The sequence below is a fragment of the Enterococcus sp. AMC1251 genome (assembly GCF_058216535.1).
Genome location: NZ_CM177098.1, coordinates 2,593,804 through 2,651,474, shown reverse-complemented (window position 1 = coordinate 2,651,474; position 57,671 = coordinate 2,593,804). Strand labels below are relative to the sequence as shown.

At 35.4% G+C, this 57,671-nt stretch carries 50 protein-coding genes, 1 other RNA gene and 1 pseudogene (2 of these 52 only partly in view); 42 read left to right on the top strand and 10 right to left on the bottom strand.

Annotated features, from left to right (window positions below; all coding sequences use genetic code 11):
- The 7 genes from AC4BBR_RS12500 to cydC form a co-directional block, all read left to right on the top strand.
- Positions 1–1,928, top strand: partial view of a DNA topoisomerase III gene (locus tag AC4BBR_RS12500; RefSeq protein ID WP_490459854.1) — the 3' portion only. 154 nt of this gene lie to the left of the window's left edge; only the last 1,928 of its 2,082 coding nucleotides appear in the window; its start codon lies beyond the left edge, outside the window; the stop codon is at positions 1,926–1,928.
- 111 nt (positions 1,929–2,039) lie between these two features.
- Positions 2,040–2,516 (top strand): nucleoside deaminase, encoded by a 477-nt coding sequence (locus tag AC4BBR_RS12495; RefSeq protein ID WP_490459853.1) that lies wholly within the window; start codon positions 2,040–2,042, stop codon positions 2,514–2,516.
- 16 nt (positions 2,517–2,532) lie between these two features.
- Positions 2,533–2,832, top strand: a complete 300-nt coding sequence (locus AC4BBR_RS12490; protein ID WP_490459852.1) for a nucleoside triphosphate pyrophosphohydrolase family protein — start codon at positions 2,533–2,535, stop codon at positions 2,830–2,832.
- Positions 2,833–3,573: 741 nt separating this feature from the next.
- A complete protein-coding gene (locus tag AC4BBR_RS12485) occupies positions 3,574–4,992 on the top strand; it encodes a cytochrome ubiquinol oxidase subunit I (protein ID WP_490459851.1) in 1,419 nt (472 codons plus the stop codon).
- Positions 4,989–6,014, top strand: a complete 1,026-nt coding sequence (gene cydB / locus AC4BBR_RS12480) for a cytochrome d ubiquinol oxidase subunit II (RefSeq protein ID WP_490459850.1) — start codon at positions 4,989–4,991, stop codon at positions 6,012–6,014. The genes AC4BBR_RS12485 and cydB overlap by 4 nt, the downstream gene beginning before the upstream one ends.
- Positions 6,011–7,741: a thiol reductant ABC exporter subunit CydD gene (cydD, locus tag AC4BBR_RS12475; RefSeq protein ID WP_490459849.1), complete on the top strand. Its 1,731-nt coding sequence runs from the start codon at positions 6,011–6,013 to the stop codon at positions 7,739–7,741. The genes cydB and cydD overlap by 4 nt, the downstream gene beginning before the upstream one ends.
- Positions 7,741–9,501, top strand: a complete 1,761-nt coding sequence (gene cydC, locus AC4BBR_RS12470; protein ID WP_490459848.1) for a thiol reductant ABC exporter subunit CydC — start codon at positions 7,741–7,743, stop codon at positions 9,499–9,501. Before cydD ends, cydC begins: the two co-directional genes overlap by 1 nt.
- A 301-nt stretch (positions 9,502–9,802) precedes the next feature.
- Here the strand turns inward: cydC and AC4BBR_RS12465 are convergent, their stop codons facing one another.
- Positions 9,803–10,783, bottom strand: a complete 981-nt coding sequence (locus AC4BBR_RS12465; protein WP_490459847.1) for a polyprenyl synthetase family protein — start codon at positions 10,781–10,783, stop codon at positions 9,803–9,805.
- 119 nt (positions 10,784–10,902) lie between these two features.
- On the opposite strand from AC4BBR_RS12465, the gene AC4BBR_RS12460 reads away from it, so the two are divergent.
- From AC4BBR_RS12460 to rlmN, 8 genes are all read left to right on the top strand, one after another.
- A complete protein-coding gene (locus AC4BBR_RS12460; protein ID WP_490459846.1) occupies positions 10,903–11,808 on the top strand; it encodes a prenyltransferase in 906 nt (301 codons plus the stop codon).
- A gap of 28 nt (positions 11,809–11,836) precedes the next feature.
- On the top strand, positions 11,837–13,048 hold the full coding sequence (locus AC4BBR_RS12455; RefSeq protein WP_490459845.1) for an NAD(P)/FAD-dependent oxidoreductase: 1,212 nt from the start codon (positions 11,837–11,839) through the stop codon (positions 13,046–13,048).
- Between the two features lie 331 nt (positions 13,049–13,379).
- Positions 13,380–14,756, top strand: coding sequence for a Na+/H+ antiporter NhaC (nhaC, locus tag AC4BBR_RS12450; protein ID WP_490459844.1), 1,377 nt, complete (start codon positions 13,380–13,382; stop codon positions 14,754–14,756).
- 111 nt (positions 14,757–14,867) lie between these two features.
- On the top strand, positions 14,868–17,240 hold the full coding sequence (locus AC4BBR_RS12445) for a DNA translocase FtsK (protein ID WP_490459843.1): 2,373 nt from the start codon (positions 14,868–14,870) through the stop codon (positions 17,238–17,240).
- A 276-nt stretch (positions 17,241–17,516) separates the two neighbouring features.
- The gene (locus AC4BBR_RS12440) at positions 17,517–18,218 is read left to right on the top strand and encodes a GntR family transcriptional regulator (protein WP_490459842.1); all 702 of its coding nucleotides are present in this window, start codon (positions 17,517–17,519) and stop codon (positions 18,216–18,218) included.
- 108 nt (positions 18,219–18,326) lie between these two features.
- A complete protein-coding gene (locus AC4BBR_RS12435) occupies positions 18,327–19,076 on the top strand; it encodes an ABC transporter ATP-binding protein (protein ID WP_490459841.1) in 750 nt (249 codons plus the stop codon).
- Entirely contained in the window at positions 19,066–20,889 is a 1,824-nt protein-coding gene (locus AC4BBR_RS12430; RefSeq protein WP_490459840.1) for an FtsX-like permease family protein, read from the top strand. The genes AC4BBR_RS12435 and AC4BBR_RS12430 overlap by 11 nt, the downstream gene beginning before the upstream one ends.
- A 327-nt stretch (positions 20,890–21,216) precedes the next feature.
- Positions 21,217–22,287: a dual-specificity RNA methyltransferase RlmN gene (rlmN, locus tag AC4BBR_RS12425; RefSeq protein ID WP_490459839.1), complete on the top strand. Its 1,071-nt coding sequence runs from the start codon at positions 21,217–21,219 to the stop codon at positions 22,285–22,287.
- A 159-nt stretch (positions 22,288–22,446) separates the two neighbouring features.
- Here rlmN and AC4BBR_RS12420 read toward each other — a convergent pair whose 3' ends face one another.
- Entirely contained in the window at positions 22,447–23,214 is a 768-nt protein-coding gene (locus tag AC4BBR_RS12420; RefSeq protein ID WP_490459838.1) for a DeoR/GlpR family DNA-binding transcription regulator, read from the bottom strand.
- A gap of 16 nt (positions 23,215–23,230) precedes the next feature.
- Positions 23,231–23,995 (bottom strand): hypothetical protein, encoded by a 765-nt coding sequence (locus AC4BBR_RS12415; RefSeq protein ID WP_490459837.1) that lies wholly within the window; start codon positions 23,993–23,995, stop codon positions 23,231–23,233.
- Between the two features lie 197 nt (positions 23,996–24,192).
- On the opposite strand from AC4BBR_RS12415, the gene ulaG reads away from it, so the two are divergent.
- The 16 genes from ulaG to AC4BBR_RS12335 all read left to right on the top strand — a co-directional run bounded on the left by ulaG (position 24,193) and on the right by AC4BBR_RS12335 (position 36,809).
- Positions 24,193–25,257 carry an L-ascorbate 6-phosphate lactonase gene (ulaG, locus tag AC4BBR_RS12410; protein ID WP_490459836.1) on the top strand — a complete coding sequence of 355 codons (1,065 nt, stop codon included), beginning with the start codon at positions 24,193–24,195 and terminating at the stop codon, positions 25,255–25,257.
- A gap of 15 nt (positions 25,258–25,272) precedes the next feature.
- Positions 25,273–25,731: a PTS sugar transporter subunit IIA gene (locus tag AC4BBR_RS12405; RefSeq protein WP_490459835.1), complete on the top strand. Its 459-nt coding sequence runs from the start codon at positions 25,273–25,275 to the stop codon at positions 25,729–25,731.
- Positions 25,732–25,746: 15 nt separating this feature from the next.
- Entirely contained in the window at positions 25,747–27,225 is a 1,479-nt protein-coding gene (ulaA, locus tag AC4BBR_RS12400) for a PTS ascorbate transporter subunit IIC (RefSeq protein WP_490459834.1), read from the top strand.
- Between the two features lie 152 nt (positions 27,226–27,377).
- Positions 27,378–27,677: a PTS sugar transporter subunit IIB gene (locus AC4BBR_RS12395; protein WP_490459833.1), complete on the top strand. Its 300-nt coding sequence runs from the start codon at positions 27,378–27,380 to the stop codon at positions 27,675–27,677.
- A 96-nt stretch (positions 27,678–27,773) separates the two neighbouring features.
- A complete protein-coding gene (locus AC4BBR_RS12390; protein WP_490459832.1) occupies positions 27,774–28,412 on the top strand; it encodes a 3-keto-L-gulonate-6-phosphate decarboxylase UlaD in 639 nt (212 codons plus the stop codon).
- Positions 28,413–28,417: 5 nt separating this feature from the next.
- Entirely contained in the window at positions 28,418–29,278 is an 861-nt protein-coding gene (locus AC4BBR_RS12385) for an L-ribulose-5-phosphate 3-epimerase (RefSeq protein ID WP_490459831.1), read from the top strand.
- Positions 29,268–29,978 carry an L-ribulose-5-phosphate 4-epimerase gene (locus AC4BBR_RS12380; RefSeq protein WP_490459830.1) on the top strand — a complete coding sequence of 237 codons (711 nt, stop codon included), beginning with the start codon at positions 29,268–29,270 and terminating at the stop codon, positions 29,976–29,978. Before AC4BBR_RS12385 ends, AC4BBR_RS12380 begins: the two co-directional genes overlap by 11 nt.
- 594 nt (positions 29,979–30,572) lie before the next feature.
- Positions 30,573–31,535 carry a competence type IV pilus ATPase ComGA gene (comGA, locus tag AC4BBR_RS12375; RefSeq protein WP_490459829.1) on the top strand — a complete coding sequence of 321 codons (963 nt, stop codon included), beginning with the start codon at positions 30,573–30,575 and terminating at the stop codon, positions 31,533–31,535.
- The gene (gene comGB / locus AC4BBR_RS12370) at positions 31,489–32,535 is read left to right on the top strand and encodes a competence type IV pilus assembly protein ComGB (RefSeq protein WP_490459828.1); all 1,047 of its coding nucleotides are present in this window, start codon (positions 31,489–31,491) and stop codon (positions 32,533–32,535) included. The genes comGA and comGB overlap by 47 nt, the downstream gene beginning before the upstream one ends.
- Complete coding sequence (comGC, locus tag AC4BBR_RS12365; protein ID WP_490459827.1) at positions 32,532–32,807, top strand: competence type IV pilus major pilin ComGC; 276 nt, start codon at positions 32,532–32,534, stop codon at positions 32,805–32,807. The genes comGB and comGC overlap by 4 nt, the downstream gene beginning before the upstream one ends.
- Entirely contained in the window at positions 32,807–33,253 is a 447-nt protein-coding gene (gene comGD, locus AC4BBR_RS12360; RefSeq protein ID WP_490459826.1) for a competence type IV pilus minor pilin ComGD, read from the top strand. The genes comGC and comGD overlap by 1 nt, the downstream gene beginning before the upstream one ends.
- Positions 33,228–33,551: a competence type IV pilus minor pilin ComGE gene (comGE, locus tag AC4BBR_RS12355; RefSeq protein WP_490459825.1), complete on the top strand. Its 324-nt coding sequence runs from the start codon at positions 33,228–33,230 to the stop codon at positions 33,549–33,551. The genes comGD and comGE overlap by 26 nt, the downstream gene beginning before the upstream one ends.
- Positions 33,517–33,990: a competence type IV pilus minor pilin ComGF gene (gene comGF, locus AC4BBR_RS12350; RefSeq protein ID WP_490459824.1), complete on the top strand. Its 474-nt coding sequence runs from the start codon at positions 33,517–33,519 to the stop codon at positions 33,988–33,990. The genes comGE and comGF overlap by 35 nt, the downstream gene beginning before the upstream one ends.
- The gene (comGG, locus tag AC4BBR_RS12345) at positions 33,983–34,342 is read left to right on the top strand and encodes a competence type IV pilus minor pilin ComGG (protein ID WP_490459823.1); all 360 of its coding nucleotides are present in this window, start codon (positions 33,983–33,985) and stop codon (positions 34,340–34,342) included. The genes comGF and comGG overlap by 8 nt, the downstream gene beginning before the upstream one ends.
- A gap of 248 nt (positions 34,343–34,590) precedes the next feature.
- On the top strand, positions 34,591–35,595 hold the full coding sequence (locus tag AC4BBR_RS12340; protein ID WP_490462121.1) for a class I SAM-dependent methyltransferase: 1,005 nt from the start codon (positions 34,591–34,593) through the stop codon (positions 35,593–35,595).
- A 26-nt stretch (positions 35,596–35,621) separates the two neighbouring features.
- Positions 35,622–36,809 (top strand): acetate kinase, encoded by a 1,188-nt coding sequence (locus AC4BBR_RS12335; RefSeq protein WP_490459822.1) that lies wholly within the window; start codon positions 35,622–35,624, stop codon positions 36,807–36,809.
- A 56-nt stretch (positions 36,810–36,865) separates the two neighbouring features.
- Here AC4BBR_RS12335 and AC4BBR_RS12330 read toward each other — a convergent pair whose 3' ends face one another.
- The 4 genes from AC4BBR_RS12330 to AC4BBR_RS12315 form a co-directional block, all read right to left on the bottom strand.
- Entirely contained in the window at positions 36,866–37,342 is a 477-nt protein-coding gene (locus AC4BBR_RS12330) for a universal stress protein (protein ID WP_490459821.1), read from the bottom strand.
- A 97-nt stretch (positions 37,343–37,439) separates the two neighbouring features.
- Positions 37,440–37,718 (bottom strand): hypothetical protein, encoded by a 279-nt coding sequence (locus AC4BBR_RS12325; protein ID WP_490459820.1) that lies wholly within the window; start codon positions 37,716–37,718, stop codon positions 37,440–37,442.
- A 68-nt stretch (positions 37,719–37,786) separates the two neighbouring features.
- Positions 37,787–37,980: non-coding RNA, 6S RNA (gene ssrS / locus AC4BBR_RS12320), on the bottom strand.
- Between the two features lie 65 nt (positions 37,981–38,045).
- Complete coding sequence (locus AC4BBR_RS12315) at positions 38,046–39,332, bottom strand: replication-associated recombination protein A (RefSeq protein ID WP_490459819.1); 1,287 nt, start codon at positions 39,330–39,332, stop codon at positions 38,046–38,048.
- Positions 39,333–39,572: 240 nt separating this feature from the next.
- Here AC4BBR_RS12315 and AC4BBR_RS12310 point away from each other — a divergent pair.
- From AC4BBR_RS12310 to AC4BBR_RS12275, 8 genes and pseudogenes are all read left to right on the top strand, one after another.
- Positions 39,573–40,272: pseudogene (locus AC4BBR_RS12310) on the top strand (DNA-3-methyladenine glycosylase).
- The gene (locus AC4BBR_RS12305) at positions 40,208–40,693 is read left to right on the top strand and encodes a DUF3013 family protein (protein WP_490459818.1); all 486 of its coding nucleotides are present in this window, start codon (positions 40,208–40,210) and stop codon (positions 40,691–40,693) included. Before AC4BBR_RS12310 ends, AC4BBR_RS12305 begins: the two are co-directional and overlap by 65 nt.
- A gap of 13 nt (positions 40,694–40,706) precedes the next feature.
- A complete protein-coding gene (gene prmA / locus AC4BBR_RS12300) occupies positions 40,707–41,654 on the top strand; it encodes a 50S ribosomal protein L11 methyltransferase (RefSeq protein WP_490459817.1) in 948 nt (315 codons plus the stop codon).
- Position 41,655: 1 nt separating this feature from the next.
- Positions 41,656–42,405 (top strand): 16S rRNA (uracil(1498)-N(3))-methyltransferase, encoded by a 750-nt coding sequence (locus AC4BBR_RS12295; protein ID WP_490459816.1) that lies wholly within the window; start codon positions 41,656–41,658, stop codon positions 42,403–42,405.
- A 17-nt stretch (positions 42,406–42,422) separates the two neighbouring features.
- On the top strand, positions 42,423–43,070 hold the full coding sequence (locus tag AC4BBR_RS12290; protein ID WP_490459815.1) for a deoxyribose-phosphate aldolase: 648 nt from the start codon (positions 42,423–42,425) through the stop codon (positions 43,068–43,070).
- A gap of 478 nt (positions 43,071–43,548) precedes the next feature.
- Positions 43,549–45,762: a RelA/SpoT family protein gene (locus AC4BBR_RS12285; RefSeq protein ID WP_490459814.1), complete on the top strand. Its 2,214-nt coding sequence runs from the start codon at positions 43,549–43,551 to the stop codon at positions 45,760–45,762.
- An 11-nt stretch (positions 45,763–45,773) separates the two neighbouring features.
- Positions 45,774–46,220, top strand: coding sequence for a D-aminoacyl-tRNA deacylase (gene dtd, locus AC4BBR_RS12280; RefSeq protein ID WP_490459813.1), 447 nt, complete (start codon positions 45,774–45,776; stop codon positions 46,218–46,220).
- 1,590 nt (positions 46,221–47,810) lie between these two features.
- Positions 47,811–49,571, top strand: coding sequence for a choline/carnitine O-acyltransferase (locus AC4BBR_RS12275; protein WP_490459812.1), 1,761 nt, complete (start codon positions 47,811–47,813; stop codon positions 49,569–49,571).
- A gap of 370 nt (positions 49,572–49,941) precedes the next feature.
- Here AC4BBR_RS12275 and AC4BBR_RS12270 read toward each other — a convergent pair whose 3' ends face one another.
- From AC4BBR_RS12270 to AC4BBR_RS12260, 3 genes are read right to left on the bottom strand one after another with little or no spacing between them, the layout of a single operon-like run.
- On the bottom strand, positions 49,942–51,045 hold the full coding sequence (locus tag AC4BBR_RS12270) for an SIS domain-containing protein (protein ID WP_490459811.1): 1,104 nt from the start codon (positions 51,043–51,045) through the stop codon (positions 49,942–49,944).
- Entirely contained in the window at positions 51,039–51,866 is an 828-nt protein-coding gene (locus AC4BBR_RS12265; protein WP_490459810.1) for an HAD family hydrolase, read from the bottom strand. The genes AC4BBR_RS12270 and AC4BBR_RS12265 overlap by 7 nt, the downstream gene beginning before the upstream one ends.
- A 2-nt stretch (positions 51,867–51,868) precedes the next feature.
- Positions 51,869–52,927 (bottom strand): LacI family DNA-binding transcriptional regulator, encoded by a 1,059-nt coding sequence (locus AC4BBR_RS12260; RefSeq protein ID WP_490459809.1) that lies wholly within the window; start codon positions 52,925–52,927, stop codon positions 51,869–51,871.
- 183 nt (positions 52,928–53,110) lie between these two features.
- Here AC4BBR_RS12260 and AC4BBR_RS12255 point away from each other — a divergent pair, with 183 nt between their 5' ends.
- The 3 genes in view from AC4BBR_RS12255 to AC4BBR_RS12245 are tightly spaced (at most 23 nt apart) and all read left to right on the top strand, a layout consistent with a single transcriptional unit that may run on beyond the window.
- The gene (locus AC4BBR_RS12255) at positions 53,111–54,046 is read left to right on the top strand and encodes an ROK family protein (RefSeq protein WP_490459808.1); all 936 of its coding nucleotides are present in this window, start codon (positions 53,111–53,113) and stop codon (positions 54,044–54,046) included.
- A 23-nt stretch (positions 54,047–54,069) separates the two neighbouring features.
- The gene (locus AC4BBR_RS12250) at positions 54,070–56,466 is read left to right on the top strand and encodes a glycoside hydrolase family 9 protein (protein ID WP_490459807.1); all 2,397 of its coding nucleotides are present in this window, start codon (positions 54,070–54,072) and stop codon (positions 56,464–56,466) included.
- A gap of 3 nt (positions 56,467–56,469) precedes the next feature.
- Positions 56,470–57,671: the 5' portion of a PTS sugar transporter subunit IIC gene (locus tag AC4BBR_RS12245; protein ID WP_490459806.1), read on the top strand. It continues 103 nt past the right edge of the window; 1,202 of the gene's 1,305 nt are visible here — the first part of the coding sequence; it begins with the start codon at positions 56,470–56,472; the stop codon falls past the right edge of the window.

Here is a 57,671-nt window from a genome sequence, read left to right as displayed (position 1 = left end):
CGGAAGACATTAACAAAGAATGGCAGTCATGGCAATTGGAAACTCTACCAATGGTACCTAAAAATCTAGGGATCAAACCATTGCCAAAAACTGGGCATCAATTAAAAGCAATCAAACAATTAGCGAATAGAAAAGATGTCACGGAAGCAGTCATTGCAACAGATGCAGGACGTGAAGGCGAACTCGTTGCCCGCTGGATTTTAGAATATGTTCATTTTAACAAACCAATCAAGCGCTTATGGATCTCTTCTCAAACAGACAAAGCAATCAAAGACGGTTTTAAAAAATTAAGACCAGCAAAAGAATATGACAACCTGTACTATTCAGCTTTGGCTCGAGCAAAAGCAGACTGGTTAGTAGGATTAAATGTGACAAGAGCGTTAACCGTTAAATATCAAGATAGCTTATCAGCAGGACGGGTTCAAACACCGACGCTCTCTCTAGTTCGTCAACAAGAAAAGAAAATAGAAGGATTTAGACCACAAACTTATTTTTCAGTAGAACTACACGTTCAAAAAGAAAAGGCCAAACTAGTTCAAAATAACCCCTATGCATTTAAAGAACGCAATGATGTAGAAGCGTTTGTGAAAAAATTAAGTGAAGGGAAAGGCAAAGTAACCGACATCCAAGAAAAAACGAAAACAGAACAAGCACCATTACCTTATGACTTGACTGAAATTCAAAGAGAAGCTAACCAACGGTATCAATTTTCAGCGAAGAAAACTCTTTCACTTGTTCAAAGTCTTTACGAATTTCATAAAATCGTAACCTACCCAAGAACAGATAGTAAATATTTAACCACAGATATGAAAGCAACAATGAAAGAACGTTTACAAGCAGTAAGTGATTTTGCGCCAGAAGTTAAAACATATATCAAAGACGGCGGTCAAGTTAAACTGACTAAAGTATTCCAAAACGAAAAAGTAACTGATCACCATGCGCTGATCCCGACTGAACAACGTCCGCGTTATGAAAAGTTAAGTGGGGATGAACAAAAAATCTACAACATGATCGTTACTCGTTTCTTAGGTATGTTTGCTGAATCTCATCGTACAAAACAAACAAAAGTAACGGTGAATTTTGACAAAGAACAATTTATCTTCCGCCAAAGCAAAGTCGAAGTTGCTGGCTGGAAGCAAGAAAAAGAAGAAGTAGTACCAAGTGTTGACTGGAAATTAGGCATGGTTATTCCACCGAACTTTACGATCAACAAAGAACTAACAGCTCCACCAAAGCCATTGACCGAAGGCACCTTATTAGGGTTGATGGAAAAACACAGCTTAGGAACTCCGGCAACACGTGCTGAAATCATTGAAAAACTGATTAAATCAGAATTGATGGAACGTAATACCAACGGGTTAAATGTTTCACCAAAAGGCAAGCAATTACTTGAGTTAGTCAATCCATCTTTAGTAACACCTGAACTAACTGAAAAATGGGAAAAAACACTAGAAGCAATCGCCAAAGGCAAACAAAGCAGCACGGTTTTCTTAAAAGAAATCGAACAAGATACGAAAAAATTAGTCAACGAGATCAAACAAAGCGAAAGCAAATACCAAGATTTTTCAATCACACAAAAGAAATGCCCAGAATGTGGTTCAAACTTACGCGAGAAAAATACCAAAGATGGGAAAATCTATATCTGTTCTAATCAAGATTGTAGCTATCGCCGTAGAAAAGACCCTAAAGTCTCTAACCACCGTTGTTCACAGTGCCATCGTAAAATGGAAATCATCGACGGAAAAAATGGTTCATATTTCAAATGCAAATACTGTTCAATCACAGAAAAAATGCAAGATAAAAAGGAACGCAGCAAGAAGCTTACGAAACATGAAGAACGTAAGTTGATGAAGAAATATTCACAAAAAGAAGAGCCAGAAGAAAGTGCATTAGCACAAGCGTTGAAAGCGGCAATGAAGCAAGAGTGAATTAAAAAAAACACCAATCATCAGAAATAGTGTTGATTGGTGTTTTTATAATCATAACCTTTCATGTTATAAAGTTAGACAAACTATAAATCAGAAAAGAGTGGATAAATTATGATAATGAATGCTGAACAAGATAAACTAGATGCCCAATTTATGAAACAAGCACTTGAACTTGCCAGAGAAGCGGCAAAGCACGGAAATGAACCATTCGGCGCATTAATTGCAAAAGACAATGAAGTTATTTTCACTGGTGAAAACCAGATTCATACGGAAAGTGACCCTACTTATCATGCAGAATTGGGGATTATTCGTGATTTTTGTTCAAGTCAAAGAATAACTGATTTATCTGAATACACGCTTTATACAAGCTGTGAACCTTGTTGTATGTGTGCAGGAGCCATGGTCTGGAGTAATTTAGGTAGAATGGTTTTCAGTTTATCACATGATGAATTAGCTGAGATTGCTGGCTTTAATATTATGATTGGAAGCGAAGAGATTTTTGCAAAAAGTCCGAATCAACCTGAAGTTGCAAGAGGGGTACTAAAAGAAGAGGCAATTCCAGTTTATGTCGATTATTTCCAAGGTTAAAATACGAGGTGAAAAGATGAGAAAAAATGAATATCTAACTCTAGTTGCTATGGAAGAGTGCGCAGAGATCCAACAAGCATTGTCAAAAGCCATCAGATTTGGATTTGAAGATCATCATCCATCCAGATCTAATGAAACGAATGAAGAACAAATGCTGAAAGAATTTTATCAATTAACTGCGATGATCGAAGAATTACAAAAACAAGGAATTATTGAAGGCTTTACTCAAGAGAAAATAGATAAAGTGAAGCAAAATAAAATTGAAAAAGTCTATAAATATATGGAATACTCTAAGAAAAGTGGACGATTAGATTAAAGGAGGATTTTGATTGTGCTAACAAAAAGCATGAAATTAAAAAGTTCGAGTACAAGAGTTTGGTAAATCGATAGGGAGTGAAAAATGGTAGAAAAAACTCCCTTACAAGGTGATATCATACTAATTAATTTTGCGGCAAAATACGGTCACGAAAAGGTCGGCCAAAATTCCTATGTTTGTTTGAGTCACAAAATAATATCGCTAAATTTGCATCAATTGCAACAACTGAAAGAAAATATCCTCTGTCTATTAAAATACTTGAAAATATTGGCATGAGAATAACCAGAAAAGTGATGTTTGATCTGCTTGTTGCAATTGATTATAAGGCAAGAAAGTTCAATTACTTAGAATCTTTTACCGAAGAGTTTATCCATGAATTACTGACTAAAGAAAAAGTTGTTAAAAAAATCTGCTGCTTGGACCTAATCGACTGCTGTCTCAACCTTTTCATATTCTATCATTCAACCCTACATTTCTTATTGTTCCCCTAGAATAAAGGAATATTTTAATGAAAAATGCATAGAAACATTTGTAATTTACAATAAAAGGAGTATACTCTAAATTGGAATCATTCTAAAATTAATAAAAAGAGTTTCCACACAAATATTGTATGTAGGTTTATTTTATTCTTGGTTTTGATTCATTTTGACAGCTCCAACCAACTGTGAAAATGAATAATTATAATGGATAAAATTAGCTTCTTTCTTTTTGTGGAGACCGTAAAAACAAGGAGGATTATTGATGTTTGATATTGTATCATTAGCAAGATTCCAATTTGCAATGACGACAGTCTTTCACTTTTTCTTCGTACCGTTTTCTATTGGATTAGCACTTGTAGTTGCAGTAATGGAAACGATGTATGTCGTGAAAAAAGATGAACGTTATCGCAAAATGGCGAAATTTTGGGGAAATATTTTTCTATTAAGTTTTGCAGTAGGGGTTGTAACAGGAATTATTCAAGAATTTCAGTTCGGTATGAACTGGTCAGATTATTCACGCTTTGTTGGCGATATTTTTGGTGCTCCATTAGCAATTGAGGCTTTACTCGCTTTCTTTTTAGAATCAACATTCTTAGGTTTATGGATTTTTACTTGGCAAAAAGTAAATCCCAAACTACATTTAACATTTATTTGGTTGGTTGTATTTGGTTCAATGATGTCTGCTTTTTGGATTTTAGCTGCAAACAGCTTTATGCAACATCCAGTTGGCTATACATTAAATAATGGTCGTGCAGAATTAATCGACTTTGGTGCGGTCATTGCCAATCCAAAAGTTTGGTATGAATTTTCTCACGTACTAGCAGGTGCCGTTGTCATGGGCGGTATGATCGTAGCTGGTCTGGCAGCATTCCAAATTTTGAAAAAACGTGATGTAGACTTTCATAAAGTGTCTATGCGTATTGGTTTATGGATTAGCTTAGTTGGTTCAATCGCAGTGTTGTTTGCTGGAGATTTACAAATGAAAGCTTTGATCAATGATCAACCAATGAAATTTGCGGCAATGGAAGGCGATTATGAAGATTCTGGTGATCCAGCTGCCTGGACATTAATTGCTTGGGCGGATGAAGCTCAACATAAACAAGTATTTGGGATTCAAATTCCTTATATGTTAAGTATTCTTTCTTATAATAGTTTATCAGGCTCTGTCGATGGAATGGATACAGTTAATGAACGATTGAAAGAACAATATGGGGATGATAAAAATTATTATCCACCAGTAAATACCTTATTTTGGAGTTTTAGAGTCATGGCTGGATTTGGAGCATTAATGCTTTTAGTCTCAGCGTTAGGTTTATTCTTTACTCGTAAGAAAAAACCTTCACTTTATGAAAAACGCTGGATGGTTTGGATCGTGGCATTATGTACGTTCGCACCATTCTTAGCGAATACAACAGGTTGGTTGATCACTGAACTTGGTCGTTATCCTTGGACTGTTTATGGTTTATTTACGATCGAAGATAGTGTCTCACCAAACGTATCAGTGGCTTCACTATTAACTTCAAACATTATTTACTTTATCCTTTTTGCAGGCCTTGGTTCAGTAATGGTTTACTTGATTACGGTAGAGCTTAAAAAAGGACCAGATTATGAAGAAAAGAAATTGGCAGAGGCAAACTCTACTGATGTAGATCCATTTGATAAGGAGGTCTTCGGCGAATGAGTACGTTGCAATTACTTTGGTTTGTACTGATTGGTGTTTTATTCTCAGGCTTCTTCTTCTTAGAAGGTTTTGACTTTGGCGTGGGGATGTCGGTTCAAACATTAGCCCACGATGAAGAAGAAAAAGGACAAATCATTCAAACGATTGGGCCAGTTTGGGATGGCAATGAAGTGTGGTTATTAACAGCTGGTGGAGCAATGTTTGCTTCTTTCCCATACTGGTATGCTTCATTATTTAGTGGATTTTACTTGATTTTGTTTATTATTTTAGTTGGTTTGATCATTCGCGGCGTATCATTTGAATTCCGTCATCGTATGCCAGATGGCAAACGTCGTAGAGTGTGGAACTGGACATTATCGATTGGTAGTTTTATCGTACCATTTTTCTTTGGGGTTTTATTTATTGATTTAGTCCAAGGGATGCCTCTTGATGTAGATGGTAATATGGTGGCTTCATTTACAGATTATATCAATGTATTTTCTGTTGTTGGTGGTGTTGCGTTGACATTGCTGTGCTACTTACATGGTCTGAACTACATTGCACTCAAAACGGAAGGTCCAGTGAGAGAACGAGCGCGTAATTATGCTTCATTCTTGTATTGGGTTTTATATGTTGGATTAGTTGTATTTGCGGTATTGTTATTCTTTAAAACTGATTTCTTCGAGAATCATTTCGTTGTGACGTTATTATTAGTTTTAGGAATCGTTGTATCAACGGTCGTTGCGAATGTAAGTGTCTTTAAGAAAAAAGAAATGTTGGCTTTTCTTGCTAGTGGCTTAACATTGATTCTTTTAGTTGCTTTATTGTTCAGCGGTTTATTCCCACGTGTCATGATCGGTAGCGAGGGTTACTATGATATCTTGATCAAAGATGCTTCAAGTTCTCCTTACACATTGAAAACAATGACATGGTTATCATTGACGATTTTACCATTTGTATTAGCCTATACAGGTTGGTCTTATTATGTCTTTAGAAAACGGATCAAACATCCAGCGATTGCGGCTGTTGGGTATGAAGGATGATCGATAAAGCCATCTTAAAAATGCCGAAAATCAAAAAAATTATGATCTTGCTTGCAGGTTTTTCTTTCCTGCAAGCAGTATTTATTATAGGACAAGCATTTTATTTAGCGAAAGCCGTTGTTGGGTTATGGGAAGGTGGTCAATTAAATGACCAGCTGTTGAATATTTTGGTGTTCTTTTTGTTTTATACTGGCAGACATGTGGTGACGTATCTTCGTGAAAAAATGTTGGATACCTTTAGTTATGATCGTTCTCGCGAATTAAGAGAAGCCCTGTTGCAAAAAGTGTTTCGACTTGGTCCAACGGTGGTTCAAAAAAATGGTACGGGAAATATGATCACCATGGCGCTTGAAGGAATCAGTCAGGCGGAAAATTATCTGCATTTAATCTTGATGAAAATCATGAACATGATGATCATTCCGTGGATCATTTTGATTTTTGTGTTTACCTTGGATGTTCGTTCAGGTGTCGTGCTATTGGTTGTATTTCCTATGATTATTATTTTTATGATCATTCTTGGGTATGCAGCACAAAGTAAAGCGGATAAACAATATAAAGCGTTTCAGATATTGTCTAATCATTTTATTGATTCATTACGAGGATTAGATACATTGAAGTTATTTGGATTAAGTAAAAAGTATGCAGGTAGTATTTATAATACCAGTGAACGATTTAGAGAAGCGACAATGAGTACACTGAAAATCGCGATTTTATCAACGTTTGCTTTGGACTTTTTTACAACGTTATCGGTAGCTGTTGTAGCGGTGTTTTTAGGGTTGCGTTTGTTAGAAGGTGGCATTTTATTGTTTCCAGCGTTGACGACACTGATTTTAGCACCAGAGTTCTTCTTACCAGTTCGTGATTTTGCCAGTGATTATCATGCGACATTGGATGGGAAAAATTCATTCCAGGCTATTCAAGCTGTATTGGATTTACCAGAAATGACTGAAACAGACCGTCTTACTTTAGGAGATTGGACGGCATTGAGTGAATTATCAGCTGATCAATTGACTTTTCAATATGAAGAAGCAACACAACCTGCTTTAAAAGACCTTAATTTTGCAGCAAAAGGATACCAAAAAATTGGGATCATTGGTGCTAGTGGTTCAGGAAAGTCAACCTTGATCAATGTATTGAGTGGATTTTTGGAACCTGATGCTGAAATGACAAAAATCGAAGCTGATGGGCAAAAAATTCCGCATTTTCTACAAAATGAATGGCAGAAGCAAGTCCTTTATATTCCGCAATCGCCTTATATTTTTCAAGATACCTTAGCAAACAATGTCCGTTTTTATACACCAGAAGCGACAGATGAACAGGTATTAACTGCAATTCAATTAGTAGGATTAGAAACGCTTGTAACAGAGCTTACAGATGGTTTAAACACAGTGATTGGGGAAAGCGGGAGAATGTTAAGCGGCGGACAAGCACAGCGTGTAGCGCTTGCTAGAGCCTTTTTAGATAAGACGCGTCGAGTTCTATTATTTGATGAACCGACTGCTCACTTAGATATCGAAACAGAGGTGGAACTAAAGGAAAGAATGTTACCACTGATGAAAGAGCATCTTGTCTTTTTTGCTACGCATAGATTACATTGGATGGCGGAAATGGATTATATTCTAGTAATGGATAAAGGACAACTGGTTGAAGCCGGAACATTGGCTGAGTTGACCAAAAAAAATGGTTACTATGTGAAATTAGTCAATCAAATGAGGGGGACAGAATAATGGAAAATACCCCAACAAATAAAGAATTGTACGAAAAAGATCAATGGGTCAAACCATTCTTGAAAAAGTATAAAGGATTATTGTGCCTAGCATTGATTTTAGGCTTTTTGACCTTTTTCAGCGCAGGAGCCTTGATGTTTAACTCGGGGTATTTAATTAGTCGAGCAGCATCACTTCCAGAAAATATCTTGATGATTTATATTCCAATCGTATTAACACGTGCTTTTGGGATCAGTCGTCCTGTTTTCCGATATGTTGAGCGTTTGGTTAGTCACAATTGGGTTTTGAAAATGACGTCTGATCTTCGTTTGAAACTGTATTTAGTTTTAGAAAAAGATGCGATTTTCTTTAAATCAAAATACCAAACGGGAGATATTTTAGGTTTGTTGTCTGAAGACATCAATCACTTGCAGAATTTATATTTGCGTACGATTTTCCCAACAGTGATTGCTTGGTTGTTATATATCTTTATTATTATTGGACTGGGTTTGTTTTCATGGTGGTTTGGTTTATGTATGCTGTTGATGTTAGGTATCGTGATTTTTCTATTACCATTGATCTCAGTTTTAGTGAATGGTGCCAGACAAGAAAAACAAAAAGTTTCTAAAAATGAATTATACAAAACACTGACGGATAATATTCTGGGTGTTTCTGACTGGGTATTTAGTCAACGTGGTCAGGAATTTGTTCATTCTTATGAAAATGAAGAAGCAAAGTTACGTCAGTTAGATGAAAAAATCAAACGGTTTAATCGTTTTCGTGATTTTGTTTTACAAGTTGCCTTTGGTGTAATCACTGTCGCAATTTTAGCTTGGACAAGTGTTCGTTTTCCAGGCAATCACGGCGGAGCAGCGAACTGGATTGCAGCGTTTACGTTAACGGTATTTCCGTTGATCGATGCATTTGCGCCCCTACCTGATGCGGCACAAGAAATAAATATTTATAAAGATTCAATCAAACGTTTAAATGATTTACCTGAACCAGAAGAAGTAAATGCTGTGTCAAAAGATTTAACAATCACAGATACAGAAATCAAAATCAGTAATGTATCATTTTCTTATGAAGGAACGTCTAAATATGTTTTAGAAGACCTGGATTTGACAATTCTTCCAAAAGAAAAATTAGCAATTTTAGGACGCAGTGGTTCAGGAAAAAGTACCTTAGCAACGTTGATCCGCGGTGATTTAAAGCCTGATATAGGAACGATTACGTTAGGTGGGATTCAAACAGTGGAGTTTGGTGATCAAATCACCCAATCGATCGGTGTGATTCATCAAGCACCTTATCTTTTCAGAACAACCATCTTAAATAATGTTCGAATTGGACGAGAAGAAGCGTCAGAAGATGAGGTTTGGCAAGTGTTAGATAAGGTTGGTTTAACAGAAATGATTAAAGAATTGCCAGAAGGCTTGCTCACGATGGTGGATGAAGCTGGTTTGCGTTTTTCTGGTGGTGAACGTCATCGTTTGGCATTGGCGCGTATTTTACTTCAAAATACACCAGTGGTCTTGTTGGATGAACCAACGACAGGTCTTGATCCAATTACAGAGCAACAATTATTAGATACATTCTTTGAGGCATTAGCAGATAAAACCATTATTTGGATTACTCATCATTTGCAAGGTGTTCATATGATGGATCGCGTGATTTTCATTGAAGATGGTCAATTAGAAATGAGTGGTTCACCGCAAGAATTGTTAGCGACGAATCTTCATTATCAACAATTGTATGCAATTGATCGTGGTATGAACAAGAATTGATTAGTGGTTGACGAAAGTATGTATTAAAGAATAAAAAATGGAGGTTGGGACTAAAGCGTTTAGCTCCGAGAATCAAGTAGGTACTGTGCAACATCAACTCATACTTCGCTGTGTGTTACAGTAATTTCGGTTTATTTCCGAAGCCTTCAACTCTTAGTGCTTTAGCATTTAGAATTTGATGTGATCGGAGCGAAGCGGAGTAGCTGCTTTTGCACCACCGTTTATTCGGTTTTAGAGTGTGAGGCAAAAGTGCTTTTTACTTTTGTCCCACACTCCAAGCTTTCAAAAGCTGAGTAATGGATTAGAATGACCGTTGCAGCAATAATTCGGTCAGTAAAGTTAGTTGTTCTTTCCCTAAGCAATCAGGCAATTTTTCGATATCTGCTAAGGCTTTTTCAGTTACGCGTTTCGCAAATGCTTTTGCATCATTAACACCGTTTAATTTATGAACGAGTTTGGACGTTTCAATCGCTTGTTCTACTGTGATAGCTGCTTTTTTTTCTAAATAAATATAGAAATGCTCAGGTTTTTTTTGCATTGCAAAGATCAATGGGAGTGTATAGACACCTTGTGCCAAATCTTCTAAAACAGGTTTTTTCAGTGTTTCTATATTTGCAGTATAATCTAGGATATCATCATAGACTTGAAAGGCAATACCGATATGACGACCGATTCGTTTTGCTAGGCGTTGAACCTCGGAACAAGCATAACCGAAATGAGCCCCTTCTAGACAGCTTAAAGAAAATAACTCAGCAGTTTTTCCATTGACGCTACGTAAATAATCAGAAATAGTCATGTCTTTTTTGTAGCGAGTATGCATTTGATCCAATTCGCCAAGAAGCAAACGTTTCATCGCTGAAGCATTTGTATGTAGAAAATCAGAACCATTCATCGTTTCAGCAAGTAATTGAAAGAATTCGGTAAATAATAAATCCCCTGTGTAAACAGCAATATCTTTACCATAGCGAGATTGAATTGTAACAGCTCCTCTACGAAGTGGAGAATCATCGATGATATCATCGTGTATCAGCGTTGCCATGTGTAAGATTTCAATTGAAGCGGCGATTTTGATCAATTGTTGTTGGTCTTGCTTTTGCTGGTCACCTATCTGAGCAAATAAAAAAAAGAAAGCGGGACGCAGTAATTTACCGCCGGAATTGGTTAGTTCGATCAAGGCAGCTTCAATTTCTTTGTTTCTTATTTTAACTTGTTGTTTGATCAATTCACAAGTTTCATTTAATTGTTGTTGGATAATAGGAAATTCTTTCCAAAAATCATTCATAACACTATAGTCCTTTCAGTAAGTCAATACTATTGATTGTATACGATGTTGGTAAAGAAATACAAGCAAATTATTCTATGAGCATAAAAGTAAATATTCTAAGGAGAGAAGAGTATAATTTGAATAAAGAAGTTTTTTTTGAATTAGTTGAGTTAAAAGCAAAGACAGCCAGTGTTTTACCCTTTCTTTTAGGGATTTGTTTTAGTTGGTATCATTATGGACAGTTACATTTAAGGTATGTTCTTATTTATTTTATTGCGATGTTTATTTTTAATATGGCTGTTGATATTTTAGATAACTATAATGATTACCATCATGCCAAAGAAGGGCATGACTATAAAGAGAAAACGAATATTATTGGGCGTGAAAATTTATCCTTGTCTATGATTCGCCGCTGGATCATTTGGCTGGTGGCTATTTCTGCATTGATGGGCATTGGTCTGTCTGTGGTTGTCGGGTGGCCATTATTGTGGCTAGGGCTTTATTGCTACTTGATTGGAATATTTTATTCCTCAGGACCCAAACCATTATCAAGCTTACCTTTAGGTGAATTCTTTTCAGGATTTACGATGGGCTTTATGATTATGTTGATTTGTGTCTATATTAATACATTTGATTCTTTTCAGTGGACAATTAGTAATGTGGGTAGTATTTTCTTAGTTTCATTACCTAATACTTGTTTGATTGCTAATTTAATGTTAGCCAATAATATTTGCGATTTAGAAGAAGATGAAATGAATCATCGCTTCACCTTAGTTCATTACTTAGGGAAGAAAGTATCGATTGGTTTATTTGTCGGATTGCTCGTGATTGTATTTGTTTCGATCGTATTGAGTGTTATTTTAGGATTAACACCGATTACGATGTTATTGACATTACTTGTTCTGCCATTTATTTGGAAACAAACAAAGTTATTTTTAAACGAACAAGTTAAATCGAAAACATTTATTTGCGCTGTGAGGATTTTAGCGGTTGGCGCACTTGCACAAGTTGTATTTTTTGCCATAGGATTGTGGCTTAAATAATAAATAAAAAGGTTAAGAGGGGATTTTAATGAGTAAGCACGTCGTTATATTAGGCGCTGGCTATGCCGGATTAAGAGCATTACACGAATTACAAAGAGGGAACAACGATCTAAAAATCACATTGGTCGATCAAAATGATTATCACTTTGAAGCAACGGATATCCATGAAGTTGCAGCGGGTATTCAAACATCTGAAAGAATTACTTATCCGATCAAAGATGTTGTAAAATCAGCATGTACGATGTTTGTACAAGGTAGAGTGGAAAAAATCGATAGTGAAAAGCAACGGGTTTATTTAAATGATCATGAAGCGATTACCTATGATTATTTGATCGTAGCGTTAGGTTATGAATCAGAATCATTCGGTATACCTGGTGTGGACGAATTCTCATTAAAAATGGTAGATATTCCAACGTCAGAAAAAGTTTATCAACATCTAAGGAAACAAATGGAAGCTTATAAAGAAACGAAAGACGAAAATTATCTGAAAATCGTTGTCTGCGGTGCTGGTTTTACAGGAATCGAATTATTAGGTTCATTGCATGAAGGGAAGAAAAAATTAGCTGAAATCGCTGGGGTTGCGCCTGATAAAATCCAATTATATTGTGTTGAAGCGGTGACTCGTTTATTGCCAATGTTTAGTGAAAAACTTGGCGGCTACGGCATTAATCATTTGAAAAAATGGGGTGTCAATTTCCTAGTTGGAAAACCAATCAAAGAAATCAAACAAGATACCGTTGTTTATTTAGATAATCAAGAAACAAATGAATTGAATGAATTAAAGGCTAAAACAATCATCTGGACAACTGGTGTTAGTGGAAGCCATGTTGTCGGAGATTCGGGTTTTGCTGCCAAACGTGGCCGTGTGATGGTTCAACCTGACTTAACGGATGGTGATCATAGCAATGTTTATATTATTGGTGATTGCTCTGCTGTGATGGACAAAGAATCAAACCGTCCCTATCCAACAACTGCACAAATTTCACTTAAAATGGGTGAGCATGCAGGAAAAAACATCAAAGCACAATTAAAAGGGGAACCAACGAAAGAATTTACCTTCAAATCATTAGGTTCAGTTGCTTCTATCGGTAACAGCCATGCTTTTGGTGAAGTAGGGAAAATAGAAGTTAAAGGGTATCCTGCTTCTGTTATCAAAAAAGCGATTATGGATCGTTCATTATTTGAAACAGGCGGTATCAAAGAAATGTTGGCAAAAGGCCGCTTTGATTTTTACCGTTAACAATAGTAGAATAGTAGTAAATGTGATGAAAGATTCCAAGTAGAGTGTTGTTATGAGAAGATAGAAAGTTAGCGGCTGATGTAAGTTAACCAAAACAATGACTTGAATTACAAATCTTAAGCAAAATTTCATATTCGGGTGAGATCCGTTATTGTCTTTTAAGAGGGAATTATTTTCTAATTCCAACCAAGGGTGGTACCGCGTGTATTAAAGGAGTCGAGACAAAAAAAGGTTTGTTTCGCTGTTTATTCGTCCCTGGCAGTCTATTTCAGATTGTCGGGGATTTTTTTGTATTCAAAAATCAAATTTTTAAGAAAAATGAGGAAAGCAAATGAAAAAAAAAGTAAGTGTAAAAGAAGCATTACTTGTATTTTTGTCATTATTATTGATTATTAGTATTAGTGTGATTGGCATTGGTATGAGCCCGATTTTTCCGGTATTATGCGCATTAGGACTATTGATCGGATGGAGTAAGTGGCGTGGAGCATCTTGGGAGAATATTCATGAAGGGATTATTGAAGGCGTGAAAACAGGGATCATTCCGATGATTATTTTTATGTTGATCGGTGCTTTGATTGCTGTATGGATCGCAAGCGGTGTGATTCCGACAATGATGTATACTGGGTTTTCAGTTATCAGTAGTAGCATCTTTTTACCTTCTGCATTTGTTAGTTGTGCCATTGTAGGGATTTCGATTGGAAGTGCATTTACAACGGTTTCGACGATTGGTTTAGCTTTGATGGGCATGGGAATTTCTATGGGCTTCAACTCTGCTATTTTAGCAGGAGCAATTATTTCAGGTGCTGTTTTTGGGGATAAAATGTCGCCCCTTTCTGACACGACGAATTTAGCCTCAGCTGTTGCAGGAGCAGATTTATTCAAGCATATAAGAAATATGATGTGGACGACGGTTCCAGCTTTTGTGATTTCATTTTTCCTGTACGCAGTTATTGGATTTCAAACGAGAATAGGACAAACAGATTTAGAAACAAACCAGTTTTTAGAAGTTTTACAAGATAATTTTACTGTCAGTTGGTGGGCAATTTTGCCGATTTTGTTGCTTGTGTTTTGTTCAATAAAACGTGTTCCAGCAATTGCTTCACTACTCGTTACGATTTTGCTTTCCAGTGTGATGTACATGTTTCAGACAGAAAATATTGACTTGAAACAATTAAGCACAATTTTAGAAAATGGCTATGTATCAGAAACAGGAATGGAACAAATTGATAGCTTGTTGACCAGAGGGGGGATCCAAAGTATGATGTGGTCAGTGTCATTGATTCTGTTAACGTTATCCTTAGGTGGTTTGCTGATGAAGATGGATGTGATTACTGTCTTAATGGCACCCCTTGCTCATAAATTAACATCAACAGGTAGTTTAGTTGCGGCAACAGTATTTAGTGGCGCTTTAGCTAATTTGATGATTGGAGAGCAGTATTTGTCAATTATTCTTCCGGGACGTGCATTTAAAGAAAACTATGACAAAGCAGGACTTGCGCCAGAAGTTCTTTCTAGAGCATTAGAAGATTCTGGGACGGTATTGAATTCGCTAATCCCTTGGGGCGTAAGCGGTGTGTTTATGGCAAGTACACTGCATGTTTCTACGGTAGATTATGTGCCGTTTAGTTTCTTTATTTTACTCTGTCCGATCTTATCTATACTTTCAGGAATTACAGGTATTGGAATTCGCAAGCAACAAGTCAATTAGCACAGAGCATTTTAGATAAAATCATTAGAATTTTAAGAGAAACAACGGGGGTACTTTTGTTCGGCTCATTTTTTAGGTATAATGGATACTGATTGAAAAGAGGGATGTTACATGGCACAAAAAAGAAAACGTGCAAAAAAGAAAAAAACGAAAAAGCAGCAACAACAGCAAGAGCATCTTAATTTCATTTTTCTTGGTATCTTTTTTATCTTCTTTGGATTATTCGGACTGTTAAAATTAGGATTTCTAGGCACTTTAATTGCTAATGGGCTGCGAGTAGGAATAGGTAACACGTTTCCAGGGGCAGCTATTTTACTGATGCTTTATGGGCTTTCTTTAGTGATTTTTGGAAGGGAATTTCCTATCAAAAAGAGCCGGCCGATCATTGGTTGTGTAATTGTTTACTTAGGCATTTTATTATTAATGCATGCTCACATGTTTCGTAATGTTGGGACGCAAACACCTGATATCATAGGAACGACGTGGAAGTTTCTTAGAATGGATCTAAAAGCTAGCATTGTGGCGCAAAATGTTGGTGGTGGAATGATAGGAGCCGCACTTTATAGTCTGACTTTCTTTTTAGTTGCTCAGTTTGGCAGCTATTTGATTGCTGGATTGTTGATTACGATTGGGGTATTTTTAATAAGTATGCTTGATTTTCAGCAAGTAATCAATGGATTGCAAATCATCAGAGAAAAACTTAGTGGTTTAACTGCTAGAAATGAAGAACGTCAAGCAGAAAAAGAAGCTAGACGAGCGGAAAAACGAGCGGCTAAACAGGCAGAAATGGAGAAACGAGCGCAAGAACGTTTAAAAAATGAAGTACGGGAATTAACGCCTGGCGAAAAATTAGCACAAGAAGCAAGGGAGCTAGAAGAAAAAAAAGTACAGGAACCAGAACAGTTAACGCTGGTTCCAATCGATAGTTTCCAAAGCCAATCTGAGGCGCAGACTGTTCAACAAAAAGTAGTAGCTGAACCTGAAATGGATGAAGGCAGCGAATTGGACTTTGAAATTTCAGAAGAAGCGGAAGATCGTGATTACGAACTCCCTCCTTCAACATTATTAGATTCGATTCCATCTGCTGATCAAAGCGGCGAATATCAAAAAATCGAAAAAAATATTGGTGTATTGGAACAAACCTTTAAAAGTTTTGGTGTGGATGCAAAAGTGGTGAAAGCAAGCCTCGGACCTGCTGTAACGAAATTTGAAATTCAGCCAGCTGTAGGTGTAAAAGTGAGTAAAGTAGTTAGTTTGACCGATGATATTGCTTTAGCTCTTGCAGCTAAAGATGTGCGGATGGAAGCACCGATTCCAGGTAAATCACTGATTGGGATCGAAGTTCCCAACAGCACAGTGAGTACCGTTTCATTTAGAGATATCATTGAAGCACAACCAAGTCATCCAGATAAGTTATTGGAAGTACCACTTGGACGAGATATTTCTGGTATGGTTCAATCAGCTGATTTGGCTAAAATGCCTCACTTACTGATTGCGGGATCAACAGGTAGTGGTAAGTCTGTAGCAATCAATGGGATTATTTCCAGTATTTTAATGAGAGCGAAACCTCATGAAGTAAAACTAATGATGATTGACCCTAAAATGGTAGAATTGAATGTCTATAATGGGATTCCTCATCTTTTAACACCTGTGGTTACAAATCCTCGGAAAGCCGCACAAGCGTTGCAAAAAGTGGTACAAGAAATGGAATTCCGTTACGAAAAATTTGCTGCAACCGGGGTTCGTAATATTTCCGGTTACAATGAATTAGTGATTCAAAAGAATTTAGAAGACGGTGAAAATCGTCCGATATTGCCGTTTATCGTCGTAATCGTTGATGAGTTAGCTGACTTGATGATGGTTGCCAGTAATGAAGTGGAAGATGCGATCATTCGTTTAGCACAGATGGCTCGGGCTGCAGGAATCCATATGATTTTAGCAACGCAGCGTCCAAGTGTGGACGTTATCACAGGAATAATCAAAGCGAACGTGCCTTCAAGAATGGCGTTTGCTGTTTCAAGCGGAACTGATTCACGGACAATCATTGATAGTAATGGCGCAGAGAAACTTTTGGGACGCGGAGACATGCTATTCTTGCCGATGGGTGAAAATAAACCGATCCGAGTTCAAGGAGCCTTTATTTCAGATCATGAGGTCGAACGAATCGTTGCTTTTGTAACTGAACAGCAAGAAGCAGATTATCAGGAAAGTATGATGCCAACGGAAGAAGAAACTACAGTTGGCGCTAGTGAGGCGTCACAAGATGAATTGTATGAAGAGGCTAAAGCACTGGTTGTAGAGATGCAGACAGCTAGTATCTCTTTACTACAAAGACGATTTAGAATTGGTTATAATCGTGCAGCTCGTTTGGTTGATGAATTAGAAGAACATGGTGTGATAGGCCCCTCTGAGGGAAGTAAACCAAGGAAAGTATTTCTGGAACCAACACCAGAAGATATGCCGATAGATCATGACTCCAAATAAAAATGATAAGTAAAGGTGCGAAACAAAAGTGATTTTTACTTTTGTTTCACATTTTTTTTTAATTCATTGGTGAAGTAAGTAGACGTCAATTTCACTGTTTCTGTAAATAGTTTCCCCAACGAGATAATTTTAGCATGATATGCTAAATGACATCGTATCAATAAATGAAACGTTGAATTAAATCTCAAATACGATTAGAATTAGAGTAATCTAAACAAATGACTGATAAATTGAAACGATAGACTAATTAATGAGTATAAGGAAAGGATGGATCATATGAGAAGAAAAAGCGTATTATATCTAGATGTAGCAGAACAAATCAAATCAGATATCATGAAGGGTACATATCCTGTCGGTTCATTATTGCCAACAGAAGCAGAACTTGAACAATTATTTGATGTCAGTAAAATTACCGTACGTCGGGCAATCGAATTATTATCATCCGAAGAATTAGTAGAGAAAAAAAGTGGCAAGGGAACAACTGTCTTAAGTAACCGTCCATACAACAAACTCTCTAAAGCAGGTACATTTACAGAGTATTTAAATGATTCCGGACAAAAAGTAGCAAAAAAAATCTTGAGTTTAGAGAAAGTGACATTCACTTCTGATTCGCCTATGTATCAATTCTTAGGTGAAAAAGTCGTAAAACTGTCTCGTTTATATACATTAGAGGATCAACCTTATATCTATTTCAACTATTTTCTACCAAGTAGTTTAAGTGATGTTCCATTGGAAGTGTTTGAAAAAGAGTCTCTATATCGTTTGATGGATCAACATGGTATTGAGATCATAAAATTTGAAGATAGTTTTCAAACGGTTAAATTGACTGTAGAACAACAAGAAATCTTAGCTACATCTGAAGAAAGTGGATTAAAACGAATTAGAAAATCAATTGGATTATCAGGGGAAATTGTTGAGTTTTCCGAAGCGATCTATAATACGGCTCTATATCCTTATGTGATTGAATACGAAGCTTAAAGAAATAACAGGTTACTTACAAAAGTGTAAGCAATCTGTTATTTTTTTCTATGGTGTGTTCGTTAGAATTAGAATAGACTAGCGGTGTAGAGAAAAGGAGCGATAATGATGTTACAAGTAGAAAATTTATCTAAAATTTATGGACAAGAAATTAAATATGAAGCTTTAAAAGGATTGAATTTAACCGTGGACGACAGCGAATTCATCGGGATCATGGGACCTTCTGGAAGTGGGAAAAGTACCTTTTTGAATCTGTTAGCAACGATCGATCAGCCAACGTCAGGACATATATTGATGAATGGAAAAGATCCAAATCAACTGAATCAAGAAGAAATTGCTAAATTTAGACGCAGGGAATTAGGGTTCGTATTTCAAAGCTTTAACTTAATGCCGACATTGACCGTAGAAGAAAATATTGTCTTGCCACTAACTCTAGATGGAGAAAAAATTTCTGTTATGAAAAAGCAGCTAGATCTTTTAGCAGAACGCTTAGGAATCGCTAATTTATTGAAGAAACGAATTGCAGAAATTTCTGGTGGACAAGCCCAACGTGTTGCAATAGCTCGCGCAATGATCCATCAACCTCAATTATTACTTGCAGACGAACCAACAGGAAACTTAGATACAAAATCTTCAAAAGATGTAATGCAGTTATTGCAACAATTAAATGAAGAAGAAAAAGCAACGATTTTAATGGTTACCCACGATCCTTTAGCAGCAAGCTATTGCAAACGAATCGTGTTTATCAAAGATGGTGAGTTGATTGATGAAATTCATCATAATGGAAATCAAAAGGTATTTTACGACGAAATCATGGTAAAGCTGTCTGAGATTGAAGGTGTCGATAATGAGTTTTAGTCAATTTGTTATTCGGAATACGCTACGAAATAAGCATCTTTATATGGCTTATTTTCTAAGTACATTATTTTCAGTAATGGTATTCTTCACTTTTACAGTCTTTGCATTTCATCCTGCATTAGCTGATGATTTAAACGACAAAGCTCAGATGGGGATGCTAGCAGCTGCAATTATTATTTATAGTTTTTCTTTTTTCTTTGTCTTGTATTCGATGGATGTATTTATTCAGTCAAGAAAAAAAGAATTTGGTCTGTTAATGATTCAGGGGATGAGTCCTAAACAGCTGAGGAAAATGGTTTTTATTGAAAATTTAGTTATTGGCTCTTTTGCGACAATTATTGGCAGTATTGCAGGGATCGGTTTTTCACAAGTGATTTTATGGTTAAGTAATAAATTGATGCATGTTAACTTTGGCTTTTACTTTCCAGCACAAGCGATTATGCTAACGATTGTTTCATTTGCTATTCTATTTTTTGCTATCTCATTTTTCATTCAATTTCGTTTGCCAAAATTAAGTTTACAAGAATTATTGAAAGCAGGAGATCTTGGAAAAGGAACAATCAAAAGTTCACATATTAAAACTATTTTAGCGATTTTATTGATTGGTGTAGGGTACGCAATTGCATTGTTAGTCAAAGGAATGCTCGTACCAATAGTTATGATTCCTGTGATTTTTTTAGTTGTTGTGGGTACGCGTTTTCTATTTAATCAATTAAGTGTCTCGGTGATTGAGCGATTGAAAAAGAAAGAAACTATTTTTTGGAAAAAAACAAATATGGTGGTCTTCTCTGATCTAGCCTTTCGCATGAAAGATAATGCGCGCTCGTTTTTCTTAGTATCGATTATTTCAACAGTAGCATTTGCTGCGATCGGTACGTTATATGGCTTTCAAAATATGATTTTAGAAGGAATGAATCAAAATCCATATGAGTTTGAAATTACAGGAACAACAGAAGAAACCGCATCTATAAAACAAAACTTCACTCAATTGTTGGCTGACAAAGGTATTCAAGTGGATGAAGGAGAACTAACGACGTATACAGATACAGATCATATTGATTTTATTAAGGAATCTGAATATAATCATCTTGCAGAATTAGTTAAAAAACCACCGATTCAACTACAAGGCAAGGCAGTTCAAGTGTTACCAGCGAATGCATTAGGTGTAAAAGAAGGAACGGTAAGTGACGTGAAATTACCAGATGGTACTATGTTGCCTGTCTCTAAAACAAAAAAAACAAATGTAGTTCCTGCGTATGGAACAACGGTAGTCGTACCTGATAGTACTAACCTGGAAAACCTAGGAAGTACAACGACAACCGTTTGGCAACCACGAAATGCTAGTTATGAACAACTAGTTTCGATCGGTAAATTCCAAGAAAAGAATGCGCCATTTATGGCTAAAAGCTATTTAAAACAATCCATTACTGATATGTACGCTCCTATTTTATTTGTCGGAATTTTTATAGGAATCGTCTTTTTCGTTTCAGCCGGGAGTTTTTTATATTTCAGGTTGTACAGTGATATGGATGTCGATGTTGAGAAATTTAAAATGATTTATAAATTGGGCTTAACGAAAAAAGAATTGAAGAAAATGATTTATCAACAAGTAGGCATACTGTTTTTTACACCGATCTTTGTTTCAGTAATCCATGGTGCGGTAGCATTGACCGCAATGTATCATATGTTTAACCAAGGAATGCAGCTGGCAGGATGGCAAGTATTAGGCGTATTTGTCCTAATTCAAATTGTTTACTATCTTATTGCACGAGCGTTCTATTTTAAGAAAGTATATCGTTTAGTTCAATCATAAAAAAGAAAGGCGGATACAAAAATCATATGGACTCTTCTTTGACTAAGTAAGGTTTTATGAGTCTTTGATCATTGATCCGACCAGAAAATTCAACGCCGTGTTTTGCGAAGATGTATTGATTGCTGTGAGAATTTTACAGCTTTCAATATGTTTTTTTTTGAAAGGATATTGTTACTACTGCGCATAAAATAGTTGCATGAACAAAAGCAAAAATTATCTTAAATCTAGCCAAAAAGTAAATCAGAATGACCTTTAACATATAGACAAATCTGATACAATAAGTTATAGTATGAAGCGAATGTTTAGAAGAAATGAGGAAGAAAACTAGTGGAAAAAGCGTCCATTTATGGTTTAACAAAAGAAGATCTAATCGCATGGTTTATCGAACATGACGAGAGAAAATTTCGGGCTACTCAGGTATGGGAATGGCTTTATATTAAACGTGTCATGGCATTTAGCGAAATGACAAATTTATCAAAAGATGTCATTGAATTATTAGAAGAAAATTTTATTATCAATCCATTGCGTCAAGTAATTATCCAAGAAGCGAAAGATGGTACTGTGAAATACCTTTTTGAGTTGCCGGATAAAAACATGATTGAGACGGTTTTAATGCGTCAAGAATACGGTATGTCTGTTTGTGTAACAACACAAGTAGGATGTAATATTGGTTGTACCTTCTGTGCAAGTGGTTTACTTAAAAAGCAACGCGATTTAACTGCAGGAGAAATTGTCGCACAAATAATGTTGGTTCAACATTATTTTGATGAACGTGGACAAGATGAACGTGTAAGCCATATTGTTGTAATGGGAATCGGTGAGCCATTTGATAACTACGAAAATCTAATGAATTTCCTACATACGATCAATGATCCAAAAGGCTTGGCAATCGGTGCTCGTCATATTACTGTTTCGACAAGTGGATTAGTGCCAAAGATCAAAGAATTTGCGAATAATGGTTTACAAGTCAACTTAGCGATTTCTCTGCATGCTCCGAATAACGATGTTCGGACATCGATCATGCGTATTAACCGCAGTTTCCCAATTGAGAAGTTGATGGGTGCTGTTGATGAGTATTTAGAAAAAACGAATCGTCGAATTACATTTGAATATATTATGTTGAGTAATGTGAATGATCGACCAGAACATGCTCAGCAATTGGCTGATTTGCTGAAGGATAAGAAGAAGCTAACGTTTGTCAACTTGATTCCTTATAATCCAGTTAGTGAACATGATCAATATAGTCGTAGTGAAAAAGCGGATGTGTTAAAATTCTACGATATCTTGAAGAAGAACGGTGTGAACTGTGTAATTAGAAAAGAATATGGTACCGATATTGATGCAGCATGTGGACAATTAAGAAGTAAGCAAATCAAAAAAGAAAAGAAAAGCGTATAGCTAAAAAAGAGTGAGAGACAAACATCATGAGGGCGATAGCCTTCACGGATGTTTGTTTCTCACTCTTTCTATTCTTCACTGGTGGGGTTAGTCGAGTAGTAGTATAAAGAGAGGGTTTATAGCTTTGTTAATTGAACTTAATTCAATAATTTTTGTACGTTAGATTTCAACTTGGATCACTTGTACGCCTTGTTTTTCGATTTCTCGAATCACTTCTGGAGAAGCAAATGTATCTGTGATCAAATAATTGATATCTTTAATATTTCCACTAGTAAAATTAGAAGAAAACCCAATTTTACGATAATCCGCGACGACAATCACTAAGCCATTTGTTCGTTCAATGATTAGCGAATTTATTTTCGATTCATGTAAGACCGGGGTGGTAATACCATTTTCAATACTGAGCCCGGAGCAGCCGATAATTGAAATATCAGAAGACATTTTTGAAAAAGAATCAATTGCAATGTCACCAACTAAAGCTTCTTTAGGAAAACGAATTTCACCACCAGATAAAATAACAGTTGATTTTGGATTGTGATCTAGGTTGGCGACTTTGACATTATTTGTGACAATGGTTACGCGTTTATTCTCCAGATTTTTTAAAGAGGAGAGTGCGGTTGAACCTGTGTTGATAAATAAAGTATTTCCCTCTTTAACAAATTCTGCTGCTTTCTTAGCAATGGCATTTTTTAAGATTTCGATCTCTTCATTGTAATCTTCCGTGCCCGTTTTTGGAACGATTTGAGCTTTTCCATGGGCTCGTTGAACTAACCCCATCTTTTCTAGAGCAGTTAGATCACGACGGACGGTTATTTCTGAAACAGCGAGTTCACGGCTAATTTCTTTCACTAACAAAGTTGTTTCTTTATTCAGTAATTCAAGTAGTTTATCTCGACGACTTTTGATCGTTTGGTGAGAACTTTTCATTTAAATTCCTCCTTGTCTAAATCATTTGAGCAACTGCAAGTGTATTTCCAAGTGCTTTTGCTTCTTTTAATGAACGATGACCTTCCGATAATTCATTTAGTTTAAGTAAACAGTGTCCTTTTAGGTATAACAGATAAGTCAATTCTCGGTTATTTAGCCGATTTTTGTCGATCAAATCTAGTTCGCTTAAACATTTTTTATTTCTATTTTGATGGAAATATCTCATTCCTGCAATTTCGTTCCATGAAAACAATCCACTGATCTGCTTCTTTTTGACATTTTTCAGTTTAAACAAACTTTCTAGACAACGATTTAAACTTTCTTCATCGTTTAAAAAAGAAAAGCAATACATTTGCGTATGATAATAAATGAAGAGGTAATCTAATGTGGAGTGAAAGAAATGCTGATTCTTATGTAAGTGTTCCAAACAAACTTGATAATTTCCTTCGTCTAAAAAAAGTAAGCTGTCAAAAATAATAATAGACTGTTTGAAGCCATTAAACAAATCTTTTTTCTTAAGAATTTCTTTTAAAGCAGCCGCTTTTTTTAAATCACAATCAACGGTTAACGCATAAATCATTTTTTCATAGATATTTTTTAAATACTCAAAAAGGATAACAACACTAAGCATAACACCTCCTAAGCAGCCAAAAATAAGCTTTGCTCCGATTTCTTGAGAACGAGTGACCAGATAATAGACGTATAGAGCAAACAACAAATAAACAATCCATAAAAAGACTTTTTTCCCAAAGTAAAGACTTTTTAAAACCCAATTTTTCATATTTCTCACCTCATCGAAACTATATCATAAAAAAAGCGATATGAACATAAAAAAAGATGTTATGGTTTGATATAGATTCTTCTTCGTTGAAAACGTTCTTAAAATAAGGTAAACGATCTTATAAATAGATTGAAAACGGTTAAAAATATTGTAGAATGAAAAGTGTAAACGAGATTGAGACATTACGGAGGGATCATATGGCAACAATTCATGATGTAACAAAAGAAAGCTGGATTTTAAGTACTTTTCCTGAATGGGGAACGTATTTAAATGAAGAAATCGAACAAGAAGAAGTCAAAGCGGGAACGGTCTCCATATGGTGGTTAGGTTGCACCGGAATTTGGTTGAAGTCACATGAAGGGACTAATATTTTGTGTGACTTGTGGTGTGGAACAGGGAAAAGATCGCACGGTAATGGAAAAATGAAAAAAGGACATCAAATGATGCGGATGAGTGGATGCGAAAATATGCAGCCTAATCTCAGAACGCAGCCGTTTGTCATCGATCCATTTGCAGTTAAAGCCGTTGATGCGTTGGTCGTTACCCATATTCATTCGGATCATCTGGATATTAATACAGCTGCGGCAGTTCATCAAAATTGTCCAAATGCACGTTTTATTGGTCCAAAAGAAGTTGTTGAGACTTGGTTAAAGTGGGGAGTTCCAGAAGAGAAAACAACGATTGTAAAACCTGGTGATCGTGTTTCAATCAAGGATGTAGATATCGTAGCATTAGAAGCTTTCGACAGAACAGCATTAGTAACTTGCGAAGACCCAGAAGTGACATTAAAAGGGAAAGTTCCTCAAGATATGGATGAAATCGCTGTTAATTATTTGTTCGAAACGAGCGGTGGGAATATTTATCATGCGGGTGATTCTCATTATTCAAATATGTTCGCCAAACATGGTAATGAACATAAAATCGATGTTTGTTTAGGGGCTTACGGAGAAAATCCTCGGGGAATAACCGACAAAGTAACGTCAGTTGATATGTTGCGCATGGCTGAATCGTTAAATGCTAAGGTTGTTATTCCTGTTCATTACGATATTTGGGCAAATTTTATGGCTGATCCAAAAGAAATCACAGAAATTTGGAAATTTAAAAAAGATCGTTTGGATTATCAATTCAAACCATTTATTTGGCAAGTCGGTGGAAAATTTACGTATCCCAATGATAAAGACAAACTTGAATTTAACTTCTATCGTGGGTTTGACGATGTCTTTGCAACAGACAATGACACGCCGTTTCCATCATTTCTATAAGAAGGGAGAAAGCAGATGCTAAAATATTTTTATGATAATGAGTTGATTCGATTTTGTGAAAAAACACCTGATAATTGGGAAGATGCTGTGATTCTTAGCTGCCAGACATTGTTAGAAAAAGGCGTCATTACGCAACCGTATATTGATGAAATCATAGAGTGTGTTCAAAAATATGGACCGTATATCGTGATTGTTCCAGGTGTTGCTATGCCTCATTCATCTGAAGATAGTCAAGGCGTTTTAGGAACAGCTATTTCATTTACAAAAATGAATCAAGATGTCATTTTTGAAGAAGGTAATCCTGAAAAAAATGCACGTTTATTTTTCACATTAGCAGCTAAAAATAGTGAAGAACACGTAGAAAATATTTCAAAATTATCAGAAATGTTAATGACCGACGGGTTGATTGATTCATTGATGACAATAGAGACGATAAAGGATTATCAAAATGTGATGGCAACTTTTGATCTATAGAAAGAAGGGGAATAAATGACACAAGTATTAGATTTTCTAATGAGGATTTGGGATTATTTTGCAGCGAATATTTTGACCCAGCCAGCATTTTTAATTGGATTTATTGTTCTATTGGGCTATGTTCTACTTAGAAAGCCATTATATGAAAGTATTGCTGGTTTTTTAAAAGCAACAGTCGGCTACTTGATCTTAACTGTTGGTTCAGGCGGTTTAGTTAATAATTTCCGGCCAATCTTAGTCGGTTTAAAAGAACGGTTTAATTTAGATGCGATGGTCATTGATCCATATTTTGGTCAAAATGCTGTAACAGCAGGAATCGAAGAAACTTTTGGGCGAACATTTAGTGATACGATGATTTTATTATTGATTGCGTTTGTCATGAATATTTTATTGGTTCGTTTCAAAAAATATACAAAATTACGAGCAGTGTTTACAACTGGGAACGTTCAAATTCAGCAAGCGGCAACAGCCTTTTGGATTTTGCTGTTTTGCTTTCCTAATTTAGGACAAATTCAAATATTATTGATCATGGGACTTATTTTAGGTTGCTATTGGGCGGTCGGGTCGAACTTAACAGTTGATATTACACAAGACTTGACTGAAGGAGCAGGATTTGCAATTGCTCACCAACAAATGTTTGGTGTTTATATCTTCGCTCGATTAGCTGAAAAAATGAAAAAAAATAAAAATAATCGGAAGTTAGAAGATGTGCAATTACCTGGCTTTTTATCTATTTTCAATGAGAATATGGTTGCTACTTCAATTTTAATGCTCTTTTTCTTTGGAATTATTTTAGTTGTATTAGGGCCTGCGTATTTGATTGAGGCAGAGTTTATGGTGGAGGGACAAAGTTTCTTTTTCTATATTTTACAAACTGCATTGTATTTTGCCGTGTATCTAGCTATTTTACAATTAGGTGTTCGAACTTTCGTTTCGGAGCTGACTGAGTCGTTCCAAGGAATATCTAATACACTATTACCAGGTGCAGTTCCTGGAATTGATGTTGCTGCGACTTTTGGATTTGGTTCACCAAATGCCGTGACGATTGGATTCCTGTTGGGTGCTTTGGGGCAATTTATAACGATTGGGTTATTGATTTTATTTAAATCACCTGTGATCGTTATTGCAGGATTTATTCCGTTATTCTTTGATAATGCTGTGATTGCAGTTTATGCAAATAATCGTGGCGGATTAAAAGCAGCTTGTATTTTCCCATTTATTTCTGGAGTGATTCAAGTACTAGGTTCTGCTTTGATAGCTGCGTTTATTGGGTTATCGCAATATGGTGGGTACATTGGCATGTTTGATTGGGCAACAGTTTGGCCAGTGATGACTATACTAATGAAATATTTAGGTTATTTTGGCGTTGCCCTAGTAGTGATTTTATTGTTGGCAATTCCACAATTACAATATCGAGCAAATCCAGAAGGATATTTCTTGATTACTGAAAATTATGATGAATACGTAAAAAAAATGGCGGCAAAAAGCGCTTAGTTATTATAGTGTTACGTGGGCAAGTTACTAAGTAAGGGTAGAAGATTTAAGAGAAACGATGAATATGCCTATGATGAAAAATGTCACAAATACATTTTTCTGTTTTTCTACGAGTCTACTATGCTTTTAAATTATACGAGGAGGAAATTAAAATGAGAGTATTAGTATCGTGTGCAAATGGATCAGGGACAAGTTTAATGATGAAAAAAAGTGTGGAAAAAGCTCTGAATGAATTGGGATTTACTATTACAAACATTCACCATTGTGCAATTTCAGAAGGAAAAAGTACAGCTGGACAGTATGATGTTGTTTTTTGTCCAATGAATTTTCTAAACATGTTTGAAGACGCTAAGAAAAAGGGGATCACAGTTGTGGGTGTTAAAAATGTAATGTCTGCTAAAGAAATCAGTGAACGTGTGCAAGAAACGGATCTAGCTGCGAAATTCAATTAATTAATAGGGTTAAAATAAGTGGTTGGAACAGAAGTAACTCTTTTAAAATGTTATGTACTTTTGTTCCAACTTGAATAATGATAAGGAGAGAAATAAATGAGTAGACCTAATTTACAGATAGCTTTAGATCATTCGGATTTACCTAGTGCAATTAAAGACGTGATTGCTGTCGGCGAAATTGTAGATATTTTAGAAGTTGGAACGATTCTTTGTTTACAAGTAGGAGCACAAGCAGTTCGTTGTATTCGAGCTTTGTATCCCGATAAAAGGGTAGTTGCAGATACAAAATGTGCGGATGCTGGAGGAACTGTAGCAAAAAATTGTCGAGATGCTGGAGCAGATTGGATGACAGTTATTTGCTGTGCAACGATTCCAACAATGAAGGCAGCAGCGAAAGAAATTGAAGAGGTGCAAGTTGAACTGTATGGAGATTGGACGTATGAGCAAGCTCAAAAATGGTTGGACGCTGGCATTTCTCAAGCGATTTATCACCAAAGCCGAGATGCTCTTTTGGCAGGTGAAACATGGGGAGAAAAAGATTTAGCAAAGGTAAAAAAATTGATCGAGATGGGTTTTAAAGTGTCGGTTACTGGTGGATTAGAGGTGCAGACCTTAAAACTATTCAAAGATCTTGAAGTATATACATTTATTACAGGCCGAGGGATTACCGCTTCTGCCAATCCTAAAAAAGCTGCACAAGATTTTCAAGATGAAATAAAACGTATTTGGGGGTGACATCAATGACTACAATAGGAATCTACGAAAAGGCACTTCCAAAAAATATTAGTTGGAAAGAGCGTTTATTACTTACAAAGAAGCTGGGGTTTGACTTTATTGAAATGTCGATTGACGAAACAGATGAGCGCCTCAAAAGACTAGACTGGACAAATGAACAGCGTAAAGAAGTGAGAGAAGCAATTCATGAAACCAATGTAAAGATATTATCAATCTGTTTAAGTGGTCATAGACGTTTTCCATTTGGTTCTGAAGACCAAAAGATACGCGAAACTGCCTTGGTTCTAATGGAAAAAGCTATAAATTTAGCTTCTGATTTAGGTGTACGAACTATTCAATTAGCAGGCTATGATGTTTATTATGAAAAAAAAACTCTAAGATCAAGAGAATACTTTATTGAAAATTTGAAAAAAGCTGTAGCTATGGCTGCCTCAAAGGAAATCGCATTATCAATAGAAATCATGGACGATTCATTTATGAATTCTATCTCTAAATTTTTAAAAATTAAAGAACAAATTCGCTCGCCATACTTACAAGTCTATCCTGATCTTGGCAATTTATCAGCATGGCCGAAAAACGATGTTGGGCATGAATTGGAACTTGGAATCGATCAGATTTCCGCGATTCATTTGAAAGATACTTTAGCAGTAACTGAACAATTTGCTGGTAAATTTAAAGAAGTTCCATTTGGGACTGGTTGTGTTGATTTTTTGGGTTGTCTAAAAACATTAAAACGCTTGGAATACACAGGACCATTTTTAATCGAGATGTGGAGTGAGAATAGTAAAACACCAGAAAAAGAAATTGAGCAAGCGAAAGCTTTTCTATTTCCTTATTTAAAGGAGGCTGGCTACATTGGAAAATGAAATCTTGATTCAAGAGATGAAGGAACAAGTTTTTATGGCAAACTTGGCTTTACCAGAGGCTGGATTGGTAAAGCTTACTTGGGGGAATGTTAGTGAAATCAATAGAGAGGCAGGTCTGATTGTTATCAAGCCTAGCGGTGTTCCTTATAGAACAATGAAGGCTTCTGATATGGTTGTGACTGATTTAAATGGTAAAGTGCTAAATGGTGAATTGAAGCCGTCTTCAGATTTAGCTACCCATGTTGAATTATACAAAGCTTTTAAAGAAATTAATTCAGTAGTACATACACATTCAAAGAATGCAGTAATGTGGGCGCAGGCAGGCAGAGGAATACCCGCATACGGTACCACTCATGCAGATACATTTTATGGTGTTATTCCATGTACTCGTCAGTTATCGTCTGAGGAAGTTACTTTAGCCTATGAACGTGAGACAGGAAAAGTAATCGTGGAAACCTTCAAGGAAAAAAAGATTGACCCCTTAGCCGTGCCTGGGGTATTAGTATATGGTCATGGACCGTTTACTTGGGGGAAAACACCTCAAAAAGCTGTAGAAAATAGTATTGTTTTGGATGAGATAGCTGAAATGGCATCTATAACGGAAGTTGTAAATGACGCTGTGCTCCCAATTCCTCAATATCTTTTAGACAAGCATTATTTTAGAAAACATGGTGCGAGTGCCTATTATGGGCAAAATTGAAAATACATTGCTTTCTCTATTTGATGACCTATAGAAACATACTGATTTTTCAACGACGTTGCTCATACAAAGAATGCTAGTTAGTTTTTTTATTGGAGTAACCTTGGTTTATCCGATAAATCAAAAAGAAAGTGTTAAAAATCAAATTCTCCTCAAGTATTGTCAAAAATTTATCACTTTTTACTAAAAAATTGAGAAAATATTCAAAAATTTTTTGGTATAATAAAGCTGATCTAAGTCTTTATCACTTGATAAAGCAGTGCTCTTGCTTAACCCTTTTAAGCAAGAGCTACTTTTTCTCAAAAATTTTAATAAAATTCACAATTTCTGAAAGTTATTCTGGTCATTTTTTTAGTATAATAGATATATCAAACGATAAACTATTTTGGGGAAGATAGTGCATCAGAACTCTTGGTAAAGCTGTAAGTGTTGATTTTCAACATTTATGGCTTTATTTTTGTTCAAAATAAGAAATTCTCAAGTAATAAATATTTTTAAACTAAAGAACTGGAACAAAACGAAAAAAGTTTTGTTTCAGTTTTTTTTACACTAAATTTCTATTTAACTGCGTATATTATTGCAAGGAGGGAAAAAATGGACATTAAAGAGCTTTCTCTAAAATTAATTGAATGGGGTATGACAGAATGTTTGCAGGATATCTACATTTTACCTAATCAGAATAAGGTTCAGATATTTGCAAGAAAGGGGAAACGCCGAGTTGTTTTTAAAGAATTAAATGAAAGTGAAGGAGAAAAATTAATTTTTCATTTTAAATTTATTGGCAGTATGGATGTTGGGGAAAGAAGAAAAGCTCAAGTTGGTGCTGCAACATATGCAACCAATCAGAGGGAGATACGGTTACGATTATCAACAGTGGGTGATTTTAGACAAAGAGAAAGTTTAGTGATTCGGTTCTTACATGTTTTTGGAAATAGTCAGGAGAATTATTTTTTACCACAACAATTGACAAACATTAGAAGTCACGTAAAACGACGTGGATTACATTTATTTTGTGGACCTGTTGGATCTGGGAAGACTACACTGATGTATAAGTTAGCGAAAGAAACAGATCAATTTCAACAAGTGATTACAATAGAAGATCCGGTGGAAATTGAAGAAGAATCATTTCTACAGCTACAAACCAATACTAAAATCGATTTGACTTATGACGTATTGATTAAGGCTTGTTTGCGTCATAGACCAGACATTTTAATCATCGGAGAAATTCGAGATGGACTTACTGCGCAAGCTGCAATCAGAGCGGCACTTACAGGACATTCAGTATTTGCAACGATTCATGCAAGAAGTATTAGCGGAGTGTATGAGCGACTGGCTGAACTGGGTGTTCAACAAAGAGAAATCGCTGAATGCATAACGGGTATTATTTACCAAAGATTATTACCATTTAAGACTATTAACGACAGAGAAATTAGTGGGTTGCTTATGGATTATAATTTTTCAAAGCAAACGACTTCTAAGTGGTCGAAAGAATTAAGAAAGGTTTGGGCGTATGGATTTATCGATAATCAAACATTTGAGGCAGAAAAAGAGCATTAAATTATCGAAGCAACAACAACAATTGTTCATTCAATTACTAGCTGACTTATTAAGTAATGGATTTACAATTCAGGAAAGTTTGATGTTTATGAAGAAATCACATTCGATTTCAGAATTAACGATCGATTACATGATTAATGGCATGGAACGTGGAGATTCACTACATGGAGGTTTGGTTCAACTTGGCTTCAAGACAACGATCATTACTCAAATTGAATTTGCTCAAACTCATGGAGATTTAGCAGGAACATTAAAAAAAATTAAGCAACATATGAAAATTGTTGATAAGCAGCAACAAAATTTTTATAAAGTCATTAGTTATCCTGTATTGCTCTTACTTTTTTTAACGGTTGTTTTGATAAGCATTCGTCAAGTTCTCCTACCTCAGTTAATGACAAATGGAACGATTCAAGCAGACAATATTGGGATTCAATTTATTCAGCAAAGTCCCTATTATATTCTGGCAGTTTTGCTTAGTCTAACAATGATCATTCTTTTGATACGTTGGTATTTAAGCAAAAAAAACTTTTTACAAAGAGCTACATTTGTATCTAAGATACCATTTATTGGAAAACTTTATAGGGAATATAATTCAGCATTTTTTGCACTTGAATGGGGCAAGCTATTTTCTCAAGGATTAGAAATTAAAATGATCATTCAATTGATGCAAGGGACAGATCAGCAATCGTTAATGAGTGAGTTAGCTGAAAAGATTGAAGAGCAATCAATGTTAGGTAATACGTTTTATGAACAATTACCCAAATTTTCTTTCTTTTCTCTTGAACTATCTTTGATTATCCAACAAGGGCAAATCAAAGGCAAGTTAGGAAAAGAGTTGATTTTATATAGTGAACTTTGCTGGCAGCATTTTTTTAAACGAATGGAAAAAATGGTTCAATGGATTCAACCAATTATATTTTTAGTTGTTGCATTATTGGTAGTTAGTATTTATGCAGCAATGCTATTACCTATTTATGGTGGAATGGAGGAATTTTTATGAAAAAGAAACGAATAAATTATAATGGGTTTACCCTATTAGAAATGCTTGTTGTACTGTTGATAATTTCTGTTTTGATCCTGTTGTTTGTTCCAAATCTTTCAAAGCATAAAGAAGGTGTAGATAAAAAAGGCAAGGAAGCAATCGTTAAAATAGTAGAGACGCAAATCGATCTTTATACCATGGAAAAAAATCAAATCCCAACAATAGATCAGCTGTTAAAAGAAGAATATATTACACAAGAGCAATATGATAAGTACCAGGCGAATAAATAGTGAATATAAAAGGTTTTACTTTAATAGAATCTTTAGTTGTTTTATTTATCTGCACGATATTTATGCTACTACCAACACTTGCTATAAATAAATGGAAACACGTATTAGAAGTGGAACAATTTTTATCTTCATTTGAAAAGAAAATGCTCTTTACTCAACAAATGGCTATTGTAAATGGAATAGACACACAGATCGTATTTTTTGAGCAGAGCCAGCAGATTAATTTCTTGATTCCTAAAAATGGTCAAAATTTAGAGGCAGAAATATTGAAGATTCCTTCATCATTACAAAGTGCTGGACCTGAAAAACTCACATTTAAAAAAGGATCTGGAAATAGTGGGAAGTTATCCAAATTTTCTTTTTCATGGACAGATAAAAAACAATTGATCGAATTCCAATTTCAGTTGGGGAGTGGTCGTTATGTTAAGAAAATCAAAGAATTGTAAAGGGTACATTTTACTCGAAAGTTTAATTGCATTGGGTTTGTTGTGTTTAATAATTGGAAGTTACTTTTCATTGAATACATTTCTACTAAAAAAGAATAAGCAAGCAACGAATCAATTAGTGCTTCATAGGGTTTTATATGAAGAAATGAAACGCTATGAAAATCATGGAGGAGCGTTAAATCAAGATATACACTTAGACAATAATAAGTATCAACTACGTTTTTATACATCCGGAAACAAGTTGATCGAAGTGGAGATTCTAGATGGAAAAGAAACGTTTACAATTAAGAAAGAGTAAAACACAAAATAGTTTTTTAGGTTTTACTTTAATAGAATGTTTATTTGCGTTGTTTCTATTATCGTTCATTTGCATGCTCTTTTCAGCTTCGATTAAGAATGCAGCTATTGTGACTAATTATTTGAAAAGTGAACGAGAAAAAGAATGGCATATATTTGTGATCCAATTAGAGAATGAGTTGAAAAACTGTCGCTACGAGGAAACTCAAGAGAATAAAATTATACTTAAAAATAAAAAAAATAATAAGTCTGTTTGGATTGAACACAAATTAGGTAAAATTGTAAAAGTAGAGAATGGAGGTTACCATCCTCTTTTGATTGGGGTCGAACAAGCAAATTTTATAGAGGAAGGTAAATCCATCGCAATAAAAGTAGTCTTCGAAAATAATTTGAATGTTATGGCAAAGTGGATCATTACACAGGAGAACGAACATGAATAAGAGATTTAAAGGAGGAGTATTATTAACGACATTACTATTTATTTTTTTATTTAGTTTTATTTTTACTCTTGTTTTGGAAGACTTTCAACTAACACAACGATTTACAAAAAAAACCAAAGATTACTATATTGCTAAAACAATGGTAAGTATGTTTCTTTCTGATATCAGGAAAGAAAAACAATCACTCGCTAAGAAAGGGCATCAGAATTTTTCGACGGGAGTTTTACAGTATGAATATGATCAAGTAACATTAAGCGTTGTCGTTCAATTAGATCAAGCTACGTATACTTTTCAAGAAGAATATCAAGAAATTAAAAAAGATCAACGTAAAAAGGATAACGTAATTGATTAAAATATCAAAATTATAACAATCAAAATCTGTGAAATGTGTATCAAACTCATAATGAAAAAAACTAATACAGAGATTCGTTTTTTTTACAAAAAATCTATTAGAATGATTTTACTATTTTTCATAAAAATAAGAGAAGTCAGTGATTTACAAATATTATTAGGAAATTGATTGATTATTGTCTGGTTTTTCGTTAAAATAGAACAGGTATGAAAATTGTTATACTATAGAAGGAAATTGAGGTGCTTCTTTTGTTCCCTGAGAAAATAGAAAAGGCTTTCGAGTTAACGGAACAAGCTATCGGCTTACTTAAACGGTCTTTAGATACTTCTTTTTTAGATGCGTACATTGAAAATGGTGAAAATATCATTGATACTTATCAAGTACGTGTGCAAGATGGTGTACCAGATGAACAAACCGTTCAAAAACTTGAAACCATCTATCAACAACTACAAGCTATCGAATTAGAACCTGAAGAAATTAGACGTTTGTCTCAGTTGATTTTACTTAAAGGGAATAAAGCAGAGCCCTTACAGGCAAATCATCAACTAACGCCAGATAGTATCGGTTTTTTATTTGTTTATTTGATCGAGCATCTCTTTTCAGGTGGCACGTTAAGAATATTAGATATTGCGTCTGGCATGGGAAATTTACTTTTGACAGTTATTCTTAGTTTAGAGTCAAAAGACCGAGCAGTTCAAGGATACGGTGTGGATATTGATGATACATTGTTATCTATTTCAGCAACCAACATTCAATGGACAAAAGCACCGATAAAACTTTTTCACCAAGATGGGGTGCAGAACTTACTTGTTGATCCAGTAGATGTAGCAATAAGTGATTTGCCAATTGGATACTACCCCAACGATGAAAAAGTTGAAGCATTCGATTCTGTAGCAGAAGAAGGACACAGTTATGCTCATCATGTATTGATGGAACAATCAATGAAATTTGTTAGACCTGATGGCTACGGACTATTTTTAATACCGACGACTATTTTAGAGACAGAACAGAGTTCATTTTTCAAAAATTGGTTGCAAAAAAATGTTTATTTACAAGGAATGATCCAATTACCAGATGAGTTGTTCCAATCAGCTCAGTCAAGCAAAAGTATTTTAATTGTACAAAATAAAGGTGAACATAGCGAGCAGGCAAAAGAAGTCCTTGTTGCAAAATTAGGTTCACTGAAAGATCCTATGAGAGCCACACAATTTTTTCAACAATTTGAGGCTTGGAAGTCTTCAAATTTAAAATAAAAACAACTGATAAAGAGGAGAATATTATGTCTAAAACAATTGCAATCAATGCTGGAAGTTCAAGTTTAAAATGGCAATTATATCAAATGCCAACTGAAGAGGTAGTCGCTAAAGGAATCGTTGAGCGAATTGGTTTAAATGATTCAATTTTTACAATCAAATTTGGCGATAATGAAAAATATGAAGAAATCATCGACATCAACGATCATGATGTTGCAGTTAAAATGTTATTAGATAAATTAACTGAATTAAACATTTTAGCTTCTTTTGATGAAATTACTGGTGTTGGACATCGTGTCGTTGCTGGTGGAGAAGACTTTAAAGATTCAGTTGTTATTGACGATGAAGTTTTAGCAAAAATTGAAAAATTAGCAGAACTTGCGCCATTACACAATCCAGCGAATGCAATGGGAATCAAAGCATTCAAAAAAATCTTACCTGGTATTATCAGTGTTGCTGTGTTTGATACATCTTTCCATACAACAATGCCAAAACACAATTTCCTATATAGTATTCCAACTGAATATTATGAAAAATTTGCAGCCCGTAAATATGGTGCGCATGGAACAAGCCACAAATTTGTTGCAGAACGTGCAGCTGAAATGTTAGGTCGTCCAATTGAAGAATTAAAAATCATTACTTGCCACTTGGGTAATGGAGCTTCAATCACGGCAGTTGATGGTGGTAAATCTGTGGATACATCAATGGGATTCACACCACTTGCAGGTGTAACAATGGGTACTCGCTCTGGAGATATCGATCCTTCTTTACTAGCTTATCTAATGGAAAAACTTGAATTGACTGATATCAAAGACATGATTGATATTTTAAATAAAAAATCAGGGTTGCTTGGTTTGACTGGCATTTCTAGTGACATGCGTGATTTAGAAGCAAACATGGATAAAGAAGCTGTTCAAGTGGCGTATGATATCTTTACAGATCGTATTCGTAAATACATTGGTAGTTACGTAACTGTTTTAAACGGTGTAGATGCAATTGTCTTTACTGCCGGAATTGGTGAAAATGATTCGCACGTTCGTAGCGAAGTAATCAAAGGCATGACTTGGTTTGGTTGCGAATTGGATGATGAGAAGAACAATGTTCGTGGAAAAGAATCAGTGATTTCGACGGAGGACTCTAAAGTTAAAGTATTGTTGATTCCTACTGATGAAGAATTAATGATTGCTCGTGATGTTGAGCGTTTAAGAAAATAAGGATCATAAAAAAGCAACTCGACAAAGAAATCGGGTTGCTTTTTTTTTTCGAAAAACTACTTATCGTCTTGTTGAACAGGAATTTTATTGTTTAAATCAGTTCTTACGACCAATACATCGCAAGCTGCATTACGAATAACATATTCGGAAACAGAGCCAATAAATAAACGTTCAACAGCATTTAGACCAGTTGCGCCTAACAGGATCAAATCAACTTCATGATCTTTGGGTAGCTGTTTAGCGATCAGTGACTTGGGAGAACCATATTCAATGACACTAGCTACTTTTTCACAACCATGTTCTTTCGCTTGCTTTTTGTATCCTTCAAGTGTTTGTTTCGCCATTTCTGATGCTTGTTCAGCTAAAACACCATCAAAAGAAGAAACAGATTGAAATGCGCGTGTGTCAATAATATGAGCTAATAGTAATTCTGCATCATTTCTTACAGCGACATTCATTGCTTTTTGAAAAGCCAATTCTGCTTCAGACGATCCATCAACGGCAACCATGATTTTACGATAATTTTGTAACATTGTGATCACTCCTTCCAAATAGTTGAGAATAGATAGTTTTTAATACGTTAATTGTAGAACAAAACCGTGAAAAAGGAAAATAAAAAAGAAGATCCTATCATAGTATCTTCTTGGCAAACATAACACTAAATACAGACGAAATCACAAGCAAACTAAAAATATAGAGCAATGAGAAAAATTTTAGGTTAAAGATCCCAACTAAAATACCAATGGCGGCTAGGATTAGATAAAAAATACCAAACTGGTGTAAAAACTGTTTATTTTCATCAAGTTCACCATTGTGCATTAGTGGCAGAAAAATAGTTGACTTCTTTAATAAATAAATGCCGATAATAACTAATAACGTTGCTGATACAAAAATAAGAGTGCGAATCATAGTTAAACCTCCATCAAATAAAAAACAATTTGCATTTCGCAAATTGTTCGATAATTTAAATAAAAATGGTAAAATCCGTTGATGCCGTTATTCGTCCTATAGTATTGAACCCGCAAACAAAGCAGGTGGGTTCCACGACTGACAGCTTCGAACTACCAAGTGATAAGGCATGTTACCAGCTTAGGTACCAGAAGGATCCCTAGATATCAATAAAATGTTCGGTCAACACACAAAAAAGACAACGCGTACATCACAGATTTACCATCTTTATAATAGCACAACATAGCTTAAACAGCAAAGAGAGCGCTTAGCTGTTTAAGCGAATTATTATTTAGACTTACTTTCTTTTTTCCAGTTTTGGATTCGTTGATACTGTTGGTGTAATGCTTGTTCATACTTTCCAGTATCGATTGGTTCATAATAGTGAGCATTCTTTATTTTATCAGGTAGATACTGCTGATAAACCCAAGCATTTTCGAAGTTATGAGGATACTGGTATCCAATTCCCCGATTCAATTCTTCAGCGCCAGAATAATGACTATCACGTAAATGATTCGGAACATCTCCAGCTTTTCCTTCTCTTATATCAGCGAGGGCAGCATCGATTGCACTGATGGCAGAATTGGATTTTGGTGACAAGCATAGATCGATAACTACACTAGCAAGTGGAATGCGTGCTTCGGGAAAACCGAGTTTTTCAGCGGCTTGAACAGCAGTTATCGTACGAGCAGCTGCAGGCGGGTTTCCTAACCCAATATCTTCATAAGCAATCACCATTAAACGGCGACAAATAATTGGTAAATCACCAGCCTCAACTAATCTACCCAGATAATGAAGGGCTGCATCTGTGTCACTGCCTCGAATCGATTTTTGAAAAGCAGAGATCACATCGTAATGAGCATCACCGTTTTTATCATGAGTTAACGCTTTGCGTTGCACACATTCTTCAATGATCGAAAGGGTAATGTTAATCTCTTTATTTTCATTTTCAGGTGTTGATTTTACAGCTAATTCGAGCCCGTTTAAGGCACTGCGCAAGTCGCCGTTTGTTGCACGTGATAAATGTTGCAATGCTTTTTCTTCTAAAATAACTGGAAACTCTCCTAAGCCACGTTTAGAATCAGACAGGGCTTCTTTGACAGCTTTTTGAATATCTAACTCAGTTAATGGTTTGACTTCAAAAATTTGTGTCCGACTCCGAATAGCTGGATTGATTGTAATATATGGATTTTCAGTTGTTGCACCAATCATAATAATTCGACCACTCTCAAGATGTGGCAATAGGAAATCTTGTTTTGTCTTGTCTAAACGATGAACTTCATCTAATAATAAGATCACTGTGCCACTCATTTTTGCTTCTTCAGCGACAATTTGTAGGTCTTTTTTAGTATCTGTTGCAGCATTCAATAGGCGAAAAGCATAATTTGTAGAACCTGCGATCGCACTAGCAATACTAGTTTTACCTGTACCAGGTGGACCATATAAAATCATAGATGAAAGCATACGAGCTTCTACCATTCTACGAATAATTTTTCCTGATCCAACAAGATGTTGTTGGCCAACGACTTCATCTAAATTACGTGGACGCATGCGATAAGCTAATGGTTTTTGCATCGTTGAACCTCCTTATTTTAAAAGCTGAAAGAGCTGTTTAATCTTTTTTCTGAAAGAGTAGCCTATGACGCTAGATAAAAAATTCTTTATTTTTTATTATACCACAATGAACGTACGTTTGCATTTGAGTTTATTTAGTCGATTAAACCAAGAAGAAATATTGATTTATCTTACTAATCGTTTGCTATTTCAATGGATAATAGGCCTAGATTCGTGTATGATAGGAAGTGGTGAAAAATAATGAATGATACGATAAATTTTTTTAATACAAAATCAACAGAAGAGATCGCTCAGTTTTTATTAGGAATGTACTTAGAACATGAAACTGAATCTGGCATACTTGCTGGTTATATCGTTGATACAGAAGCGTATTTAGGTCCAGAAGATAAGGCAGCTCATAGTTTTGGATTGCGGAATACGCCGCGGTTGAAAGCGATGTATGAAAAACCGGGAACAATTTATTTATATACAATGCATACGCATTTGATTTTAAATATGGTGACGCAAGAAAAAGGTCAACCTCAAGGGGTCATGATCCGCGCCATCGAACCTGTTGAAGGAATCAAAAAAATGGAAGAAAATCGCAAAGGGCGTAAAGGAATCGAGTTATCTAATGGACCAGGAAAACTAGTCGCTGCTTTAGGAATTGACAAAGAATTGTATGGTCAATCGATCTTTGATAGTTCATTACGAATCGTTCCCCAAAAAAGAAAAACGCCTAAAAAAATCATTTCACTTCCTCGAATTGGAATTCCTAACAAAGGGATTTGGACGGAATGGCCATTAAGGTATATCGTTTCAGGAAACCCTTATATCTCAAAACAAAGAAGAAGTGATATTGATCAAAAAGACTTTGGTTGGAAGGAAGAAAATAAATGAAAAAAGTAACGATGTTAACTTATTTAGATCAACAAATTACCAAGAAAATCACAGAATATGATGTAGCTCTTGATTGGGACAGTAAAAACCATATAATTGAGGTTGTCTTTCGTTTGTTTGCTGAAAATATTACTCATGAACAAATCGATGATGCACAAGGAACAGTTTCAGAAGAAGAAATCATTGAATTTGAAGATGGTATTTTGTTTTATAATCCTGACAAATCTTCTTTAGCTGAGGAAGAATTTCTAGCGGCCATTCCTTATGAGGGCAAAAAAGGAATCAAACAGTCTGTGCTGGATGGTTTTGTCGATTATTTAAATGATGTTTTAACAGAAGGGCAAAGTGATTTATTAGATTTTTTAACAGATGAAGAACAAGAAGTATTCGAGTTGAAATGGTCGCAAGAAGCTTTTGAAAACTACGTTCAAAAGTATCAAAAAGCAGAGGGCGATACATATATCGCTTATCCAAGCTATTAAAAGAGGTGATCGTATGAAATGGACAGAAGTAAAAGTTGAAACAGCCAGTGAAGCGGTTGAAGCAATCTCCAATATTATGATGGAAGCAGGAGCTAGTGGTGTTGCTATTGAAGATTCTTTAGATGTAGAAAATTTCCAAAGTGATCTTTATGGAGAATTACTTGATAAAGAACAATTCACGCATATCAAAGATGGGGCTTTGATAATGGCTTATTTTCCTGAAACAACTTTTTTACCAGAAATACTTCCTTTTATTAAAGAAAGTATTACCCGTTTACCTGAATTTGGGCTTGCAATCGGTAAAAATGAAGTGAGTGTTAGTGAAGTTGCTGAAAGTGATTGGGCGACAGCGTGGAAAAAATATTATCATCCCGTTCGTGTGACCCGTTTTCTAACGATTGTTCCAAGTTGGGAAAAATATGAGGCACATGATGAGTTTGAAAAAATAATTACCCTAGATCCTGGAATGGCTTTTGGAACAGGAACGCATCCAACAACACGATTAACGTTACAAGCTTTGGAAACCGTGTTGCGAGGAGACGAAACGCTTCTTGATGTTGGGACAGGCTCTGGTGTATTGAGTATTGCGAGTAAATATTTGGGGGCAAAAGAAGTTTTCGCCTATGATTTAGATGAAGTGGCTGTGACTGCGGCAAAAGAAAACATGGACATGAATCCAATCGCAAGGGATGTTCACGTTTCAGCTAATGACTTGTTGAAAGACGTAACGATCGAAGCAGATGTGATCGTAGCGAATATTTTAGCAGATATCATTACCTTGATGATCGAAGATGCTTGGCGTTTATTGAAAACTGATGGAACATTGATCGTTTCTGGCATCATTCATGAGAAAAAAGCGATGATTATAGAAAAAATGACAGCAGCAGGTTTTCTTGTGGATCAGATTTTTCAACAGGGAGATTGGTATGCGATTCTTTTAAAGAAAATAGAGGAAGAGTAAGATGCAGCGTTACTTTTTAACGGAACCTTATGAATCCAAAGAGCGTTATACGATCACGGGAGAAAATTATCATCATATCGTTCGAGTGATGCGAATGGAGTCTGAGCAGCAAGTTTTTTTGGCTTTTAGCGATCGTTTAGCGATTATTGCTGAAATCATCGAAATTACAGAAGCAGCGGTTTATTTAAAAGAAGTCAGTAAAGAACAAGCAGAAAAAGAATTGCCAGTTAATGTTACGATTGCTTGCGGTTATCCTAAAGGGGATAAACTGGAATGGGTGGTCCAAAAAGGAACGGAACTTGGTAGTCATAAATTTCTTGGGTTTCCAGCTAAAGCATCTGTTGTAAAATGGGACTATAAAAAATTGGCCAAAAAGACTGAACGCTTGAAAAAAATTGCGGTAGAAGCTGCTGAGCAATCTCATCGTCAGTTTGTACCAGATATTGTATTGTTAGAGAAAGAACAAGAGTTGCTCGATGTTTTTTCTAGTTATGACAAAGTGTTGATTGCTTATGAAGAGTCTGCAAAAGTTGGGGAACGCAGTCGCTTTGCAACAGCACTTTCAGAATTAAGTGTTGGAGAGTCAATATTGATTGTTTTTGGACCAGAAGGTGGTTTTTCATTAGCTGAAATTGAAAATTTTCAAGAATGTGGTGGTATTATTTGTGGATTAGGTCCGCGAATTTTACGTGCTGAAACAGCACCATTATATGCTTTAAGCGCCATCAGTTATCAATTTGAATTAGTGTAAGGTTTAGGGGGTTATTTATGGAGTTAGAGTTGCAGCGAATTTCAATTATGTTAATAGATCCATCATTTACAGATCAACAGTTCACAGAAGAAATCCTTTTTTTAAAAGAATTTCCTGTTCGTTCAATTTTTGTTTTACCTTATAATGTTTCAAGAGCAAAACAATTATTAACAGGAACAATGATTCAAGTAGGCAGTTTCGTTGATTTCCCACTAGGACGCGGGACGTTAGCAAAAAAAGCATTTGAAACTGGACAGTTATATAGAGATGGTGCGTCAGATGTTTTTATAACCATGGAACCTGAACAGCTAGAAATTTATGGAAATCAAAGTTATCAAACTTTGGAGCAGCTATCATTTGGACGAAAAGCTTTGGGATTCTTTTTAGACAGTAGCCATTTGACGGATAGCCAAAAACAAGTAGTAACCATGGAGCTTGCCAAGTCGAATGTCAGTGTAGTTTCTTTAGGAGTGGGGTTGACAATGGAGCAAGCGATTCATGATATAAGCATTTTTAGAATGGGACGCAAAAAACAAATGACTTTTCAAATAAACGTCAAAGCGCCAACGCTACTTGAAATTGAACTTCTTTTTCAAGCAGGAGCATCTTATATCGGAATTAATAATGGTCGTGAAATTTTACCTTTAATTTCAAAATCAAATTAAGATTTGAGGAATTGAAAATCAAAAAAATTGTTAGTATAATAAAAGATATTGGAAGTGCTACTGTTTCAAGTGGTGCTTTTCTTTTTTTAAATGATCGATTATTTACATAAATATTAAGGACATTGAACTCTTAATTGAAAAAGAGTACCTCTATTCCAGGAAGTGAAGCAGCATAGAAAAAGCGGATAGCGACCCAAAAGGAAAGAGGAGTACCTCTATTCTAGGAAGTGAAGCAGCGTAGAAAAAGCGGATAGCGACCCAAAAGGAAAGAGGAGTACCTCTATTCTAGGAAGTGAAGCAGCATAGAAAAAGCGGATAGCGACCCAAAAGGAAAGAGGAGTACCTCTATTCTAGGAAGTGAAGCAGCGTAGAAAAAGCGGATAGCGACCCAAAAGGAAAGAGGAGTACCTCTATTCTAGGAAGTGAAGCGACGTAGAGATAGCGGATAACGGACCAAAAGGAAAGAGGAGTGAGAATCATGCCAAAAGAGGAAATAATGACAGGACCTGGAGTTATTAAGCTCGTGTCAAAGTATATGGCACCCCAACATGTTGCGTTTGTTCAAAAAGCTTGTGATTATGCTGAAAAAGCACATGAGGGTCAAATTAGAAAATCAGGTGAACCTTATTTTATCCATCCCATACAAGTTGCTGGAATTTTAGCGGAATTACGGATGGATCCACATACTATTGCAACAGGTTTTCTACATGATGTAGTTGAAGATACGGATGTAACATTGGAAGATTTAGCAAATGAATTTGGTGCGGATGTTGCGATGTTAGTTGACGGTGTGACCAAGCTTGGGAAAATAAAATATAAATCTCACGAAGAACAACTAGCTGAAAATCACCGGAAAATGCTTCTGGCAATGGCACAAGATCTGCGAGTAATCATGGTGAAATTAGCTGACCGTCTGCATAATATGCGTACATTAAAGCATTTGCGTGAAGATAAACAGCGTCGAATTGCGCAAGAAACAATCGAAATCTATGCACCGCTTGCTCATCGCTTAGGGATCAGCCGGATTAAATGGGAGTTGGAAGATACGGCATTACGCTATATCAATCCAAACCAATATTATCGAATCGTTAATCTGATGCAAAGTAAAAGAGACGAACGTGAAGCATACGTTGAGGAAGCCGTGGAAGATATCCGATTAGCGACAGAAGATTTAGATATTTATGCTGAAATCTACGGTCGTCCCAAACACATATACTCTATCTACCGCAAAATGAAAGATCAGAAAAAACAATTTAATGAAATTTATGACTTGCTGGCAATCCGTGTCATTGTCGATTCGATCAAGGATTGTTATGCTGTACTAGGTGCGATTCATACGAAATGGACACCGATGCCAGGACGTTTCAAAGATTATATTGCGATGCCAAAAGCCAATATGTACCAGTCCATCCATACAACGGTTATTGGACCAAAAGGCAATCCAGTAGAAGTGCAGATTAGAACCCATGAAATGCATCAAATCGCTGAATTCGGGGTAGCTGCTCACTGGGCGTACAAAGAAGGTAAGGCTGAAAAAGTCGAAGAAGATACTGATACAAAACAATTAAGCTGGTTTCGTGAAATTCTTGAGCTACAGGATGAGAGTTATGATGCATCTGAGTTTATGGAAAGCGTCAAAGGAGATATTTTCAGCGATAAGGTGTACGTTTTTACTCCAACTGGTGAAGTAACAGAATTACCTAAAGGTTCGGGTCCGCTAGATTTTGCTTATAGTGTACATACCGAAATTGGGAATAAGACAACGGGTGCTAAAGTCAATGGTAAAATGGTTCAGCTAGATTATACACTGAAAAATGGGGATATTATTGAAGTTTTGACCTCTTCAAATTCTTTTGGCCCAAGTCGCGATTGGCTAAAAATGGTTGCCACTAGTAAAGCACGAAACAAAATCAAACGATTCTTTAAAATCCAAGACCGAGAAGTTAATATTATTAAAGGACACGATGGAATCAGTAAATACTTGATTGAACATGGCTTTGCACCAAAAGAGTTTTTGAATAAAACAAAAATGGCGGAAGCGTTGGATCGTTTTAATTTTCAAACAGAAGATGATCTATATGCGGCTGTTGGTTATGGTGAAATCAGTGCGCAAGTAGTGTTTAACCGTTTAACTGAAAAGGAACGTAAAGAACAAGAGATAGAACGACAAAAACAAGAAGCAGAAGAATTGATGACGCAGCCGGTAAAAAAAGAATCCGATAAAATGAAGGTTCGTCATGAAGGCGGAATCGTGATTCAAGGCGTTGAAAATTTACTGGTTCGAATCAGTCGTTGTTGTAATCCAGTACCGGGAGATGAAATTGTCGGATACATCACAAAAGGGCGTGGCGTTTCAATTCATAGAGCAGATTGTCCGAATGTTCAGCACCAAGAAGAACTTGCGCAACGATTGATCGAAGTTGAGTGGGAAGATACCGATAGTTCAAACAAAGAATATGATGCTGATTTAGAAATTTACGGTTATAATCGTAGTGGATTATTAAATGATATATTGCAAGTCATTAGTTCGATGACCAAGAATTTAGTTAGTGTAGAAGCAAAGCCAACAAAAAATAAGATGGCGATGATTCATGTGACAGTAAAAATCCAAAATTTAGCACATTTGAAAACGATTGTCGATAAAATTAAAAATATACCAGACGTTTATAACGTTCGTCGAACCAATGGCTAGGAGGTGTAGTTATGAGAGCAGTTATCCAGAGAGTAAAGCAAGCAGAAGTTACAACCAATCAAAAAAGTATTGGGAAAATAAACCAAGGATTTATGATTTTACTCGGAATTCATGAATCTGATAGTGAAGCAGATGTTGAGTATTTAGTTCGAAAAATCAGCAAACTTCGTGTGTTTGAAGATGATGTTGGCAAGATGAATTTAAGTATTCAAGAGGTTCAAGGCAGTATTTTAAGTGTATCTCAATTTACGCTGTATGCAGAGACTAAAAAAGGGAATCGCCCTAGTTTTATAGAAGCTGCACGACCTGAGATTGCGGTTCCTTTGTATGAACTATTCAATAAACAGTTAAAAGAATTAAATATCCCTGTAGAAACGGGAGAGTTCGGGGCTGATATGGCAGTATCCTTGATTAATGATGGACCAGTTACTATTATTATTGATACAAGAAATAAATAAATTAGATAGGTAGGGAACTCATGTCTACTTTACAAAAGTATCGATTTAGGAATGAATAAGGTTGCTATTCTTTGCTTTAGCGGGAATGGAAGCTCATTATTCAGACATAAAGAATTATACCCAGTACCAACAACGCCAATGAATTCAGCACTTAGAAACTGAAAACTTAATTGTTCTACTCTCTATAAATTAAAACGTAAATAGGTCATCATTTTTTGAGTTATCCCTCATTCATATGGAATTTAATTAAATAGTGGAAGCAGAAATAATTCTTTGGAAATAAGGTTAAATTGTTGTAAAAAAAGTGAATGTAATGAATTAATATTACCCAAGCCCTACTTAGTCACAAGCATTTTAAGAGTATCTAGTAGGTAATAATCTACAGTTATTTGATACGTTTACAGTGCTTCTTATCAACTTTCGTGAATTTGAGCTTATTTTTCGAGGCTAGATACTTCTGTTTCAGCCTCGTTTTCTATGGTTAGTCAAGTGGAAAATAGAGAAATAATTAAAGATAGTTTAATCATTAAATTGAATGTTTTTTTAAGGAGTCCTTTATGTTTAAGAAAATATATTATATGACATCTTTTGTGTTGGTTTAAGCTATTTTAATCGTTTCAATTTTATTCTCCTATTCAAAATCTTTAAACAATCCATTTTTATTATTTATAATAAGGTTAATTGTAACAATTATTAACGAACAAAGAAGAATAACATATTCGTCATCAAAATTCTATGCTTTCTTATTTGTTTCCTTTGCCAGTATTATTCAACTTATTTCGTTTCAAAATGTATTTGAAAAAACTCTATTTGCGCTTTTAACTCTAACTTGTCTCTACTTATGTTGGCGTGAATCTAGAAAGAAATAAAAAATTTATTTGGGTGTAGGACAAAAATAAAAGTTCCTTTTAGTTCACCGTCTAAATGTAAATAGACCGCAGAATCAGAAAGAATCTTTTTCTAGACCAGCTTTCATCCCAATGACTATAACTAAAGGCCACTTATTTTTGCGAGTCTCAGATCTAATATGCAATTTTAATCGAGTAATTTCTCCAGAAAAATGAGATAAAGATAGCAACATTGAGATTTTAGGGGAGGCATTAATAACTTAAATACTAATTGGACCGGGGGAGTTTTTGAGCTTGTTTTAATAATCAAACATGAGAGAAGATTTACGAAGAATGTGTAAGCGCTTTTTTAAGAGGTTGAAAAATGAATGATTGCGCAGGGATTAAAATGACATAGAGAAGATGAGGTGAAAAGTATTTTGTCGAAAAATTAGAGAAAATTCTGTTGTTAGCACACCAGAAAATGGGTGAAAAAGTAGAAAATGTGCTTGAGATTTATATTTTTGAAATCAGAAAATCACTTTATCTTCTTTTGGATTGTTGGTACTGGATTTATTGAAGAATATTAAAATGGTAAAGTATGAAATGAATACCAAGTGATGTAATGTCAAACGCATTGTTTTTACCATACAAAGTAAAAAATAGAATTTATTGAGGAAAGTCATAAAAGAAAAGGTTGATTGGTATAATACAAGTTAGTAGGATACAAATGGAAAAATTGAAATGATTGTAGAGGTGTCTAATGGAAAAATATAATGAACAATTATTACCAAAACTAAAAAAACTTCCTGTACCTAAATTAAAGGAGACTTTAGCTGCATTATGCGAGTGGATGGAACCTTTAATTACCAAAGAAGAATTAATTGATTTCAAAAAAAGAGCAGCAATGTTTAATATATCTGATGGAGCTGTGTTGCAACAAGAGTTACTTCAGCTGGCAGAACAAATGACAGGAAGTTGGTTGGCTCCACTATGGGAAGAAAACTATTTAGAAAGTCGCGGGTATTTACAAAGTGAGTCGAACTTTGCATTGATGATCGATCCTAAATACTATAATCAATTCGACACAAAAGAAGCCAGAGCTGCTCAGTTGATATATGGTTTGACCAGAACGTACATTCAATTGGCTAGTGGAGCATATCCAATTGAACATACTAAAAACAATCAGTCTGTGGATATGTCTTTTTACTTGAATTTTTTCAAAAGTTGCAGAATTCCTAGGAAAGATAAGGATTCATTTCATAGAGGAGAAGTAAAGACGCAAGCGTGTTATGTTGTGATTTTTGCGAAAGGTGCGTACTTTCGTTTAGATGTGACAGATAGCCAGGGAGAAATGTATGCTATTGAAGAATTACTAGGAAACATTAGGTCTATTTTGGCATTAAAATATCCAATAAAAAAAGAAGAACACTTGATTACTTATTTTACTAGTGTTGAACGAGAGCAGTCTGCTTTGATTTACGAGCAATTGAAACTAAATGAAACAAATCTTCAAAATCTAAACCAAATTGAAAATGCCTTATTTGTTTTGAGCTTCTCACAAGGTGAGGATGCTACTGAAGATGAGCGGATTAACGATGTATTGTTAAATACCAGTCATCAATTTTTAGCAAAAACAACACAGGCCATAGTCACAAAAAATGGATATATTGGGTTTAATATGGAACACTCCGCAATTGATGGTGTTCCAACATTGAATATGTTGATGAAAGTGTTTGAAGTAGTTGCAGATAGTAATTTAACTGATTTTGGGAAAAGTTCAACCTCTTTAGTAAAAAAAATTAAATGGGATCTAACAGAAAAAGTGATAATTTTGTTAGAAAGAGCAAAGAAATGTGTAGAAAAAGAAAATAATTCATATACTATTAAACATTTTGTAATACCTGAAATTGGCAAGGAGCGGATGAAAAAGGCAAAAGTTAGTCCAGATGCATTTTTTCATATTGCTTTGGCAATGGCACAACAAACAGTTTTTGGGAAGTTACGATCGGTTTATGAGCCTGTTGCTATGCGGATGTATTACGAAGGACGAACAGAGTGTGCTCGTTCGATTAGTTCAGAGAAAAAGGAATTTGTAGAAGCTTTTTATGAAAAGAATGATGCCTACTCTAAAGAAACGTTAGTGGCGTTACTTACAGAAGCCGCAACAGCGCACTCGAATCGTATCAGTCGATGTCAAAATGGTGAAGGCCCCGAACGTCACTTGTTTGGATTAAAAAAAATGGCTCTTAATCAAGAAGAAGAAACAATCTTTTTTTCAGCGAAAGGGTTAGATATATTAGGTGAAGATTTTCTGTCTACAACAGGAATCCCTTATGATTTATTAGAGTCATTTAGTTTTGGACCAACCAATAAATCCGGTTTTGGTATTTATTATGGTATTTTAAAGGAAAAAATAATTTTAACAATCTCAGCAAAAAAAGAGAATGAACATCAAGTGATACAGATGTCTGAGGCACTGAACGAGGCTCTTTCATCTTTAACTAAGCTACTAAATATATAAGAAAGAATATCGGAAATAAGAAAGAATTCGCAAAAATTCGGAGAACAATTTTTGTGAATTCTTTTCTGTTTTCTCAATGTTTAACGCTCTCATCCTGAACTCGAAATTAATTATTTTCTTATCTGTTATATACAGTAAGTGACAATCAACTAAATAAGCGATCGATTTTTTGTAATCTTCTTTTATTAGATTTATGTCCAGAGCTTTAGTATGATTAATCACTTTTGTCTCTTTTCTGTCATTATAATTCCTTCTGACGTTCTTTCTACAGTGTAGTCTATATAAGTGAATTAGTGAAGTCTTTTATTTTAAGTTAAAGAAGCATGACAGAGAGCTCGGTTATCTTGTCATACTTCTTTTTATTTAAAAATTAAACATAATCTTGAACAGTAGTTTTACTTTTTACGGCTTGCGAAAAATCTGTAAATATTCGTTGAGTGATATCGATGCCTTTTTCTTTAGAGATATACCAGCATAACACTTGGAAAGGGATGATTGCTAAATAAGGTGCTTTATATTCATCGTCACAAATACCTAGCGCTAACTCATAATCGTTTGCCGGGGTTTCTTTGCGTAATGAAATCGTAAATACATGTGAGGTGTGTTTTTGTTCATATGTTTTTAATAGATCTGCTTTTTCAATAATTTCTGCTTTTGCTGGCGTATCGATAAAGAAAAGACGATGTTCAGGGTTGATCTCCAAATAAGGTCCATGCATGAAAGCTTCCAATTCCACACCTTGGGATGGAACACGAATCGTTTCAGAAAATTTTGTTTCCATCTCTTTTGCTGTACCAACACTTGGGCCATATGCAATTGCTGTAAAACGGGGAGCATTTTCAAAATCTGAGCGATGTTTAGTGAAAAATGCGATCGTTTTTTCGATAGTCGTATTAAAAGAAGCGGTCATTTTTTTGAAAGAAACCAATTCTAGTTGTTCTTCTTTTTCAGAGAATAACTGTTTTTTTACCGCTATACGTAAGCCTAACAACATTAGATTTAAAACTGTTGCTGAAAATCCAAGTGTGACATAACCTACTCGTTCTTGTCCCGATAAAATATCTAATGTTGAGCTAGTTACTTTAGTGATTTCACTATTCGGCATACTTGTCACAGCCATTGTATGAACATGGTGGTGTGCAGTTACTTTATTCATCGCTTCAATGGTTGAAGTACTTTGACCACTTTGAGAAATACCTAAAACGACTTGTAGAGTAGGAGCGATCAATTCATAATGAGAAAAATTATATGGTTCTTGGATATCTAATTTGATTTTCGCTACTTTTTCCATGTAGTATTTAGCACTTTTCGCTGCGTTAATGCTAGACCCTGTACCCAAAATCAACCAATTTTCCGCTGAGATATCAAGCTTTTCTATTGCTTGGTCAATATTTGCAGGGTACTGATTCAAAATATCCGTGAGTTTTTCTTGTTCTCCTAAAATATACGATAACATCGTTGGTTTATCTAACATTGTAGCACTCCTTCATCAAAATAAGTTTGTAAAAAATTAGCGATGCCTTCATCAAGATTAGATTCAGTGATATGTGTTGCAGTTGATTTGACTATCTCTTGGGCATTTCCCATAGCAACGCTAATTCCAGATGCTTCCAACATTTCCAAATCATTTTGCCCATCTCCGAAACTAATAATTCGTTCTGTAGGAATCATCAATATTTCTTGAATAGCACGTATGGCTGTTGCTTTGTTGACACCTTTGGGAATTAATTCGATATTGTTGAAATGGGAAGAAGAGACAGTCAGCAACTGGCTTTCTTCGAGTTCAGTTTTTAACTTGCCCAAGATTTCCAGATTTGTTTCGGAAATAATAATACCGTTAATGATTTGTTCGTGATAAGCGATTAGATCATTTAATGAGCGTATTGCGACAAAATCTTTTTCTCGATCGTTTGCAATACGCGCTTGATCATTTTTAGTAAAATATTTTGGTAATTCCTCTGTATAAAATACGGTATGTTCCCCAAAAAAGAAAGTCGGCATCGAAACGTTCGTGACGGCATTATAAATCTTAATCAACGCTTCTTTCGATAATTGATGTTTCACTAATTTTGATTTGATTGAATAAATACTGCCGTTTGAAGCAATCACTTGTGTTTGGGGACTCAATTGTTTAGCAATCGTTGCAGCAGAAGAAAACTTCCGACCTGTTGCAACATAAAATAAATGTCCTTGTTCTTGTAACTTAGTGATGATTTTTTTTGTTTTTGTTGAAATTTGCTGCTGATTATCAACTAAGGTACCATCAATATCCATAAAAATTAAATGTTGTTTCATTTTTAACGCTCCTTTTTTAAGCCACAAGATTCACGAATAATCAAATCTGGTGAGTGGAGTTCATAATGGTCTACATTATCTTCATCAATCAATCTCAATAAGCGATCCACAGCGACTTGTCCTAGATAAGAGTTGTGTTGATTGATTGTAGTGATTCTTGGGGTTTGAAATTCACCATTTGGAAAGGCATCGCAACTTGCAATAGCAATATCTTCGGGACAAGATAGTTGATGATCTTTCAACGCACGAAATGCACCTAAGGCAACTTGGTCATTAATCGCTAAAACTGCATCTGGCAATCCTTTTTCTGAAGTAATCAGTTGATTCATACTGTTATAACCATCTTCAGTATAAAAATCACTTAGATAAAGCAATGAATCATCAAAAGTTGTATAAAGAGATAGAGCTTTTTTAAAAGCTGCGACTCTTTGTGTGGTTACTTTAATTTCTGGTTCACCACCTATAAAACCAATCGTTTGATTGCCTAAAGCAAGTAGGTGTTGTGTTGCGAGAAAGACACCTTTTTCAAGATCACGTTCAACAAAATGAGCAGTACAATTTTCTTGGCGTTGACCAACGATCAGAACCGGGATTTGTTTGTTTAGCTGATTTAGTGCATATATATAGTCTTCATTAGGATGATCTTTGTCGATTTCTCCCCCCAATATTATGACGCCATCAACTTTCTTTTCCAAAATCGTATTAAAGGTATTTTGTTCAGTAAAACTACTATCTTTTTGTTTATTTTGTCCAGCTGTCATCGTATTGAAAAGAAGTAAAGAGTAGTTTAAATGTTGACTGGCAATTTCAATTTCTGAAATCAATGCTGTAAAGTAAGGATTATTGATATCTGGAACAATCACGGCTAGCGTGTGAGTTTTATTAGAGACCATTCCTCGAGCGAGCATACTTGGCTGAAACCCTTCTTCTTTAATTACGGTCTGAACTTTGGCTCGCTTAAGTGGAGAAACAGAAGGATGATCATTTAAAACGCGTGAAACAGTGGAAACTGAGACACCACTCTTTTTAGCAATTTCTTTGATTGTAATTGTTTTTTTCATTAAAATGTACCTCCTGATAGTAGTTTAAGCTAGAGATGAATAAAACGCAAGAGTTATTTGACAACGTTACCAAATGTTGTTTTAATAATGTTGACAATTATGTAATCCTAATATATTATGAAATTAACAAATGAATAAAGCGCGTACATTTGGTAACGTTATCAAAATAGTGAGGTGAAAAAAATGAAAGAAACGATTTTGGCTGTAGATCTAGGTGGTACAAAAATTTTAGTTGGGGAATTAACAAAAGATGCTGAAATAGTTGCAAGTAAAAAATATTCGTCTGATATAACGAGTCAACGGGCAGCAACAGAAAAAATAAAATATGCTCTATCAGATTATTTAAAAGAACATAGTTCTGATAGAACAATTACAAGTATTGGTGTTTGTGTCGTCGGTAGAGTCAATACGGATTCAGGAGAATGGATTGAAATTCATCCGGGACTTTCAGAGTCTATCTCATTAGCAGCTGAAATAGAAGAAAGATTTGGACTTCCATGTAAGGTAACAAATGATGTGTCAAGTGCAGCAATCGCAGAAAATCAGCTAGGAATAGGTACACAGACCAAAAATTTTGTCTATATAAATATCGGAACAGGAATTGCTGCTCGCGTTATTTCAAATGGAAGTATGATTCGAGGGAGTCATTTTAATGCAGGAGAAATCGGTCATATGGTTATAGACATCATGAGTGAAGAACAATGTTCTTGTGGAAGATTTGGCTGTGTAGAATTATTTGCTTCAGGATTAGGAATGCATCGTCAAGCAATGAGATTAAAAAATTTGTATCCAGAAACAATAGTAGGTGGAAAAGAAAATCAACGAATCAGTTTTGAGGAATTGATTACGGCTTATGAAAAGAATGATGCTTTAGCACAATGTGTGATCAACATGGCATTAAAAGCATCAGCAGCTCTAACGATGAATATGGTACGTGTTAGTGATCCTGAATCAGTTATTTTCGGTGGAGGAGTGATGAGTAATCATTGGTTTTTAGAAAAAATGGTAACGTTACTAAATCCTAAAACAATGCGTTTTGTTACGAATGGAGTAATGATTACAAGTTTAGATCCTCAAACGATTGCCTTAAAGGGAGCAGCATTGTTGGCAAATTCTTAATTAAATAGATGGGAGAGAAGGTTATGAATATGTTTCAAAAAAAGTTATTGGACTCGGGATTTCTACACAGACCACTGATTATCGATAAAATGAATTCGTACGAAAAAAGACAATTATCTAAAGAAAAAATAGAAAAATCAGTCTCTTTGCTCGCAAATGAAAGAGAGCTTTGGAAACATGAGGGGCGAGGATCTGTTGAAGTGGCTTCAGGTAAGGTAAAAATTTCAGGTCACACGCGCTATTCAACCTGGCCGACAGGTGCGCCAGAAGATGGAGATTACGTGAACTTTGGAGAGATTACTGCTCATTTAATGATTGATGGACAAGATTGGACTGACTATACGCAAGTCAAATTATCGATTCTTTCCCAATGCAGAAATGTTGTTAATCCCAATGTAGTTATCACTATCGAAAATGATGGAGAATTGAAAATACCAGACATATATAACAGAGAAGGCACTCATGTCATCAATCTTGAAAATAATCAATGGCAAACATGTGTCTTAGATATTAGTAACTTACCAAGAGATAAGGTTACTGGAATCAAAATTGCTACAGGTGCAAATGGTTCATATATGAATTTAGACGGAACGATCTCTTATACCATTAAGGACCTACTTTTAGAAAAAAATCTAAACAATACAACCTCTAAAGGCTGGCAACCAAATGACCAAACGATTATCTATTCTCACATTGGTTATCATACAGATTTTGAAAAAACAGCAATTGTAAATGAAAAACTGTGTTGTCAAAAAGAATTTTGTGTAAAAGACAGTCATACAGGTCGCATAGTTTTAACAAAAAAAATTGAAAGAATGAATACAAGTATCGGTAAGTTTGGCCTGTTAGATTTTTCTGAAATTACTGAACCAGGAAGTTATTATTTAAAAGTAGATCAAAAAGAAACTGAAGTTTTTGAGATTGATACTACGTATAAATTAAAGCATAAATCAATTTGGAAGGCGTTAAACTTTATTTATTGTGAACGGTGCGGATATCCAATTCATGGGATTCATGGTACTTGTCATGAAGACATTGTGACGGAATATAACGGTACTACGGTTTCGTTTAACGGAGGCTGGCATGATGCTGGAGATCTATCTCAACAACTAGTTCAAACAGCAGAAGTAACGGCTAGCATTTTTGAAATGGCTACTGAGGTCAAAGAGAGTAACCCCATGTTGCATCTTCGTTTATTAGAAGAGGGAGAATGGGGAATTGACTTCATTCTTAAAACACGTTTAGATGCTGGTGATCGTCTAACAAGCGCTGGGGTTACACGTTGGACAGATAATCGAATTGGGAATATGGATGATGCTAAACCAAGAATTCATAACAGTCCTTATGATAATTTCCTAATCACTGGAATTTTAGCTAAAATTGTTCTTGGATTAGAAAGTGATCATCCTTTGGTAGAGAAATTGATTCAAGTAATTAAAGAAGATTATCGCTTTGCTTATGATGGCTTTCAACAAACAGCATTTAAGCATGAACCAGTTTTTTGGGAGCACACTTACAGTACATCAAAAAGTACGTTTTTAGCGACGATTTCTTGGACAGCGTCACTATTATTTAGATTAACAAAAGAAGAACAGTATAAAAACCAAGCAATTACTTGGTTTGAGCAACTATTAGATTGTCAGGAAAGAAAAGGAATCACATTAGATAGCGGTAAAATTTTAAAAGGCATGTTTTATCGAGATGAGAGGCACACTGTATTTCAACATTTCAATCATCAAGCAAGAGAACATTTATTTGCGCAAGCATTTGAAGAAATTCTATTTAATTTTTCAACTCATGAAAAAGCCAATGAGTGGTTGAAACAAGCAGAAAGTTACGGTGATTATTTAACATTCTTAAATGAGTTCACAGCACCTTATCCGATGTTTGCTAGTGGTATTTATAAAGAAGATGAATGGAAAGACAGTGACAGTTTTAAGCGGCAGCATCTGTTAGTAGATTTAGAAGCAGAATCATCTTATAGAGAACAGCTGTTAGGTGGCGTGAGGATTGGAAGTGGGTTATATATCAAACGCTTTCCAGTTTGGTTTTCATTTAGAGGCAACAATGGGATTATTTTATCAATGGGAATGAGTGCAGCAATCATTGGCCGTTTAACTAATAACCAGAAGCTTTTAGAAAAGGCACATGGACAATTACAATGGATTGTTGGTAAAAATCCGTTTAGTCAATCGATGATTTATGGAGAAGGATATGATTATCCACAACAATATTCAGTTTCATCTGGTGATATGGTGGGAGAAATGCCAGTGGGAATACAAACGTTTGGGGATGAAGATGAGCCCTATTGGCCGCAATTCAATAATGCTACGTATAAAGAGGTTTGGGTCGGCATTGCTGGGAAATGGCTATCTTTGATTACAGAATTAATTAAATATGATTCAGCTAAGGGAGAGTAACCAATGAATAAAGGATCGAGTTTTAACAAAGAAGCTTTAGGTGAAAAAGTCGCAATTTATGCAAATAGAGTCGCAACAAATCGTTTTATCTCAGCAATTCGCGATGCTTTTGCCAGCACTATTCCAATTACAATTGTAGCTGCCTTCTTTTTATTAGTGAACAATGTGTTATTGGCTGAAAAAACTGGATTGTTACGTAACTTGCCTGGTCATGAAATAATCTCCGAAATCGGTGTACAAGCTTATAATGGTACATTGGGAATTTTAGGGTTGATGGTTACGTTTTTGATTGGATTTCGTTTGGCTAAATCATACGGCAGTGACGGTGCGTTAGAAGCAATTATTGCACTAGCTTGCTATGTAGTATTGGTGCCTAATATTATCAACATTACGGGTTTTGACGGTACTGAAGTCCAAACATCAGGTACACTGACTCAAACGTATACGAGTGCTTCTGCGATGCTGTTAGGCATCCTTGCTGCGATTATCAGTGTGCCTTTAATAGTAAAACTTACATCTAATAGTAAATTAAAAATAAAAATGCCGGATAGTGTCCCTCCAGCTATTGCAAAATCATTTAATAGTTTGATACCAGCCTTCTTTACAATAACACTTTTTGCGATTTTTGAAGTAGTCGTAAGAACATTTAGTGGACATACAATTCCTGAAGTGGTTGTGACGATTCTACAAGCACCTTTAGTAGGAGGATTCCAAACATTACCGGGTATTTTAGCATATGTTTTTCTATCGACATTTGTTTTCATTTTTGGGATTCACGGAGCTTTCGTATTTGGAGCAATTTCAAGTCCCATTTTATTGACATCATTGCAACAAAATATTGAAGCGATTCAGGCTGGATCAAGTGCACCAAACATTGTAACACAACCATTTCTAGATGCTTATGTTTATATGGGAGGTGGAGGTACAATGATTTGCTTAGTTATTGCTGTTTTGATCTGGTCAAAACGTGAGGATCAACGAATGATTGCAAAACTTGGTGGGGTTTCTAGTTTATTTAATATCAGCGAGCCGATGATGTTTGGTTTACCGATTGTCTTTAATCCGGTTTATGCAATTCCATTTTGTATAGTTCCATTAGTTTCAACACTATTAGCATACATGGCAACAAGTTTGCACATAGTTACTCCCACCTATATTTTAGTTCCTTGGGTAACACCTCCTATTCTATCTGGCTATTTAGCTAC

Bases quoted from the DNA above. Each gene is read 5' to 3' on its own strand.
- AC4BBR_RS12445 (WP_490459843.1), top strand. From the start codon at position 14,868: ATGGCACAAAAAAGAAAACGTGCAAAAAAGAAAAAAACGAAAAAGCAG.
- AC4BBR_RS12485 (WP_490459851.1), top strand. From the start codon at position 3,574: ATGTTTGATATTGTATCATTAGCAAGATTCCAATTTGCAATGACGACA.
- comGC (WP_490459827.1), top strand. From the start codon at position 32,532: ATGAAAAAGAAACGAATAAATTATAATGGGTTTACCCTATTAGAAATG.
- AC4BBR_RS12255 (WP_490459808.1), top strand. From the start codon at position 53,111: ATGAAAGAAACGATTTTGGCTGTAGATCTAGGTGGTACAAAAATTTTA.
- cydD (WP_490459849.1), top strand. From the start codon at position 6,011: ATGATCGATAAAGCCATCTTAAAAATGCCGAAAATCAAAAAAATTATG.
- dtd (WP_490459813.1), top strand. From the start codon at position 45,774: ATGAGAGCAGTTATCCAGAGAGTAAAGCAAGCAGAAGTTACAACCAAT.
- AC4BBR_RS12250 (WP_490459807.1), top strand. From the start codon at position 54,070: ATGAATATGTTTCAAAAAAAGTTATTGGACTCGGGATTTCTACACAGA.
- AC4BBR_RS12285 (WP_490459814.1), top strand. From the start codon at position 43,549: ATGCCAAAAGAGGAAATAATGACAGGACCTGGAGTTATTAAGCTCGTG.
- cydB (WP_490459850.1), top strand. From the start codon at position 4,989: ATGAGTACGTTGCAATTACTTTGGTTTGTACTGATTGGTGTTTTATTC.
- AC4BBR_RS12420 (WP_490459838.1), bottom strand. From the start codon at position 23,214: ATGAAAAGTTCTCACCAAACGATCAAAAGTCGTCGAGATAAACTACTT.
- AC4BBR_RS12490 (WP_490459852.1), top strand. From the start codon at position 2,533: ATGAGAAAAAATGAATATCTAACTCTAGTTGCTATGGAAGAGTGCGCA.
- AC4BBR_RS12465 (WP_490459847.1), bottom strand. From the start codon at position 10,783: ATGAATGATTTTTGGAAAGAATTTCCTATTATCCAACAACAATTAAAT.
- AC4BBR_RS12295 (WP_490459816.1), top strand. From the start codon at position 41,656: ATGCAGCGTTACTTTTTAACGGAACCTTATGAATCCAAAGAGCGTTAT.
- AC4BBR_RS12385 (WP_490459831.1), top strand. From the start codon at position 28,418: ATGACTACAATAGGAATCTACGAAAAGGCACTTCCAAAAAATATTAGT.
- comGE (WP_490459825.1), top strand. From the start codon at position 33,228: ATGTTAAGAAAATCAAAGAATTGTAAAGGGTACATTTTACTCGAAAGT.
- nhaC (WP_490459844.1), top strand. From the start codon at position 13,380: ATGAAAAAAAAAGTAAGTGTAAAAGAAGCATTACTTGTATTTTTGTCA.
- AC4BBR_RS12335 (WP_490459822.1), top strand. From the start codon at position 35,622: ATGTCTAAAACAATTGCAATCAATGCTGGAAGTTCAAGTTTAAAATGG.
- AC4BBR_RS12305 (WP_490459818.1), top strand. From the start codon at position 40,208: ATGAAAAAAGTAACGATGTTAACTTATTTAGATCAACAAATTACCAAG.
- AC4BBR_RS12315 (WP_490459819.1), bottom strand. From the start codon at position 39,332: ATGCAAAAACCATTAGCTTATCGCATGCGTCCACGTAATTTAGATGAA.
- AC4BBR_RS12455 (WP_490459845.1), top strand. From the start codon at position 11,837: ATGAGTAAGCACGTCGTTATATTAGGCGCTGGCTATGCCGGATTAAGA.
- AC4BBR_RS12390 (WP_490459832.1), top strand. From the start codon at position 27,774: ATGAGTAGACCTAATTTACAGATAGCTTTAGATCATTCGGATTTACCT.
- AC4BBR_RS12325 (WP_490459820.1), bottom strand. From the start codon at position 37,718: ATGATTCGCACTCTTATTTTTGTATCAGCAACGTTATTAGTTATTATC.
- AC4BBR_RS12395 (WP_490459833.1), top strand. From the start codon at position 27,378: ATGAGAGTATTAGTATCGTGTGCAAATGGATCAGGGACAAGTTTAATG.
- AC4BBR_RS12265 (WP_490459810.1), bottom strand. From the start codon at position 51,866: ATGAAACAACATTTAATTTTTATGGATATTGATGGTACCTTAGTTGAT.
- comGA (WP_490459829.1), top strand. From the start codon at position 30,573: ATGGACATTAAAGAGCTTTCTCTAAAATTAATTGAATGGGGTATGACA.
- prmA (WP_490459817.1), top strand. From the start codon at position 40,707: ATGAAATGGACAGAAGTAAAAGTTGAAACAGCCAGTGAAGCGGTTGAA.
- AC4BBR_RS12290 (WP_490459815.1), top strand. From the start codon at position 42,423: ATGGAGTTAGAGTTGCAGCGAATTTCAATTATGTTAATAGATCCATCA.
- cydC (WP_490459848.1), top strand. From the start codon at position 7,741: ATGGAAAATACCCCAACAAATAAAGAATTGTACGAAAAAGATCAATGG.
- AC4BBR_RS12495 (WP_490459853.1), top strand. From the start codon at position 2,040: ATGATAATGAATGCTGAACAAGATAAACTAGATGCCCAATTTATGAAA.
- comGF (WP_490459824.1), top strand. From the start codon at position 33,517: ATGGAAAAGAAACGTTTACAATTAAGAAAGAGTAAAACACAAAATAGT.
- AC4BBR_RS12330 (WP_490459821.1), bottom strand. From the start codon at position 37,342: ATGTTACAAAATTATCGTAAAATCATGGTTGCCGTTGATGGATCGTCT.
- AC4BBR_RS12260 (WP_490459809.1), bottom strand. From the start codon at position 52,927: ATGAAAAAAACAATTACAATCAAAGAAATTGCTAAAAAGAGTGGTGTC.
- comGB (WP_490459828.1), top strand. From the start codon at position 31,489: ATGGATTTATCGATAATCAAACATTTGAGGCAGAAAAAGAGCATTAAA.
- AC4BBR_RS12435 (WP_490459841.1), top strand. From the start codon at position 18,327: ATGTTACAAGTAGAAAATTTATCTAAAATTTATGGACAAGAAATTAAA.
- AC4BBR_RS12270 (WP_490459811.1), bottom strand. From the start codon at position 51,045: ATGTTAGATAAACCAACGATGTTATCGTATATTTTAGGAGAACAAGAA.
- AC4BBR_RS12415 (WP_490459837.1), bottom strand. From the start codon at position 23,995: ATGAAAAATTGGGTTTTAAAAAGTCTTTACTTTGGGAAAAAAGTCTTT.
- AC4BBR_RS12430 (WP_490459840.1), top strand. From the start codon at position 19,066: ATGAGTTTTAGTCAATTTGTTATTCGGAATACGCTACGAAATAAGCAT.
- AC4BBR_RS12440 (WP_490459842.1), top strand. From the start codon at position 17,517: ATGAGAAGAAAAAGCGTATTATATCTAGATGTAGCAGAACAAATCAAA.
- AC4BBR_RS12405 (WP_490459835.1), top strand. From the start codon at position 25,273: ATGCTAAAATATTTTTATGATAATGAGTTGATTCGATTTTGTGAAAAA.
- AC4BBR_RS12275 (WP_490459812.1), top strand. From the start codon at position 47,811: ATGGAAAAATATAATGAACAATTATTACCAAAACTAAAAAAACTTCCT.
- ulaG (WP_490459836.1), top strand. From the start codon at position 24,193: ATGGCAACAATTCATGATGTAACAAAAGAAAGCTGGATTTTAAGTACT.
- ulaA (WP_490459834.1), top strand. From the start codon at position 25,747: ATGACACAAGTATTAGATTTTCTAATGAGGATTTGGGATTATTTTGCA.
- comGG (WP_490459823.1), top strand. From the start codon at position 33,983: ATGAATAAGAGATTTAAAGGAGGAGTATTATTAACGACATTACTATTT.